The organism is uncultured Mediterranea sp., from assembly GCF_902493215.1.
In the GTDB taxonomy this organism is placed as follows: Bacteria; Bacteroidota; Bacteroidia; order Bacteroidales; family Bacteroidaceae; genus Bacteroides.
In genome coordinates this window covers 115343-173013 of record NZ_CABUOL010000002.1, presented here as the reverse complement: position 1 = coordinate 173013, position 57671 = coordinate 115343, and the positions used below count along the sequence as shown (strand labels likewise).

52 protein-coding genes and 1 tRNA gene (2 of these 53 running past the window's edge) are annotated in these 57671 nt (G+C 53.3%); 22 read left to right on the top strand and 31 right to left on the bottom strand.

Translation table 11 applies throughout. From position 1 onward, the window contains the following. Both pflB and pflA read left to right on the top strand, forming a co-directional pair. Positions 1-611, top strand: partial view of a formate C-acetyltransferase gene (gene pflB, locus RDO88_RS02005; RefSeq protein ID WP_307757763.1) — the final stretch only. Its footprint begins 1618 nt before the window's first position; the window shows 611 of its 2229 coding nt (coding positions 1619-2229); its start codon lies beyond the left edge, outside the window; it ends in the stop codon at positions 609-611. 6 nt (positions 612-617) lie between these two features. Further along, entirely contained in the window at positions 618-1346 is a 729-nt protein-coding gene (gene pflA / locus RDO88_RS02000) for a pyruvate formate-lyase-activating protein (RefSeq protein WP_307757762.1), read from the top strand. A 24-nt stretch (positions 1347-1370) separates the two neighbouring features. On the opposite strand, the gene RDO88_RS01995 is transcribed toward pflA, so the two are convergent. Further along, positions 1371-2645, bottom strand: a complete 1275-nt coding sequence (locus RDO88_RS01995) for an outer membrane beta-barrel protein (RefSeq protein WP_307757761.1) — start codon at positions 2643-2645, stop codon at positions 1371-1373. A gap of 18 nt (positions 2646-2663) precedes the next feature. Beyond that, positions 2664-3215 (bottom strand): sigma-70 family RNA polymerase sigma factor, encoded by a 552-nt coding sequence (locus RDO88_RS01990; RefSeq protein ID WP_307757760.1) that lies wholly within the window; start codon positions 3213-3215, stop codon positions 2664-2666. Positions 3216-3379: 164 nt separating this feature from the next. Here RDO88_RS01990 and RDO88_RS01985 point away from each other — a divergent pair, with 164 nt between their 5' ends. Beyond that, on the top strand, positions 3380-4141 hold the full coding sequence (locus RDO88_RS01985) for a NigD-like C-terminal domain-containing protein (protein WP_307757759.1): 762 nt from the start codon (positions 3380-3382) through the stop codon (positions 4139-4141). 231 nt (positions 4142-4372) lie between these two features. Here the strand turns inward: RDO88_RS01985 and RDO88_RS01980 are convergent, their stop codons facing one another. From RDO88_RS01980 to RDO88_RS01960, 5 genes are all read right to left on the bottom strand, one after another. Continuing rightward, on the bottom strand, positions 4373-6043 hold the full coding sequence (locus RDO88_RS01980; protein ID WP_307757758.1) for a formate--tetrahydrofolate ligase: 1671 nt from the start codon (positions 6041-6043) through the stop codon (positions 4373-4375). A gap of 138 nt (positions 6044-6181) precedes the next feature. Continuing rightward, positions 6182-6565 carry a lipocalin family protein gene (locus RDO88_RS01975; protein ID WP_307757757.1) on the bottom strand — a complete coding sequence of 128 codons (384 nt, stop codon included), beginning with the start codon at positions 6563-6565 and terminating at the stop codon, positions 6182-6184. A gap of 36 nt (positions 6566-6601) precedes the next feature. Next, a complete protein-coding gene (locus RDO88_RS01970) occupies positions 6602-7261 on the bottom strand; it encodes an MliC family protein (RefSeq protein ID WP_307757756.1) in 660 nt (219 codons plus the stop codon). A 188-nt stretch (positions 7262-7449) separates the two neighbouring features. Next, entirely contained in the window at positions 7450-8310 is an 861-nt protein-coding gene (locus tag RDO88_RS01965; RefSeq protein WP_307757755.1) for a phosphodiester glycosidase family protein, read from the bottom strand. Beyond that, a complete protein-coding gene (locus RDO88_RS01960) occupies positions 8307-8675 on the bottom strand; it encodes a LytTR family transcriptional regulator DNA-binding domain-containing protein (RefSeq protein WP_021848147.1) in 369 nt (122 codons plus the stop codon). The genes RDO88_RS01965 and RDO88_RS01960 overlap by 4 nt, the downstream gene beginning before the upstream one ends. An 85-nt stretch (positions 8676-8760) precedes the next feature. On the opposite strand from RDO88_RS01960, the gene RDO88_RS01955 reads away from it, so the two are divergent. From RDO88_RS01955 to RDO88_RS01945, 3 genes are all read left to right on the top strand, one after another. Next, a complete protein-coding gene (locus RDO88_RS01955; protein ID WP_307757754.1) occupies positions 8761-9348 on the top strand; it encodes a maltose acetyltransferase domain-containing protein in 588 nt (195 codons plus the stop codon). 468 nt (positions 9349-9816) lie between these two features. Next, complete coding sequence (locus tag RDO88_RS01950; protein WP_307757845.1) at positions 9817-11178, top strand: MATE family efflux transporter; 1362 nt, start codon at positions 9817-9819, stop codon at positions 11176-11178. Between the two features lie 12 nt (positions 11179-11190). Next, a complete protein-coding gene (locus RDO88_RS01945; protein WP_021848150.1) occupies positions 11191-11793 on the top strand; it encodes a Crp/Fnr family transcriptional regulator in 603 nt (200 codons plus the stop codon). Here the strand turns inward: RDO88_RS01945 and RDO88_RS01940 are convergent. The 4 genes from RDO88_RS01940 to RDO88_RS01925 all read right to left on the bottom strand — a co-directional run bounded on the left by RDO88_RS01940 (position 11774) and on the right by RDO88_RS01925 (position 17192). Beyond that, the gene (locus RDO88_RS01940) at positions 11774-12157 is read right to left on the bottom strand and encodes a hypothetical protein (protein ID WP_307757753.1); all 384 of its coding nucleotides are present in this window, start codon (positions 12155-12157) and stop codon (positions 11774-11776) included. The two genes, RDO88_RS01945 and RDO88_RS01940, sit on opposite strands and share 20 nt — an antisense overlap. 102 nt (positions 12158-12259) lie before the next feature. After that, positions 12260-12946, bottom strand: a complete 687-nt coding sequence (locus RDO88_RS01935; RefSeq protein ID WP_307757752.1) for an ATP-binding cassette domain-containing protein — start codon at positions 12944-12946, stop codon at positions 12260-12262. A 96-nt stretch (positions 12947-13042) separates the two neighbouring features. Then, positions 13043-15439, bottom strand: coding sequence for an ABC transporter permease (locus RDO88_RS01930; RefSeq protein WP_307757751.1), 2397 nt, complete (start codon positions 15437-15439; stop codon positions 13043-13045). 337 nt (positions 15440-15776) lie between these two features. Beyond that, complete coding sequence (locus tag RDO88_RS01925) at positions 15777-17192, bottom strand: DUF4933 domain-containing protein (protein ID WP_307757750.1); 1416 nt, start codon at positions 17190-17192, stop codon at positions 15777-15779. A 269-nt stretch (positions 17193-17461) separates the two neighbouring features. Between RDO88_RS01925 and RDO88_RS01920 the strand changes: the two genes are divergently transcribed. Beyond that, on the top strand, positions 17462-18847 hold the full coding sequence (locus RDO88_RS01920; protein ID WP_307757749.1) for a sigma 54-interacting transcriptional regulator: 1386 nt from the start codon (positions 17462-17464) through the stop codon (positions 18845-18847). Between the two features lie 107 nt (positions 18848-18954). Continuing rightward, the gene (locus RDO88_RS01915) at positions 18955-20325 is read left to right on the top strand and encodes an ATP-binding protein (protein WP_307757748.1); all 1371 of its coding nucleotides are present in this window, start codon (positions 18955-18957) and stop codon (positions 20323-20325) included. 6 nt (positions 20326-20331) lie between these two features. Here the strand turns inward: RDO88_RS01915 and RDO88_RS01910 are convergent, their stop codons facing one another. Next, a complete protein-coding gene (locus tag RDO88_RS01910; RefSeq protein ID WP_307757747.1) occupies positions 20332-21327 on the bottom strand; it encodes a flavin reductase in 996 nt (331 codons plus the stop codon). 170 nt (positions 21328-21497) lie between these two features. Here RDO88_RS01910 and RDO88_RS01905 point away from each other — a divergent pair, with 170 nt between their 5' ends. Both RDO88_RS01905 and RDO88_RS01900 read left to right on the top strand, forming a co-directional pair. After that, a complete protein-coding gene (locus tag RDO88_RS01905) occupies positions 21498-22403 on the top strand; it encodes a helix-turn-helix domain-containing protein (protein ID WP_307757746.1) in 906 nt (301 codons plus the stop codon). 4 nt (positions 22404-22407) lie between these two features. After that, positions 22408-23586, top strand: a complete 1179-nt coding sequence (locus tag RDO88_RS01900) for a serine hydrolase (protein ID WP_307757745.1) — start codon at positions 22408-22410, stop codon at positions 23584-23586. 9 nt (positions 23587-23595) lie between these two features. On the opposite strand, the gene metH is transcribed toward RDO88_RS01900, so the two are convergent. The 6 genes from metH to RDO88_RS01870 all read right to left on the bottom strand — a co-directional run bounded on the left by metH (position 23596) and on the right by RDO88_RS01870 (position 30427). Next, positions 23596-26352 carry a methionine synthase gene (gene metH / locus RDO88_RS01895; protein ID WP_307757744.1) on the bottom strand — a complete coding sequence of 919 codons (2757 nt, stop codon included), beginning with the start codon at positions 26350-26352 and terminating at the stop codon, positions 23596-23598. Positions 26353-26362: 10 nt separating this feature from the next. Then, positions 26363-26815, bottom strand: coding sequence for an SsrA-binding protein (gene smpB, locus RDO88_RS01890; RefSeq protein ID WP_307757743.1), 453 nt, complete (start codon positions 26813-26815; stop codon positions 26363-26365). A 44-nt stretch (positions 26816-26859) separates the two neighbouring features. Continuing rightward, the gene (locus RDO88_RS01885; protein ID WP_307757742.1) at positions 26860-27435 is read right to left on the bottom strand and encodes a YIP1 family protein; all 576 of its coding nucleotides are present in this window, start codon (positions 27433-27435) and stop codon (positions 26860-26862) included. Continuing rightward, positions 27432-28274 (bottom strand): hypothetical protein, encoded by an 843-nt coding sequence (locus RDO88_RS01880; RefSeq protein WP_307757741.1) that lies wholly within the window; start codon positions 28272-28274, stop codon positions 27432-27434. Before RDO88_RS01880 ends, RDO88_RS01885 begins: the two co-directional genes overlap by 4 nt. Before the next feature lie 145 nt (positions 28275-28419). After that, on the bottom strand, positions 28420-29640 hold the full coding sequence (locus tag RDO88_RS01875; protein ID WP_307757740.1) for a hypothetical protein: 1221 nt from the start codon (positions 29638-29640) through the stop codon (positions 28420-28422). 289 nt (positions 29641-29929) lie between these two features. Next, entirely contained in the window at positions 29930-30427 is a 498-nt protein-coding gene (locus tag RDO88_RS01870) for a DUF4375 domain-containing protein (protein ID WP_307757739.1), read from the bottom strand. 477 nt (positions 30428-30904) lie between these two features. Here RDO88_RS01870 and RDO88_RS01865 point away from each other — a divergent pair, with 477 nt between their 5' ends. From RDO88_RS01865 to RDO88_RS01850, 4 genes are all read left to right on the top strand, one after another. Beyond that, entirely contained in the window at positions 30905-31606 is a 702-nt protein-coding gene (locus RDO88_RS01865) for an iron-sulfur cluster assembly scaffold protein (protein ID WP_021846350.1), read from the top strand. 13 nt (positions 31607-31619) lie between these two features. After that, positions 31620-32630 (top strand): GGGtGRT protein, encoded by a 1011-nt coding sequence (locus RDO88_RS01860; protein WP_277121488.1) that lies wholly within the window; start codon positions 31620-31622, stop codon positions 32628-32630. A 66-nt stretch (positions 32631-32696) separates the two neighbouring features. Further along, entirely contained in the window at positions 32697-34100 is a 1404-nt protein-coding gene (locus RDO88_RS01855) for a S41 family peptidase (RefSeq protein WP_307757738.1), read from the top strand. A gap of 122 nt (positions 34101-34222) precedes the next feature. Continuing rightward, complete coding sequence (locus tag RDO88_RS01850; protein WP_307757737.1) at positions 34223-35104, top strand: PfkB family carbohydrate kinase; 882 nt, start codon at positions 34223-34225, stop codon at positions 35102-35104. A gap of 85 nt (positions 35105-35189) precedes the next feature. Here the strand turns inward: RDO88_RS01850 and RDO88_RS01845 are convergent, their stop codons facing one another. From RDO88_RS01845 to RDO88_RS01835, 3 genes are all read right to left on the bottom strand, one after another. Next, entirely contained in the window at positions 35190-36296 is a 1107-nt protein-coding gene (locus RDO88_RS01845; protein WP_307757736.1) for a PepSY domain-containing protein, read from the bottom strand. A 20-nt stretch (positions 36297-36316) separates the two neighbouring features. Beyond that, positions 36317-37729, bottom strand: a complete 1413-nt coding sequence (locus RDO88_RS01840; protein WP_307757735.1) for a DUF4374 domain-containing protein — start codon at positions 37727-37729, stop codon at positions 36317-36319. Between the two features lie 224 nt (positions 37730-37953). Further along, the gene (locus RDO88_RS01835; protein ID WP_307757844.1) at positions 37954-40302 is read right to left on the bottom strand and encodes a TonB-dependent receptor domain-containing protein; all 2349 of its coding nucleotides are present in this window, start codon (positions 40300-40302) and stop codon (positions 37954-37956) included. Between the two features lie 348 nt (positions 40303-40650). On the opposite strand from RDO88_RS01835, the gene eno reads away from it, so the two are divergent. Further along, positions 40651-41931: a phosphopyruvate hydratase gene (eno, locus tag RDO88_RS01830; protein ID WP_307757734.1), complete on the top strand. Its 1281-nt coding sequence runs from the start codon at positions 40651-40653 to the stop codon at positions 41929-41931. A gap of 61 nt (positions 41932-41992) precedes the next feature. On the opposite strand, the gene queF is transcribed toward eno, so the two are convergent. The 4 genes from queF to RDO88_RS01810 all read right to left on the bottom strand — a co-directional run bounded on the left by queF (position 41993) and on the right by RDO88_RS01810 (position 45519). Further along, a complete protein-coding gene (gene queF / locus RDO88_RS01825; RefSeq protein WP_307757733.1) occupies positions 41993-42448 on the bottom strand; it encodes a preQ(1) synthase in 456 nt (151 codons plus the stop codon). 12 nt (positions 42449-42460) lie between these two features. Continuing rightward, positions 42461-43141, bottom strand: coding sequence for a 7-cyano-7-deazaguanine synthase QueC (gene queC / locus RDO88_RS01820; RefSeq protein WP_307757732.1), 681 nt, complete (start codon positions 43139-43141; stop codon positions 42461-42463). A gap of 44 nt (positions 43142-43185) precedes the next feature. Next, positions 43186-43866: a queuosine precursor transporter gene (locus RDO88_RS01815; protein ID WP_307757731.1), complete on the bottom strand. Its 681-nt coding sequence runs from the start codon at positions 43864-43866 to the stop codon at positions 43186-43188. A gap of 180 nt (positions 43867-44046) precedes the next feature. After that, on the bottom strand, positions 44047-45519 hold the full coding sequence (locus RDO88_RS01810; RefSeq protein ID WP_307757730.1) for a hypothetical protein: 1473 nt from the start codon (positions 45517-45519) through the stop codon (positions 44047-44049). Between the two features lie 717 nt (positions 45520-46236). Here RDO88_RS01810 and RDO88_RS01805 point away from each other — a divergent pair. From RDO88_RS01805 to RDO88_RS01780, 6 genes are all read left to right on the top strand, one after another. After that, on the top strand, positions 46237-47238 hold the full coding sequence (locus RDO88_RS01805; protein WP_307757729.1) for an NAD(P)-dependent oxidoreductase: 1002 nt from the start codon (positions 46237-46239) through the stop codon (positions 47236-47238). A gap of 134 nt (positions 47239-47372) precedes the next feature. Then, on the top strand, positions 47373-48095 hold the full coding sequence (locus tag RDO88_RS01800) for an MBL fold metallo-hydrolase (protein WP_307757728.1): 723 nt from the start codon (positions 47373-47375) through the stop codon (positions 48093-48095). A 21-nt stretch (positions 48096-48116) separates the two neighbouring features. Then, entirely contained in the window at positions 48117-49265 is a 1149-nt protein-coding gene (locus RDO88_RS01795) for a DUF4468 domain-containing protein (protein ID WP_307757727.1), read from the top strand. A gap of 139 nt (positions 49266-49404) precedes the next feature. After that, positions 49405-49782, top strand: a complete 378-nt coding sequence (locus tag RDO88_RS01790) for a VOC family protein (protein WP_307757726.1) — start codon at positions 49405-49407, stop codon at positions 49780-49782. Between the two features lie 32 nt (positions 49783-49814). Beyond that, a complete protein-coding gene (locus RDO88_RS01785; RefSeq protein ID WP_021847527.1) occupies positions 49815-50000 on the top strand; it encodes a hypothetical protein in 186 nt (61 codons plus the stop codon). Next, on the top strand, positions 49997-50734 hold the full coding sequence (locus RDO88_RS01780) for a methyltransferase domain-containing protein (RefSeq protein WP_307757725.1): 738 nt from the start codon (positions 49997-49999) through the stop codon (positions 50732-50734). The genes RDO88_RS01785 and RDO88_RS01780 overlap by 4 nt, the downstream gene beginning before the upstream one ends. Position 50735: 1 nt before the next feature. Here the strand turns inward: RDO88_RS01780 and RDO88_RS01775 are convergent, their stop codons facing one another. From RDO88_RS01775 to feoB, 5 genes are all read right to left on the bottom strand, one after another. Next, on the bottom strand, positions 50736-51275 hold the full coding sequence (locus RDO88_RS01775) for a redoxin family protein (RefSeq protein WP_307757724.1): 540 nt from the start codon (positions 51273-51275) through the stop codon (positions 50736-50738). 72 nt (positions 51276-51347) lie between these two features. After that, on the bottom strand, positions 51348-52175 hold the full coding sequence (locus RDO88_RS01770) for an ion transporter (protein WP_307757723.1): 828 nt from the start codon (positions 52173-52175) through the stop codon (positions 51348-51350). Between the two features lie 707 nt (positions 52176-52882). After that, positions 52883-52954: transfer RNA gene (locus RDO88_RS01765), tRNA-Cys, on the bottom strand. A 69-nt stretch (positions 52955-53023) separates the two neighbouring features. Beyond that, on the bottom strand, positions 53024-53218 hold the full coding sequence (locus RDO88_RS01760) for a hypothetical protein (protein ID WP_021847523.1): 195 nt from the start codon (positions 53216-53218) through the stop codon (positions 53024-53026). Further along, positions 53215-55686, bottom strand: a complete 2472-nt coding sequence (feoB, locus tag RDO88_RS01755; protein WP_307757722.1) for a ferrous iron transport protein B — start codon at positions 55684-55686, stop codon at positions 53215-53217. The genes RDO88_RS01760 and feoB overlap by 4 nt, the downstream gene beginning before the upstream one ends. Positions 55687-55998: 312 nt before the next feature. On the opposite strand from feoB, the gene tilS reads away from it, so the two are divergent. Continuing rightward, complete coding sequence (gene tilS / locus RDO88_RS01750; RefSeq protein WP_307757721.1) at positions 55999-57276, top strand: tRNA lysidine(34) synthetase TilS; 1278 nt, start codon at positions 55999-56001, stop codon at positions 57274-57276. Here the strand turns inward: tilS and RDO88_RS01745 are convergent. After that, positions 57266-57671, bottom strand: partial view of a 4Fe-4S binding protein gene (locus RDO88_RS01745; protein ID WP_307757720.1) — the 3' end only. 428 nt of this gene lie beyond the right edge of the window; the window shows 406 of its 834 coding nt (coding positions 429-834); its start codon lies beyond the right edge, outside the window; it ends in the stop codon at positions 57266-57268. The genes tilS and RDO88_RS01745 overlap by 11 nt on opposite strands.

Below are 57671 nucleotides of genomic sequence, written 5' to 3'. Positions count from 1 at the left end.
GGCTGACCGAGGGCTTCGACATCGAAGGCGAATTCCCCTGCTTCGGCAACAACGACGACCGTGTGGACCACCTCGGCGTGGACCTCGTCTACTACTTCAGCGAGGAGCTGAAGAAGCTGCCCGTCTACAAGAACGCCCGCCCCACGCTGTCGCTGCTCACCATCACCTCGAACGTGATGTACGGCAAGAAGACGGGTGCCACCCCCGACGGACGCGCCAAGGGCGTAGCCTTCGCTCCGGGTGCCAACCCCATGCACGGACGCGACAAGAACGGCGCCATCGCCTCGCTCAGTTCGGTAGCCAAGCTGCGTTACCGCGACTCGCAGGACGGCATCAGCAACACGTTCTCCATCGTGCCCAAGTCGCTGGGCCCCACACCCGAAGAGCGCGTGGAGAATCTGGTGACGATGATGGACGGCTACTTCACCAAGGGTGCCCACCACCTGAACGTGAACGTGCTGAACCGCGAGATGCTGGAAGATGCCATGGAGCATCCCGAGAAGTATCCGCAGCTCACCATCCGCGTGTCGGGCTATGCGGTGAACTTCATCAAGCTGAGCCGCGAACACCAGCTGGAGGTTATCAGCCGCTCGTTCCACGAAAGAATGTGATAGCATATGATTAAAGTTCATTCCTACGAAAGTATGGGAACCTTCGACGGGCCGGGACTCCGGCTCGTCGTTTTTCTGCAAGGTTGCCCCTTCCGCTGCCTCTATTGCGCCAACCCCGACACCATCGACCTGAAAGGCGAAAGCAAGGAGACGCGGCCGGAAGAAATATTGGAAATGGCCGTCAGCCAGAAACCCTTCTACGGAAAACGGGGAGGAATCACCTTCAGCGGCGGAGAACCCACCGTGCAGGCCGAAGCCCTGGTACCCCTGTTCGGCGCACTCAAGGCGCAGGGCATCCACATCTGCCTGGACAGCAACGGCGGCATCTGGAACCGCCATGTGGAGGAACTGCTGGGACTGACGGACCTCGTGCTGCTCGACGTCAAGCAGTTCAACCCCGAACGCCACCGCCTGCTCACCGGACGGAGCAACGAACAGACCCTCCGCACCGCCGCCTGGCTGGAGGAACACGGACGGCCCTTCTGGCTGCGCTACGTGCTGGTGCCCGGCTACAGCGACTCTGAAGAAGACATCCGGCACCTGGGCGAGGCGCTCGGAGGCTACGGAAGCATACAACGCGTGGAGATACTGCCCTACCACCGGCTGGGCGTGCACAAGTACGAAGCCATGGGGCTGGACTACCGGCTGAAGGAGGTAAAAGAAAATACTCCCGAACAGCTGGCACGGGCCGAAGCGCTGTTCAAGGAGTATTTCCAGACGGTGGTAGTGAACTGAGCACTACGCTGCCGTTATCTCGCGTCAATAACAGATTCTCAATCCGGCCTGGAGCGTAAAGCTGCAAGGACGCTCCTTGCGGATGGTCTGTACGGGCGAACCGTCGTCAAAGTAGTAGGAGACTCCCGGTTCGACGTACAGTCCCCAGCGGCTGGACAGGTTGTACTGGGCGCCTACATTGCCCAGCACCGACCACTGCACCGGCTTCACTGTCTGCTTCTCGCTGCCCAGCTTGCCGTACACACACTTCTCTGCCGCCCCTCCGGCCGATACATAGAAGGTGAAATGGCGTGTGTCCACAAAGTTCCAGTTGGCCCGCAGCGGGATGCCCAGGTAGTGCAGCTTCTGTGCCGTCTTGCTGCCGCCGCCACTCTGATAAATGTCCGAGTGGAGATAGGTATACATCAATCCCGTTTCCACCGAAAAGCCCTTGCCCAAGTCTTTCCGCACCGAAAAGCCCACACTGACAGGCTGGCGATGGTCGGCCGAGACAGCCGCCTCCTTGCGGTGCTGTACGTAGGGCATTCCGTCCTTGAACATCAGTTCCTGTTCGCTGGGAATCGTTATCACGCCATTGGCCGTCGCGCTGAGGTTGATGTTGCTGCCCTGCACCATGTTTCCCGACGCATCCATCGAGGGCGTAGCGGCGGTTCCGTTTCCGGCTGACGTCCCTCTGTTTCCGACAGACAGGCCGAAAGCCCAGCCTCCGGCCGACTTTTTCTTCCCGGCTGTCACCACAGCGGGTTCGTCGAGGCTCGTCTTCTTCCGGCGGGCAGGCACGGTTGTGCGGGGTTCGGCCTCTTCGCGGGCTTCGGCTTCGCGGACAGCTGCCGTCTCCGGTGTTTCTTTCTGTCCGGCCTCTTCGCGAGGCTCGGCTGCCGGAGCTTCCTGCTCCACGGCGGGGATGCCGGCCGACGCTTCACGGACGGTCACCGCACGAGGGGTGCGGGCACCGCTCTGCGGACGCGCTTCTTCGGCCCGGGCCAGCACATCGCTTTCGGCCGCAGGACGCGGCTCCACATCGGGCCGGTGGACTACAGGCACTTCTGCCTGGCGCATCACTTCGCCCGTAGGACTGTTGAGCAACCAGAAGCTCACGCCGGCCACAGCAACCAGCATTGCCGCCGCAGCGGCCACCGACCATCGGCGGAAGGCTACCAGACGTCTGCGCGGTGCGGGAACTGCCTGCCCGGGCTGTTCCAACTCACGCTGCAGCCGTTCCCACCCTCCCTGGGGAAGCGGTTCCTGGTAATCATCCAGCTGCTCCTTTATCTTCTTCAACCACAAATCGTCGTTCATATCTTCCTATTAATAGAATTATCCATTTGAACTCATCCACTTCTTCACCTTGTCGGCCAGAGCGGCCTTGGCTCTTGCCAGCTGCGAAGCGGACGACTTTTCGTTAATGCCCAGTGCCGCCGCTATTTCCTTATGCGATTTTCCTTCCATCACATACAGGTTGAACACCGTGCGGTAACCGGCAGGCAGTTCGCTGACAAACCGCATCAACACCTGTGCAGGAATGGTTTCACAGTCTTCGGCCGCAGGTTCGTCATAGGCTCCCGGGGCAGAAGTGTCCAGGTCGACGGAGTTGTTCAACACATCGTTGCGCCGCAGATACTCCAGCACCGTGTTCACCATCACTCTCTCCATCCACGCTCGCAGGGAGCCCTCTCCCCTCCATGTAAACTTGTCGAACGAAGAGAACAGCTTCAGGAAGCCGTCGTGAAGCAGGTCTTCCGCCTGTTCACGATTGCCCGTATAGCGCAGGCACAAGGCAAGCAGGCGCCCTGCATAACGCTCATACAATTCCTGCCGGGCGCGGTTGTCGCCCAGCCTGCATTGTTCGGCCAATTGCTGTTCTTCCATTCTTTCCAACACGTGTTTGTCTCTATAAATGCGACGGATGCAAAAATACTGCATCACACAGGAAGAAAAACCCGCTTTTGTCTTTTTAACAAAAAAGGATGCAGTATTTTTACCACCCATACGTTATTATAGGCGTAACAAATAAACATTTAAAGACTTTGCTTATGAAAAAATTCAATGCAACCACACTATGGATGTGGTTCTTTCTTTTGACGCTTGTACCGGCATTCCAGTCTTGCCTGGACGATGACGAAAATACGCCGCTCTTCACGGTAGGTACCATCCAGACCTTGAGCGAGGGTGAAGGCGACTTTTACGTGCTGCTGGACGATGACAGCAAACTGTTCCCCGGCGACATGAGCAGCCTGACCAATTATGAAGTGACGGATGGGCAACGGGCCTTCGTCTTCTTCGACGAACTGCCGGAAGAAATGCCGGGATACGAATACAATGCCAAAATACGCTGGATTCAGGACATCCTGACCAAAGACATCTACTCCATGCCTGCCGAGAAAGAAGACAGCATCGGCGACAACAACATCAACATCACGCAGATGTGGCTCACGCGGAAAGACTACCTGAACATCGAATGCCAGTTCATGAGCAGCGAGAACCCCAACAGGAAGCACATGCTCAGCCTGGTAGTGAACGAGGCTTCGACAGGCGAGGGAGACGAGCCCGGCTATCTGACCCTGGAATTCCGCCACAATGCCAACGGCGACACACCGCTGGTGCCCAAATCGGCCATCGTATCCTATAAGCTGAAGAACATCCTTCCCCTGCTTGAAGGCAAAGAAGGACTGAACATCCGTGTCAAGACCGTCTACGAAGGCGAGAAGTTCTACCAGATAAAGTTCGAGGACAAAGCGGAAGGAAATACAGCTGCCCGCTCAGGCCATACACCGTCATCGGACTTGATCCGATAAAAACAAAGAGGGTGTGTCAAAATAGAGGTATCTGAGACTCTCCTCCTTCTGGAAGGAGGAGTACCCGATAGGGGGAGGTGGTAGGTGAATACATAACGCGTTGATTGATAACCCTTAGCGAAAACCTACCACCCCGCCCTTTGGGCACCCCTCCTTCCAGAAGGAGGGGAGTTAAAATTGCCTCACTTCATTTTGACACGCCCTCTTTTTATATTTAATATTTTATATCTATCAACTCAACCCTTCTATCAGCCCGTCTACAATATCGATGTGCTCAGCCTGCGGAACCTTGGGCAAGCCCGGCATACGAAGAATATCGCCGGCGATGGCTACAATCATCTCGGCTCCGTGATTGATGACGATATCCTTGATATGGAATTCGAAGTGGTCGGCCACTCCATAAGCTTTCGGGTCGGCCGAGAAGGAGTATTGTGTCTTGGCTATGCAGACAGGATAGTGAGTGATGCCCATCTGTTCGATGAGCTTCAGCATCTTGCGCGAGTGCATGCTATAGGTCACCTCACTGGCTCCATAGAGGTTGCAGGCCACTTTCTCGATCTTGCGCTCCACGCTGTCCGTCTCGTCATACGTATACTTCAACGGCTGTGAAGGACGCTGCTCGATGGTGTCTACCACCAGGCGGGCCAGGTCGACTGCTCCTTCGCCTCCTTCCGCAAATGCGTTGTTGATGGCAAAGCCCACGCCCAGCTCTTCCTCGCAATGACGGCGGATGGCTTCCACCTCCTCGTCCGTATCGCTGGCAAAGCGGTTGAAGGCCACCACGACAGTCTGGCCGAAAGAACGCAGGTTGCGCACGTGCTTGTCCAGATTGCCGAACCCTTGCTTCAGGCCTTCCAGGCTCGGTTCCTTGATGCGGTCGAGGCTCACACCGCCGTGCATCTTCAGTCCCTGGGCCGTAGCCACGATGATGGTCAGCTTGGGCTGCAGGCCGCTCTTGCGGCACTTGATGTTATAGAATTTCTCCGCACCCAGGTCGGCGCCGAAGCCGGCTTCCGTCACCACATAGTCGCCGAAGGTCATGGCCATCTTCGTAGCCAGGATGGAGTTGCATCCGTGGGCGATGTTGGCGAAAGGACCGCCGTGCACGAAGGCCGCCGTGCCCTCCGTGGTCTGCACCAGGTTGGGGTTGATGGCATCCTTCAGCAGGACCGTGATGGCACCGGCCACACCCAGATCCTTCACCGTGAAGGGTGTACCGTCGAAACGGAAACCGAGGATGATGTTCTCGATGCGGCGGCGCAGGTCATCCTGGTCCTTGGCCAGGCAGAGGATGGCCATGATTTCCGAAGCGGGCGTGATGTCGAAGCCCGACTCCTGCGTCACACCGTTGGTACTCGGCCCCAGGCCGGTGACGATGCTGCGCAGGGAGCGGTCGTTCACGTCGAGCACACGGCGCCAAAGGATTTCCTTCAGCCCGAAGCCGTCGGCCTGATGCTGGTATAGGTAGTTGTCGAGCAGAGCCGAAATCATGTTGTGGGCCGAGGTGATGGCATGGAAGTCGCCCGTAAAGTGCAGGTTGATTTTCTCCATGGGAAGCACCTGCGCATAGCCGCCGCCGGCCGCTCCGCCCTTCATGCCGAAGCAGGGGCCTAAGGATGGTTCGCGCAAGGCCACGATGGCCTTCTTGCCTATCTTGTTCAGTCCCAGTGCCAGGCCGATGGAGACGGTGGTCTTGCCGATACCGGCCTTGGTGGCCGTGATGGCCGTCACCAGGATCAGGTTGCTTTGCTTTACTTTCTCTTCATCAATGAGATGAATGGGGATTTTGGCGATGTAGCGGCCGTAGTTTTCCACTTCTTCGCGAGGTATGCCGACGCTCTCAGCCACCTGCTTGATTTTCTTGAGCTCGATGCTGCGAGCTATTTCGATATCCGACTTCATAGAGGTATACAATTGATTTAAAAAATGAAAGCACAAAAGTACGAAAAAGCCCGCAGCCTGCCAACGAAAGTCTATTGCAATTGCAGAGTGTAGTTCAAATTCGAGTCATGCTCGGCCGCAAGTCGCGGCCGGGCATGGTCAGTTCTTACTCAAGTCGGGTACTTCCTCCACCCGATAGTAGTCGATGCGGTAGGTACCGTTCTTGCCCAGCTTCAGGGAGTCTGCCGTGACGGAAACCACGTCCAGCGTGTCCGAGAAGTCCAGCGTCTGCCCGTTGCCGATGCTCTTGCCGTTGAGCACCAGCTTGCCATCGGCCAGACTCCACGATTCATACTTCAGTGTAGCCATGCCGATGGAAGCAGCGGTGCCGTCGGCGTTCAGCGTCACTCCCTGCGTGAATTGGGAGTTGACGGGCATCACCTCCAACCAGTTACCAACGAACTCTCTCTCTTCTTTTTGTGTGGCCGTGTGGCACGAGGCCAACAAGCCGGCAGCCACGGCCAGCATCATCGTCTTTTTCATGATTTATATCTTCTTATATAGATTGATTGTTTCGAGTTATTTTTCCTGCTCCACGAAGTTGATGGATGTACCGTCCCCCGTGAGCGTGAGGGTTACCTGCTTTCCTTTTCCCCTGATGTCGGCCAGCGGATTCCGATAGCCGTAGCCCGATGCGGTGACATACTGGCGGAGCAGATAGTCGATGCCGTTGTAGCGGATTTGCGCCATTCCTGCCCGCGTGAAGAAGATGGCGGAAAGTTTTTCCCCTTTCGTTCCCACGAATTCGGCCTTGAGCTGGTTCTCACAGCCGGTCGAAGCATAGAGCACCTTTCCACCCCGGCTCACCAGCCACTCGTCGAAACACTTTTCCAGCATGTAGGTATCGTCGTCCTCCACATTCCATACGGCCGTGCCGTCGGGACGGACGCGCTTGTCCAATACAACGGTTTCCTGCGGCAGAAACACTTCTGCCTTGGACGAGTCGGACGGAAACACAACATAGCCTGCCGTCGTGGCTTGCGGATCGGTGGCCGACAGGATGCGTGCGCCTTCCTCGAAGATGCGGATTTTCTTGTCGAGTACTTTGGAGTAGGTGTAGCCCTGGGCGGCATCGCTCGCTCCAATAGGGGTTTCGGCCTTGTCGGGGCTCTTGGCCTGCTTGCTGCCGCACGACATCAGCAACAACAGAGCGGCCAGACAGATAAAGTTTCTTTTCATTCCAGTATAGTTTAAATAGTTTATAACATTCGGTCCAGTTTCTCCCTTACGCAACAGGCGTCGGACGCTTGCCATCGGCCTGCACGACAAAAGTAGGTAAAAATCACCATGCCTGCAAGCCGAGGGATGCCGCCTGTTATGAAGTATACTTTATAATGTATGAAATGGCGTGTTGGACACACGAAATGTCACCGGCCGAAGACCAGATAGTTCGTGTTGGGGTAGACATGCTCTTCCGACAGCCCCAGGAAAAGAGTGTCGCCGCCCACCTTGCAGAAGGCATAGGCATCGCCGCCGGGCAGGTAGAGGGCGTCGCGCATGCCATAGTCGGCCAGGGCTTCCGAGAAGTCGTAGAGCGACTCGCGCTGGCGGCTCACCACCACGTAGACGCGGGCATCGTCGGCCTTCCGCGCCACCGCCCGCCGCAACGACTTGCCCTTCAGGCGGTTGGGCCATATCTTCCCGTCGGCCACCAGCGCATATTGCCTGAAGAAGGAACCTTGCCGCGAGGCACAATAGTTCATCACCGTGTCCGAAGCCGAAACACCCAGAAAGAGCTTCCCTTCGAGCAGGGCACCATAGCCCTCCTTCCGCTTGCCGTTGCCATAGCGGCGGCCGTCCAAGACGAAGTCGCCCACAATGCCCAGGTTGTCCTTGCGCACATCGGCGGCAGGCAGGGCCATGAGCACCGTCGTGTCCTGCACGGCAGGGCGCCCGATGCACAGGCGCGCTTCGGCTCCCTCGATGACAAACACCTGCATCGGGACGTCGTTCACCGTATCGTCCACGACACTGATGCGCACCTCCTTCGCCACGCCCGCCGCGGGTTGCTGCCCGTCTTCCAGAAGGGCCAGGTCGCTTTCCAGGGGGAAAGCATCGTTTTCCTGTGGAGAAACGGCCGTTTTCCTGAGGAGAAACCAGCCTGTTATCAGAAGGGCTACAGCCAACACGGGCAACAGATACCCAAGGAAGCGCTTGCCGCCTCCCCGCCTTCGTCCGCCGCCAGCCTGACCCAATACCTGTATTTCGTCTTCTTCGTGTCTCTTCATAATCCTGCCTCCTTTTCCAACAATTCCTTCAGCTGCCGCAGGGCCTCGCGCGAAGCCGAGAGCCTGAAAGCCCCGTCCAGCCTGCTGTCCGACAAAACCAGTTCCTGCTTCGCCAGATTGATTTTATAGATGTAGTTGCGATTGATGATCAGGCTCTTCCCGATGCGGATGAAGCAGGCCGCCTCTTCGGCCAGCTGGGTCTCGACCAGCTTCTGCATGCGCAGGAGGTTGAAGGCAAAGACGTGCTCCGTGCGGTCGTGAAGCACCACCGTCACATAGTTGCCGTCCGAGGAGATATAGGCTATCCGCTCCGGCTTCATCCTGACCAGCTCGTTCGAGTTCGATACTACCAAGACCCTTTCCATACGGGTGACTGAAAGATTTATCGCGGGCAAAATTATCGTTTTTCCGCATATATGCGCTAACTTTACCCCAAAAATATTCCTGCCGATGAAAACAGAGAAACAGAAAGCGGCCGAAGGCCTGCTCTACGATGCCAACAACGACCCCGAACTGCAACGGGAAATGCTGCAGACGCGCTGCCTGCTTCATGAGTACAACCTCCTGCCGCCCGACCGCACGGACGAGCGCGACCGCCTGATACGCCGCATCGTGCACATGGGCGAAGGCGGATGCATCATCTCGCCCTTCTATTGCGACTACGGCTACCACATCCGCATCGGCCGCAACTTCTTTGCCAACACCAACCTCGTCATCCTCGACGGAGCCGACGTCACCATCGGCGACAACGTCTTCATCGCCCCCCACGTGGGCATCTATACTGCCGGCCATCCGCTCGACACCGGCCGCCGCAACGCAGGCCTGGAGTATGCCTACCCCGTCCGCATCGGCAACAACGTGTGGATAGGCGGCAACGTGGTCATCCTGCCGGGTGTAACCATCGGCGACGGAGCCGTCATCGGCGCAGGCAGCGTGGTGACGCGCGACATCCCCGCCCATACGCTGGCCGTGGGCAATCCCTGCCGCCCCCTGCGACGGCTGGAAGAGGAAGCGACAGAAGACACGCCCCGGCCGTAGTCCTGAAAATTATTTACGAATAAAATCTCTTTTTGCCTGTTTTCAGATTTCTCCCCATCCCTGCTTCCCTCATCGGCCGGCAGAAGGGCTTCCCCATGCCAACGAATCCGTATTTCACTGATAATCAGTATCGATTTTTTCAGGTGCACCCTTGATTTTACCTGAAAGGTTTTCAGGTTTTGTTCAGGCACGACCTGAATACCTTTCAGGTAGGGACTGAAGGGTCTTCAGGTTTAACCTGAAAGGCTTTCAGGTAGGACCTGAAAAGTATTCAGGTTGCACCTGAAAAAGGGGAGCATAGCAAGGAGGCTCACTTTTGTTTACAAACAAGCCGCTATCCGGAAGGAAATGGGGCAGCGGGGAGGAATTAATTATCATTTGTTAATCTTCCGCGCCAAACTTTGGCTTACCTTTGCACCCGCAAAAACGAAAAGAGCTATGACAACGAAAAACGACAATCACACTCCGCTGAAAGACAGCATCGACTTCGGCAGCATGCACATCCCCACCCTGTTCAGGAAGCTGCTGATACCCACCGTGCTGGGCATGGTGTTTTCGGCCATCTTCATCATTACGGACGGCATCTTTGTGGGCAAGGGCATCGGCAGCGACGCGCTGGCGGCGGTCAACATCACCGCTCCGCTGTTCCTCATCAATACGGGCGTGGCGCTGATGTTCGGCATTGGGGCGTCGGTCGTGGCGTCCATCCACCTGTCGCACGGCAAGCCGAAGGTGGCTCGCATCAACGTGACGCAGGCCGTCATCGTCTCGTCCCTGCTGCTCATTGCCTATGCCGCGGCCATCCTGGGCAACGTGGAGCAGGTGGCCCGCCTGCTGGGCAGCAGCGATCGGCTGCTCCCGCTGGCCGTGGAGTATATGTACTGGTTCGTGCCCTTCCTGGTGTTCAGCGCGCTGCTCAGCTCGGGCATGTTCTTCGTGCGGCTCGACGGCTCGCCCAACTATGCCATGACGTGCAACATCGTGGCCGCGCTCATCAACATCTTCCTCGACTGGCTGTTCATCTACGTCCTCCGGTGGGGCATGTTCGGTGCCGCACTGGCCACCAGCCTGGGCTACATCTTCGGGGCACTGATGATTCTCTTCTACCTCCTGCAACGCCGGCACGTCATCCGCCTGGAGCGCATCAAGCTGAGCCTGAAGAGCCTGCGGCTGACGGTGCGCAACGTGGGCTACATGATGCGCCTGGGCCTCTCCACCTTCCTGTGCGAAGCGGCCATCGCTACCATGATGTTCGTGGGCAATTACGTCTTCATCCGCTACCTGGGCGAGGACGGCGTGGCGGCCTTCAGCATCGCCTGCTACTTCTTCCCCATCATCTTTATGGTATATAATGCCATCGCCCAGTCGGCACAGCCCATCCTGAGCTACAACTACGGAGCCTCGCAACCCGAGCGGGTACGGTCGGCCTTCCGCCTGGCCCTGTGGACGGCGGTGGTGTGCGGCGTGGTGGTGTTCCTCGTCACGGAGTTCTTCACCGAGCAGATTGTAGGCATGTTTGTCGATACCCATTATCCGGCCTACCGCATCGCCGTGGAGGGACTTCCGCTCTTTGCCGCCGGCTTCGTGTGCTTCGGCGTGAACATTGTGTCCATCGGCTACTTTCAGAGTGTGGAGCGCGACCGCCCCGCCATGGCCGTCACCCTGCTGCGCGGCTTCATCCTGGTGCTGCTGTGCTTCTGGCTGATGCCCGCCGTGATGGGTGTACCCGGCATCTGGCTGGCCGTACCTGCCGCCGAGACGCTGACGCTGCTCTTCGTGCTGACCATCTATTGCCGGGGCAGAAAGAGGAAAGAGAAACTCGGAGAATGAAAATAAAGAGATATGGAAAAATTCGTCGATATATTCAGCAAGAAATACAACCTGAACAGCAAGGACGCCGCTTCCCTGCTGGCGCTGATGGAACCCGTGACCTACCGCCGCGGCGAGATGCTGGTGCGCGAAGGCGAACTCAACACCTCGTTCCATCTGATAGGCCAGGGTATCTGGCGCGGTTATTACTTGCGCAATGGGGTGGACGTGAGCATCTGGTTTGCCACCACGGGCGAATCGCTCTTCTCCACCCGCGGCTATATGGGCGGACGGCCGTCGGGTACGTCCATCGAGGCCATGAGCGACAGCCTGCTCTACCGCATCGGCAGGCAGGAGCTGGAAGCCTTCTTCCACTCGTCGGCAGCAGCTGCCAACCTGGGACGGCGGATGTTCGAACGGGAATTTCTGGTATTCGAGGAGCGGCTCATCAACGAAGGGGCCACACAGGCCAAGGAGCGCTATCTGTCACTGCTCGAACGCATGCCCGAGCTGCTGCAACATGTACCGCTGAAGCACATCGCCTCCTATCTCTACATCACCCCCCAGTCGCTGAGCCGCATCCGTGCCGAACTGGCCCGAAAGGCAGGCGGTGAACCTACTCGCCCACGCGAATAATCGCCTGCACCTCTACCACGCCATCATAGTCGGCGGCAAAGCCTTCGGACGAAGGCCCCATCATCTTCACCTTCAATTCGGCGGAAACAGGGGTGTAGGGTTTGGCATCAGCCGGAAGAGCCTCCTCGTAACGTTTCTTCAGCTCGCCCGAACGGTCCACCACCCAATAGGACAGGGTATCGCCGTCGGGAGTGAACGAATAGGCTTCGTGCCCCATCACCAGGCGCCCGCTACATGTAACTACAGAATCGGAAACGGCAGATGTTTCCTGTTGCACACTACCCTCCTGCTTCTGTGCGGCAGGACGGCAGGCGGCCAGCCACAGGCCGGCCGACACGACAAAAAGAACAGTCAGTTTTTTCATGTTTATACAGGTTTACGAATTAAACGACAACGAAGATAATCATTATTCTGCCATAACCACACTCTTATAGACAAATATTTGCAGACAAGAAGTGGCACCCCGTCACCTCGTCGAGCTTTCCGTCAGGATGACGCCGTCCATCATGCGGATGATGCGGCGTGCCTCGCGGGCGTTCTCCTCGGAGTGGGTCACCATGACTACCGTGGCGCCGTCGGCATTGAGTTCCTTCAGCAAGGACATCACTTCGTTGCCGTTGGCCGAGTCAAGGTTACCGGTCGGTTCGTCGGCCAGGATGATTTTGGGATTGGTGACAATGGCACGTGCAATGGCCACACGCTGCTGCTGGCCACCGCTGAGCTGCTGCGGGTAGTGCTCCGAGCGATGGGTAATCTGCATGCGGTCGAGGGCACGGTTCACACGCTCCACCCGTTCGCGGACGGGTACGCCGGCATAGAGCAGGGGCAGTTCGACGTTCTCGAACACCGTCAGTTCGTCTATCAGGTTGAAGCTCTGGAAGACGAAGCCCAGGTTGCCGTTGCGCAGGTCGGTGCGGTCGTTCTCCTTCCACTTGGACACTTCCTGCCCCATGAACCACAATTCGCCCGAGGTAGGATTGTCCAGCAGGCCCATGATGTTGAGCAATGTGGACTTGCCACAGCCCGACGGGCCCATGATGGCTACAAACTCGCCCGGATAGATTTCCAGGTTCACTTCATTCAATGCGGTTGTCTGCACGCTTTCGGTGCGGAATATTTTGGTCAGGCCCACGGCCTTGATTACGTTATTCATTTCCAAGTTTTTTTAGTGGTTAGTGATTAGTGGTTAGTGGTTAGCGGTCATCCGAATGGCATACTAACCGCTCACCCCTCACCGCTAACCGTTATATTACTCGTATCTCAACGACTCTACCGGATTCTGCGACGCCTTGCGCCACGTCTGCCCTACGACCGTCAGCAGCGTAATGGCCGCCGTCAGCAGGCCGGCCAGCAGGAAGAGCCACCAGCTGATGGGCGTCTGATAGGCAAACTCGCTGAGCCAGTTGCTCATCAGCCAGTAACCCACGGGGCAGGCCACCACGAAGGCAATACCCACCCAGACGAGGTACTCGCGGCAGAACATGCGCACGATGCGGTCGGAATGTGCGCCGTTCACCTTGCGGATGCCTATCTCCTTGGTGCGCTGCTCGGTGGAGAGCGCCACGAGGCCGAACACGCCCATCACGGCAATAACGATGGCCAGCACGGTGAAGAACAGCAGCATGCGGCTCTGCTGGTGCTCGCGGGCATAGTTCTGGTTCAGCTTGTCGGAGAAGAACTGGTAGCTGAATTCCTTGATGAAGGCATCGTCGCGCTTGGCGAACTCCTCGAACTTCTCCTTGATAAAGGCCAGTGTCTGCTGCCGCCGTTCGGGAACTATCTTGATGTAGAGGTATTGCACGGCTTCGGGGCTGTACCAGATGTAGGCAGGCTTGATCTGCTCGCGCATGGACTGGAAGTTGAAGTCCTTCACCACCCCCACGATGCGTAATGGTCTGCGTCCCTCAGGACGGATTTCCATCCCAATGGGGTCGGCCACCTTCATGGCACGCCAGGCCGTCTCGTTGATGACAACAGTCTTCGTTTTGCTGAAGTCCCAGTATTGGCTGAAGTCGGAGTCCATCAGCTTGCCCTTCACCAGCTCCATGCCGAAGGTCTTCACAAAATCGCCGTCGGCCCACAGCTGTACCATGCGCAGGGAGTCGGTGCGGCCGTCCACATCGGTCCACTCCACCTTGCTTCCGTCCTTGAAACTGGTGCCTTCGCCGAAATTCCCGAGATCGGTTGTCATGGAGACACCTTTGATGTCGGGATTGCGCAGCAGCTCCTGCTTGAACTCGCCCACGTTGTACCACAGGCTGGTGTAGATAGTCACAATGTTCTCCTTGTCCAACCCCATGTCCTTGTTCTGCATGTAGTGCAGCTGCTTGAAGACGATACCCGTGAGCAGCATCAGCACCAGGGCGATGACAAACTGCACGCACACCAGCCCGCGTATCAGCCCGCCTTTGCGCCCCGTCTTGCGACCGCCCTTGAAGGCCAGCAGCGGGTTGACGGACGACAGGTAGAAGGCCGGATAGCTGCCCGCCAGGCAACCTACGCCCACGATGCCGAAGAGCATGTAGAACACCACGCTCCAACTGGCCTCCAGCCGCAGGTCGGTCTCCATCACCCGGTTGAACAGGGGCAGCGTCAGCTCCGTCAGCGCCAAAGCCAGCAGCAGGGCGATGCACGCCTGTACCATCCCCTCGGACAAGAATTGCCCGATGAGCACCCGTCGCTTGGCTCCCGTCACCTTACGCACGCCCACTTCCTTGTAGCGCAGCGAGGCACGGGCGGTGGACAGGGTGGTGAAGTTGAACGCTCCCATGAAGATGATGAGCACCGCCAGGGCGATGAACAGATAGACGGTAGCCAGGTTGCCGTGCTGCTTCACATTGGAGTCGGCAAAGCGGGTATGCAGGTAGATGTCGTGCAGGGGCTGGAAATTGAGGCGCACATTCTTCTCGCCACGGTCGGCCATCAGACGGCTCATGGCCTGTGCCTCGCTGCGGAACATGGCAGAGCCTTCCTTCATCTTGACATAAACGTGCAGAGATTCCGTAAAGGTATTCCAGTTGCCCCAGGTGAACGCATCCATCGACTTGGCCAAATCGAAGCGGATGTGGCTCTTGCGGGGAATGTCAACCACGGCCACCACCGTATAGACATCGTTGATGATGTCGCCGAACGAATAGGTCAGCTTCTGCCCGACAGCCGGGGCCGAACCGAAGAACTTGCGGGCCAGTTCGGCAGAGAGGACCACATTCTTCGAATCGTCGTTGATGCGTTGGGGGACGCCTTCCACCACGGGGAAAGAGAAGAAACGGAAGAACGTACTGTCCACATAGACATCTTCCGCCGTTATCATTTTTCCTTCCCCCGCCCCATACGAGTGCCGGTCGCCGTACTTGATGGACGTGGCGTCCTCCACCTGCGGGAATTTCTGCCGGAAGTCCATGGCGAGTACACGCGGCAGGTAGGGTGACTCCTTAATCTCCCCACCCGCTTCGCGGTGAAGCTCCGTCACACGAAAAATACGGTTGCCGTCGCGGAAGCAGTCGTCGTGCGTCAGTTCGTCCACCACCCACAGGTAGATGAGGAAGGCCGCCGTCAGGCCCAGCACAAACCCCATCAGGTTGATGGAGGAGAACAGCAGGCTCCGGCGGATGAGCCGAAGCGCCACTTTGATGTAATGTCTTAGCATAAGGTTCATTAAGTTTATAAGTTATGTGAATTAGGATGGCATGCCAGTCCTGTATAAATTTAAATTACCATCGTTCCTCCCTCTTTGTCCAACTCCGCTTTTCAGGTCTCCAAACCGTTCCTTAGGGAATGTTTGAAACATAGAGGGGGAATGTTTCAAACATAGGGGCCGAATGTTTCAAACATAAGCCCCCCAGGGTTGAAACCCATCTTTCGGGAAGAATAGAGCCAAGAGGTACAGGATGTTTTCTCTTGTAAGAATAATTCATTGCATTCTCTTACAACTTATACATCCTCATGCGTTATTCTATCCTTCGTTTATATCCGGCACCGCTTCCTCAGCGGGAAGGAGGCGGTAGCGGCGGAGGAGGCGTACCTGTGGTCTTTCGGGATATGGACGTATCGGACAAGAAGCAAATCACAACCTCCTTCTCTGTCACACCTTTCGGAGCGACACGCTCTCCGTCGGCGCGCTTCCCGTTGTCCACCAGGTACAACTTCCCGTCTGCCTCGCCGGCGGGATAGCCGGAAAAGGTGCGGCCTTCGCATGCAAAGGAAAACTCCGGATAGGCCACGAGTCCCTGCTTGTTGTGCGCAGGCGGCAGGGAATAAGAATGACCTGTCTGCTTGTCATGGACCAGCGTATAGAGTTTCACCGTGCCCGCCTTGCGGGAGTTGGGGCAATCGTGTCCCTCGGCCAGGCGTAGGAAGAGATAACGGCTGGTCTCCACCCACCCGTCTACGAACCAGTACCCCTCCAGCGGATTGGAGAGTTTCTCCGTGACATACCGTCCCGTGGGACGCTTCAGCGGACCAAAGTCCAACTGCCAGACAGCTTTCAACGTGGAAACATCTGTCAGTTCGTAGACGGTGTTGTCGTAAGCCATGCGCAGGCGGGGCTTGCCCTGATACAGATAGATGTGATTTCCCTCTGCCGCCCGATAGGTAGACGTAGGCGTATAGTCGCCGCCGTCGTTCACGGTGAAACGGCACAGCGTGTCGCCCTTCAGCCCGAAGGTGTAGAGGGTGGAAGTGAAGGAAAGCAGGCAGAAGTAACCTCCCTCGATGGCACAAGGACTGGAACCTTGTCCCTTGGCAGGAAGGCGGGCAGTCAGACAGTCACCTGTCCAGGGTTCGGAAACGTCAGACAAGACGTCCCATGGCAGGTTGACGATATACGTGCCGCGCTTTTCGCCGGTGAAGTCACGGTAAGTGCCACGCAACATGCGGGCCGAAGCATCGTAATCCATAACCCCCAACACCTGTTTCGGGGATGCAAACGACACACTGCCTTCGTGCTTCACATCCACCTTGCCGCGGAAAAGCGTTTTCTTCAGCCGGAAATCATTCCCAAGCAGGTACAACCCCTGGACACCTTGCAACAACCACCGGCCTTCCACCTGCAACAACGGGGCGGGATACAACATATCTTCCACCCCCGTAGGCCGGAAGTCCGGATAACCCAGTTCGTTGGGTTTCGGTTGATACACGTTCTTCAAGGCTGCGACCACGTCGATGACCTTCACCCCGGCGCGGATGATGTTCGGTGTATACTTGATGCCCGCAGGTGGTCGATAATCGGCGGCAAAGGTGTCTTTCCCGGCCAACTGCCGTTTCAGGGAGTCAGTGCGGGCGGCCTGCATCTCCAGTTCGGCCGCCGCTTCTTCCCGACTCATGCCCGGACGACGTTGCTTGCACGAGGTTCCTGTGGCCAGCAGAAGCAAGACCAGTAAAGGTAAAGAAAGTCTGTTCATCACGATATACATTCGATTTACAAAGAAAACAGGGCAATATCTGTGCCAAACCATCAAGTTGCTATCCATCAACTGCTTATTATCAGAAGGAAAGAGAAAAAACGTCCGATTCCGTACACCAATCGCACGTTTTCGTACAGGGATTATCAGAAAAGAATCACTATCTTTGTAGGCACCACAGATTACACAGATGAACACAGATTTTATGATTATCGCGAGAAAATAATCTGTGCCAATCCGTGTAATCTGTGGTGCAAAACAAAGCCTCCATGAAAAAAGGAAAGATACTCATCGTAGACGACAACGAAGACATCCTCTTTACCCTGAAGATGTTGCTGCGCCCGCTGGCCGAACAGGTGACTACCCTCGACGACCCGCGCGAGATGCTGCCCCTGTTATCGCGCGTCAGGCACAACGTCATCCTGCTGGACATGAACTTCCGCCGTGACGCCGTCAGCGGGCGCGAAGGCTTCGCCTGGCTGGAAGAGATATTGAAACTCGACCCGCAGGCGGTAGTCATCTTCATCACCGCCTACAGCGACACGGAGAAGGCGGTGCAGGCCATCAAGCAGGGAGCCACGGACTTCATCCCCAAGCCCTGGCAGAACGACAAACTGCTGGCCACCGTGTCCGCCGCCCTGCAACTCAGCTTCAGCCGGCACGAGGTAAAGGTGCTCAAGGAACAGAAGAAGACCCTCGAACAACAGGCCGAAGCACTGGCCACACCTGCCGAACCGACGCACATCATCGGCGAGTCGGCCGCCATGCAGGCCCTGCTACAAACCGTGCGCAAGTGCTCGGACACCGATGCCAACCTCCTGCTGCTGGGCGAGAACGGTACGGGCAAGGACCTGCTGGCCCGCTACATTTATGAGCAGTCGCCCCGCCGCACGAAACCCTACGTAGCCATCGACCTGGGCAGCATTCCCGAACCGCTGTTCGAGAGCGAGCTGTTCGGTTACGAGAAAGGTGCCTTCACCGATGCCCGCCGCTCCAAACCGGGACGCATGGAGGCAGCCGCGGGCGGCACACTCTTCCTGAACGAGATAGGCAACCTCAGCCTGCCCATGCAGGCCAAGCTGCTCTCCGTCATCGAACAGCGGCGTGCCTCGCGCCTGGGCTCCACTGCCGCCTATCCCGTGGACGTGCGGCTGATCTGTGCCACCAACACCGACCTCTATGCCGCCATCGACCGCCGCGAGTTCCGCCAGGACCTGCTCTACCGCATCAACACCATCGAACTCCGCCTGCCTCCCCTGCGCGAGCGGGGCGACGACCTCTTCCTACTGGCCGACTTCTTCGTGCAACGCTATGCCCGCAAATATCACAAGGAGATAAAAGGTATCGGTCATGAGGCACGCCGCCAACTGCAGCAGTACCGCTGGCCGGGCAATGTGCGCGAGCTGGAACATGCCGTGGAGCGGGCAGTTATCCTCTCCTCCGGCCCGATGCTTGCCGCCCGCGACTTCCACCTGCAAAGCCGCCTGACGCACGAACCGCTGGACGAGAAGGAACGTTACAACCTGGAGCGCATCGAGCGCGAAAGCATCGACGAAGTGCTCCGCCTGTGTAACGGTAACATCACCCTGGCCGCCGAGATGCTGGGCATCACGCGGACGTCGCTGTACCGAAGAATTGAGAAGTATAAATTGTAATGGTCACCACAGAGGACACAGAGTTACACGGAGTTCTTTATTGGTAATTCCTTTTAAAACTCTGTGCTACTCTGTGTCCTCTGTGGTGAACAAAAAATTTCTGTCAGATGAAAACGACCTCTACCCACTGGACCCATACCCCCCTGCTGCTTACCGCCGCCCTGCCGGCCTCGTGCCTCCTCACGGCCTGGATGGCAGTACACGGTTTCTATATCAACACGTGCCTGGCCGCCCTGCTGACGCTGGGCATTGCCTGGGCCGTCTGCCGGTATATGAAGCGCACATCGCGCCTCATGGAGCAGTTTGTGCAATCGGTGCGCTATTCCGAGTTTCCCGAAGCCTTCGGCAGCAATCATACAGGTGGCCATCGCGGCCTGCCGCCCGAATTGCTGGACAGCATGCAGGAGGCGCTGGAACACTACCGCACCAACCTGCAACGCAAGGAAGGCCGCCTGCTCTACTTCCAGGCCCTGGCCAACCACATCGACACCGCCGTACTGGTCTATACGCCACAAGGCAACATCGAATGGAAAAACGAGGCCGCTACCCGCCTGCTGGCTTCCGCCGTGGACGAACAGCAGAAAGACACCTGGGTACTGAAGGCTCCGAAGACCGTAGAAGACCTCCGCCTCTTCCATCCCGACCTACCACAGCTACTACGTGATCTGCATCCTGGCTCACTCCACGTAATTCAGGTACACAGGCAGGAAGAAGGTACGCAACTGGCCTTGTCGGGCCTGGAATTCATCCTGCAAGGACGGAAACTGATCATTGCCAGCCTGAAGAACATCCATTCGGCACTCGACACCCAGGAGACACTGGCCTGGCAGAAACTGATACGGGTACTGACCCACGAAATCATGAACTCCGTCACCCCCATCGTCTCCCTGGCCGAACTGCTGGGCAAGCAGGTAGAAGGACTGGAAGGGAATGAACAAGAAAAGGAAGACATGCAGCAGATGCTTGCCACCATTGCCCGACGGGGAAACGCACTGACCCGCTTCGTAGGCAGCTATCGGGAAGTATCGCACCTACCCCCACCCCTGCTGCAACCTCTCGACACTACTGCCCTGCTGGAAGATGTCGTCCGCTTCATGCAAACCGAAGACAACGACCTGCATCTCACACCGCCCCCCGCCCCGCTCCGCCTCCTGGCCGACAAAGGGCAGGTGGAGCAGGTGCTCATCAACCTGATCAAGAACGCCCGCGAGAACGAAGCCCGTAGTATCACCCTCTCGGCAGGTGTCACCACCTCCACGGGCCGCCTCTTCCTGCGCGTGACAGATGACGGAACCGGCATCGAGCCCGAGGTTCAGGAACGCATCTTCGTCCCCTTCTTCACCACCAAACCCGGCGGTTCGGGCATCGGCCTCACACTGGCCCGCCAGATTATGCACCAGCACGGCGGCACCATCGACGTGCGTTCCTGTCCCGGCGAAGGGAGTGTATTTACACTGCTGTTTCCGTACAATTATTAGTTATTTCTACTGAATGAAGTTGTTGATCCGATTAGCCGGATTGAGCGGGGTCTGGTCAGACAGAACCAGTGACTTGACCATGTGCAATGTTCCCTGCTTGTATCGTTGAAAATGCTCGGATGCGATATGCTTTTCATAAGCCTCTCTGCTCGCATAAGTTTCGAGAATCGTCACCCTACAGGGATTCTCCTTCTCGCTGACCGCATACATTGTCAATACTCCGGGTTCGGTACGCAGAGAGACTTCGCCGACTTCCACCGCATACCTGAGATACGCATCGAGATACTGCGGATAGATTTCAATCTTCGACAACCGTACTATACCGTCGGCAGCCATCGGTTCTTTAGCACACATGGCAGGTGCATTGTCCAACTGGAGGCATTTGCCTATCACTTCTCCGGTAGCCAGATAGGAATAGGTCGGGAAATCAAACAATACGGGTTTCAGCCGGGTATAGTCGGGCTTTCCGTTATCACCAAGGACATCGGGCGAGACATACGTATTGACAACTGAACAGATAAAATTGTCGAATCCGTCTGTTTCGTAAATGTCTACTACATTACACTCCATTGTCAGCGGTGAGATATCGATGACAGGTGTGCCGTTTTCGCCTATATGATATTCGAAGACCTCTGATTTATCAACGGATGCTCCACTTACACTCCCCACATAATCGGCCTTCGGAAGCATTTCGCGGCTTACGAGACTGACGGAGAGTTTTTTGGATTTTCTGATTCCCTGATTGGTATAATGGCTTTTGCTCATACTCAATAGGATTCTGTCATGACCGATGATACCTGTATGCCCTACTACAAGCCAGTTCACTTTGCCTTCTACTTCTGCCCCAACAACTGTCATCGGCTTCGGATAGAGTGCCAACAAGTTTCCAATGTTCTGTTTCTCTGTTTCCATAATGTTTGAATGATTCGTTTCTCTTTTCTCTGTCGTGTTGCATGACAGCAACCCACAAAGAAGCATGGTACATAATATAAATCTTATCATATTCTCTGGTAGTTTATCTTAGATGATACAAAATTAGAAAGCTCCTATAAGACAGAAATGACAATAAGTGGAATGTTTGTATCCTTTTTACTGATATAAACTGGTTCTTACTCCTCTTCTAACTGGAAATTCTTATCTTTGTAGTTGGACACCCAATTTATATAAGCTTCATGAGCAAGATATTGAAAGTAAAAAATGTGAGTGATTACAGTCACTATGTCGGTGCTGCAGACTTTCATCCATGGGTCAACGTCATCGACTTTGCGGAAGTATCGCCTGTGCGCCATTGCCTGAACAACTATGGAGTATATGGTATATTCTTACACGACGAATCAGAAATAGACTTGGCATACGGTCGCGGAAAATACGATTATCATAAAGGAACACTCATTTGTGTAGCTCCCGGCCAAATAGGAGGTAAGGAAGACAACGGCGAAGAGGTTTATCTGACAGGATGGGCGTTGCTATTTCATCCTGACCTATTGCAGGGAACGTACTTGGAAAAGAAAATCAAAGATTATTCTTTTTTCGACTATCGCGTCAACGAGGCTCTGCACATGACCGACGAGGAACGTGATTTATTCATTTCGCTGATGAGACAAACCCGTCAGGAAATCGAGCATAAACATGATGCTGTTCAAAATGCGATTATCATAGACTACATCGGACTGATGTTGAATTTCTGCCAAAGGTTCTATAACCGACAATTTACGACCCGTGAACCGGAAAACTCAGATGTACTCATGAAGTTTAATAACTTATTGCGGAATTATTTCGATGATAACCAACAGCTATCGCTCGGTTTGCCCACTGTCCAGTATTTTGCAGACAAGCTTTGTATGTCACCCAACTATTTCGGTGATCTCATAAAAAAGACAACCGGAGACACAGCAAGCAATTATATCCGCCAATACATCGTTCAAGAAGCCAAGAACCAACTCGCCAGTGGAACAGGTGTTGCCCAAGTAGCATACAGCTTGGGGTTTGAATATTCCCAGCACTTGAGCCGCATGTTCAAGAAACAAACAGGAATGACACCGTCGGAATATTGCCTGAGTATCCAGAATAAAAAGTAAACTTATGAAAACAAAGAAGAGAACCATCCTCCGCCTGCTCATCGCTTTGGTAGCAGTGCTTGCCATTGTCTTTGCCTCCCTTCCCTACTACGCCCGTCAGGCACTCATCCACTGGATGCCTGTCATCGACGACCTCGAAACTTTCCACCGACACACGGTACACCACAACCCTGATGACGTGTGGCGTTGGCCTCTCTCTGCCAACTATAACCGTTACCAACTAGAGAAGAATGATGCCCATTATCTGGACAGCCTGCACACCGTATCGTTCCTCGTCATCCGTCGTGACAGCATCGTCTTCGAAAGCTACCGCGACGGATGGAATGACACGCTGACCTCGAACATCTATTCTGCCACGAAGACCATCGTGGGACTGCTGGCAGGCATCGCACTCAACGAAGGGAAAATACACAGCCTGGACGACCCTGTGTCGCGCTATATACCTATATATAACAAAGGCAGGCAAGCCGATGTCACCCTGCGCCATCTGCTCACCATGAGCGGCGGCATGGCGTGGGACGAGGCGTATGCTTCGCTCTTCTCCGTCACGACACACGGTTATTATGGCAACGACCTTTACGATCTGGTAACCGGCTTGGATGTAGTTGACCAGCCCGGAGTACAATATTCCTATCGCAGTGGCGAAACGCAACTGCTGGCCTTCGTCATCGAGGCCGCCACAGGCCAGACCCTGAGCGAATATGCCGAAGAGAAACTATGGAAACCCATGCAGGCCGAACGGGATGCCTACTGGCTGCTGGACAAGAAAGACGGTGACGAGAAGGCTTTCTGCTGCTTCCACACCACGGCGCGCGACGTGGCCCGTTTTGCCCGCCTGCTGCTGCATCGCGGCAACTGGCACGGCCGGCAACTGGTATCCGAAGCCTACATGGACGAACTGATGCGCCCCGCCTCGTACCTGAAAGACCAATGGGGCAAGGACACACTCAGCTACTACGGTTTCCAGACATGGATTATGGACTATCACGGCATGCGCTGCCCCTACCTGCGCGGTATGCTGGGACAATACATCATCGCCATCCCCGACCTGGATGCCATTGTCGTGCGTCTGGGCCGCAAGCGTTGCGACGTATACAACCGCGAGATAACGACCGACATCACACGGTATATGGACATCGCAATGAAGATACTGGGGACGGCAAACAAGAATGTTCTGCAATAAAAAGCCCCGCTATTTACCGCCAAACAAATCGAGACGATTCTCGCGGGCCTGCTCTATCGATATTGGGTCTGCCTGCTTTGCCCCGCTTCCTGCCAACAAAGAGGCTTGTTCACGGTTGAGTTCCTGAACGAATTCTTCCTTCAGACGGGGATTCATCAGCCGGGCTGCCACCGTGGCATTCTGGGAAGCATCTTTCAGATGAACGACCGGTGCATGGTAAACAGGAACAATCTTCAAGGCTGTATGCAAAGCCGAAGTCGTAGCTCCACCAATCAGCAAGGGAATATCCAACCCTGCTTTTTCCAGCTCCGAAGCCACATGCACCATTTCGTCCAACGAAGGAGTAATCAGACCACTCAGCCCGATCATGTCTACCTTCTCGGCCTTGGCACGCTGAACAATGACTTCGGCTGGCACCATCACGCCCAAATCGATGACCTCATAACCGTTACAAGCCATGACAACGCTGACAATATTCTTGCCGATGTCGTGCACATCGCCTTTGACCGTGGCCAGCAACACGCGGCCGGCCGAAGCCATGCCTTCGGGCTTCTCGGCCTCAATGGCCGGTTGCAGGATGGCGACAGCCTTCTTCATGGTGCGGGCCGTCTTCACCACCTGAGGCAGAAACATCTTGCCTGCACCAAAAAGATCGCCCACATGGTTCATGCCTGCCATCAGCGGACCTTCGATGATGTCTACTGCCTTGGGGTAGTTATTCAGGGCCTCTGCCAAGTCTTCTTCCAGATAGTCGGCAATGCCTTTGGTCAATGCATAGGTCAGACGTTCCTCCAGCGTGCCGCTGCGCCATGCCTGCTGGGCGGAAGAGGAAGCAGAAGCGCCGCTGGCCTTCTCCGCCTCCTTTTCGGCTTTCAAACGTTCGGCGGTCTCAATGAGCCGTTCGGCAGCATCGGGACGACGATTCAGCACCACGTCTTCAATGCGCTCCAACACATCGGCAGGAATATCGGTATAAAGGACGGACGAAGCGGGGTTGACGATGCCCATATCCATACCCTCGCGGATGGCGTGATAAAGGAATACAGCGTGCATGGCCTCGCGGATATAGTTGTTGCCACGGAAAGAGAACGACAGGTTGCTGACACCTCCACTGACATGAGAGCCGGGCAGGTTACGGCGAATCCACCCCGTAGCACGGATGAAGTCGACCGCATAGTTGTCATGCTCCTCCATGCCGGTAGCCACGGCCAACACATTGGGGTCGAAGATGATGTCCGAAGGACGGAAACCCACTTCATCGACCAGCAGACGGTAGGCACGCTGACAGACGGCGATACGGCGTTCGTAGGTATCGGCCTGCCCCTGCTCGTCGAAAGCCATCACTACCACGGCTGCACCCAGACGACGAATCAGACGGGCATGCTCCAGGAATTTGGTTTCTCCTTCTTTCAACGAAATGGAGTTGACTATAGCCTTGCCCTGCACACACTTCAATCCGGCCACGATGACATCCCACTTCGAGGAGTCGATCATCACCGGCACACGGGCAATATCGGGTTCGGAAGCTATCAGGTTCAGGAAGGTCGTCATCTCCTGACGGGCATCGAGCAGGCCGTCGTCCATGTTGATATCGATGACCTGTGCCCCGTCTTCCACCTGACGGCGGGCAATGCCGAGGGCTTCCTCGTAGTTCTTTTCATTGATGAGCCGCAGGAACTTGCGCGAACCGGCCACATTGCACCGCTCGCCCACGTTGACGAAATTGTTCTCGGGCTTCACTTCCAGCAGTTCAAGGCCGGAAAGCCACAGGTGTTCTGACGGGGTGGCAGGTGTATGAGGAGCCGCACCTTCCACCAGAGCAGGAAAGCGGGCAATGTATTCTTCGGTCGTACCACAACAGCCGCCGATGATGTTCACCAACCCTTCGCGTACGTATTCGCCTACTTCGAGAGCCATCTCGTCGGGCGTCTGGTCGTACTGCCCCAGGCTGTTGGGCAGGCCGGCATTGGGATAGGCACTGATATAATAGGGGGCGCGGGCAGCCAACAGCTCCAGGAAAGGCTTCAGCTGACGGGCACCGAACGAGCAATTCAGACCCACGGAAAAGATATCGGCATGTTGTACGGAGGCCAGAAAGGCATCCAGCGTCTGGCCCGACAAGGTACGACCGCCCGTATCGGACACGGTGACGGACAACATCAGCGGCACACGTCGGCCTACCTTCTCCATCGCCTGCTCTGCCGCATAGAGGGCAGCCTTGGCATTGAGGGTATCGAAGATGGTTTCTATCAGCAAGGCATCGACTCCGCCCTCCAGCAGGGCAGTCATCTGCTCGCGATAGGCATCGGCCAAGTCGTCGAAGGTAAGGGCACGATGGGCAGGATTGTTCACGTCGGGGCTCATGGAGCAGGTCTTGTTCGTAGGACCTACGGAACCGGCCACGAAGCGCGGCTTCTCTGCCGTCGAACAGGCGTCGGCCGCCTGACGGGCCAGCCGGGCAGCAGCCAGATTGATGTCGCGCACGCAATGCTCCACATGATAGTCGGCCTGGCTGATGCGCGTGGCGTTGAACGAATTGGTTTCGATGATGTCGGCACCGGCAGCCAGGTATTTGTGATGGATGTCCGACACAATGTCGGGTCGGGTAAGGCAGAGCAAGTCGTTGTTGCCCTTCAGCAATCCGGGTATTTCTTTGAAACGTTCGCCACGAAAATCGGCCTCTGTCAAGTTGTATCGTTGTATCATGGTGCCCATCGCACCATCCAGAATAAGGATGCGTCGGCGCACCAGGTCTTCCAGTTTCATAAAATCGGTTTTATCGTTTGAACATGCGGTCCATGTCGCGCTTGTCGGCCTTTTCCTTCAGCGCTTCGCGTTTGTCGTATTGTTTCTTGCCTTTTGCCAGAGCCACCACCAGTTTGGCCAGTCCCTTTTCGTTGATGAAGAGACGGACGGGCACAATGGTAAAGCCCGGGTCCTTGGACGTACGCTCCAGCTTCTCCAACTCCTTGCGGGTGAGAAGCAGCTTACGCTCTCGGCGGGCGTTGTGGTTGTTGTACGAGCCGTAGAAATACTCGGCCACGTGCATATTCTTCACCCAAAGTTCGCCTCCCGCAAAGTAGCAGAAAGTATCGACCAGGCTGGCCTTGCCCTGACGGATGGACTTGATTTCCGTTCCCGTCAGTACGATGCCGGCCGTATAGGTGTCAATCAGTTCGTAATCGAACGTCGCACGCTTGTTCTTTATGTTTACAGGGGCTTGTTTCATTGAAGTTGATGAGTTTTTAAGTTTTTGAGTTTGGATGCCTGCCGTCAGTTCAGCACAACCGTCAGCTTGTTGAATACCCACTCAATCAGTGACGGACAGACAATGAGCAGCACGGAAGCCATCAGAGTGAAACGCAGGCGGTGGACGTCGGACACACTGAGCAGGCGGGCACAACCTTCCCACACGATGTAGACGGTATAGAATTGCAGAAGCATCGCAATGACCTGAAAATCGGGCAGAATGCCCAAGATAATCCGCAACAGGAAGACTACCACCAGCGAATAGCCGGCAAACTGCTGTACCAGCGGCAGACGGCCGGGCATCGACATCCAGCGGATGCTGATTTCGTTGATGAGATAAGCGGCCAGAAAATAACCGCCGAACAGGGCTACCGCACAGGCACAGCAACGCGTCATGGCGTACTGAAAACTTTGCGGACCGCCCCACCCCATCGTGAGCAACGCACCGATGAAGACGGACAACCCGCATAAACCAATCATAGGATAGACAAAAGCCGTAAAGACTTTCCGCCTATCCTCTTCCAAACGAATTTCCTCCCAGGCTTGCGCCGGGGAGGAAATCAGTCGCAGGGTTATATTTAAAAGTTCCTTATAATTCAATTCAAATCATCATAAGTGTTAGTATAATCTGTACGTTTTGTAGGCATCGTTGCCCCTCCAGTCAAATCGGCATCTTCATACATAGATAACGTGATGCTTGTAGGCAGATGTCCCGTCGTCTGTTCAAAATCATACAATGCATTATCTATACGGAAACCATACCAGTTTTGATATAATGCACTAGCACCATCATCATCTCCCTCATCATGACAAAGATAAAGTTTCAAATCTGTCGCATCAGCTGACAATTCATCATGTACATATACCAAACGAATATTATGTTTTTCAAATTCTTCCTGACCATTAGTCAAAAACCAACAAGCATACATATATAACATACGACTATTTCCATAAAAATCAAATTTTACAGAATTCCCATTGTTACCGGTCATATTCATCAAAGTAATAGGAGCTGTTTCATATTTGTAACTCTCCAAATCTTCCATCGTATTCACGTTCTCCACATCAGCTGTATTCGCCTTGGCAATATTTACTAACTCTATTTCATATTCTTGTGGCGTATCCGTATTGGCAACAGGAGGAGTTATCGGGTTACCGTTTTCATCTATACTCCATTTGAAATAAATAAATGCCATTTCTACACCATCAAAATCAAAACCTGCCTGTTCCATCTTTCGCACGGATTCCTCACTTGCATTATAAGTATTACCAGCAGCATCACTGAAGATAGCTTCTCCCCACAGTCCTCCAGCATACTCAACCTTGGCCAAAAAACCACCGTCATACAAAGATTCACTTTCCGAATTCAAACATGAAGTCATAAATAATCCTGCAAAAATAAGCAGAATAATGTTCATAGCAAACAAATATCCTTTCATTATTGTTTCATTTTATAATTAGCACTAAATTCTATTGCATTAATTTTCATAGCAAATTTACACAATCATATTAACTCCTTTATGATTGATATTGATGTACAATCTCAAATTATATTCCATAGATGAACTAAATCAATAATAACTATCATCTATTTCCAAATGCGTTTTCAGGAATAATAATATGGTCAACATCTGACGGAATAACACTTGTATGTAATAATGAATCATTATCCATATCATAAACTTCATAATATAAATCAGAGCAAACAATCCCCCCCCATTTTCCTTTTACTCTAAATTGTTTGCCACGTTCTTCTCCACTAACCTTCTCAACTGTTAAAACATATGTCAAACTTGCACTATACATCATTTCAAATATACTTATACGACATGGAGAATGAGGAGGAACAGTTACCTTAAATGAATGTTTTATTGAAACCAACTTATTAATTGTTTCCCCAAAAGAAGCAGAACTACTAGATGTCACAGTACTACTTACATCACCTCCAAATGAAATGTAAGCTAATGGCACTTCAAATCCCCATTTATAATTTTGCTGATTTTGGACAGTAAGACCTTCAGTTTCAGAAAAGGTACTAGAAATCGAAAAAGACTGCGAAACTTCCAAATTATGTTCAATACTATGATTCTCATCTTTAATCAGTACACTAGTACAATAACGAGGAATTTCCATCACATAATCACCTAAATCAACAGCCTTTTCGTATTGTATACCCACCAGCCTATATTCGCCCACAGGTATTATCTGCCATTGTGAATAATCTCCAAACAAATTCTCTTTATATGTCAAATCAGCACTATTCTCCGATGATGGTTGTAAATGCAAAGGAATACGTCCTGCTCCTATACGCAAAGCCTTCCAGTCCATTTGGTAATTATCATCAGCAGAAACAAATCGAACTCCATAAGAATCAAATCGATTATCACATTGAAGCACGGGAAATGTGGGATTATCAAACTCATAAACGCCTTTATCGCCCGATAATATAACTGGGTAAGAAGAACTTCCACACATATTGTTTCCTTTTTTTAATTCAACTTCCCCATTACTATTTAAATACCATCTCTGTCTTCCAGATCCATCATCATCACTGACTAATTTAACCGTAGCACCATTTGTTTCAGCAGACAAATATTTCAAAGTTGAATTCCCTACATTAACTATATTTATAGGAACGCCTTTTATTTCCTCCAATGGGTCAAAATCCGCAATAGAACTTGTTGCTTTTGTTAGTACTTGATTATTAGAATTTACCACTAATTCATCAATAACTCCCTCCTGCCGTTCACAAGAATACATAAACGACATAAAAAAAACAAAAAAAACTTTTACTACAACTTTCATATACTTAATTTTAAAATTGATATTTTCTACCAAGATTTATATTAGTGCAAATATAAACAAATTAATATACCACATTTATTTTAAAAACTCTTTTTACACACAAATACTGCATCAAAAAAATCCAAATTAGCATTTATTTGAACTTCAACCACCCCAATTCAACATCCTTAACTTTTTTCAAGAGACATCAATCTTGCGAAAAGCACCGCTTTGCCGACGGAAAAACAATGCTTTGCCGAGGAGAAAGCAATGTTTTGTCCACCACAAACGAAAGTCGCTGAAAGCCGACCTATACCACTTCGGCAAAGAGTTCCATATGGTCATCTACATAAGAAGCGACCATCGCCGTAAACTGCTCCTCCTTTTCCAGAAACTCATCCTCCAGATCGTCGAAGGCTTCGTACTGCTCATACATGGCCATAAACTCCTCGTCCGTACGCTCGCGCTCCAAGTCCGCCCGATGGGCATCGTAGATTTTCCTGGCTTCATAAACGAGCTTGGACAAGTCGGACAGCCCCCACAGACGCATCACACGGGCAAAGGGATTGTCGAAGATGTAGCCTCCGTAACCGTTCTGGATGAGCTGGCAGAAGCCGCCCTCCATCACTTCGTCGCGAAACAGCTGATAGGCCAGCAGGCTGTGCTGCTCGCCCGTGAGCAACGACATGCCCTGCGGCGTGAACTGCCCGCCCATCGCCTCCATATAGGCATCGGCAAAAACTTTGATGAACGCGTCCATTCCTTCGCTTGCCGCCCGACGCAAGGCGGCGTCACTGATTGCTACCATACAAGAAAGTTTAATAGGAAATCGGTTGCAAAACTATAAATAAACAGGGAAAGGAAAAAACAATTGCGGGCAAAAATGCCGGCGGCAAGCCTCCCACGTCGCCGCACCTATAATATCACGTCGTCTTCCCTTGCAAGACAGCATGCACAAGATGGCATCTCATGCTGCACAAGATGGCATCTTGTGCAACGCAAGATAGCATCTTATACCTGTTACCCTCCTTACATAGGCCCCGATGCAAAGCCACAAGCCTGCCGAAGGCGGGATTGCAAGACAAAAGAACGACGCTACGCATGTACGCCCCCATATTGCAAAGCCCACCTGCCAATCTGCCCGCCTTTGTTTTTCATTACTTATTTTTTGCAAAAAACTCAAATCAAAACATTGGTAGGATGGAAGAAAACGGTTAACTTTGCAAACGGTTTTACGAAGTGGAACTGCGTTTTTTAAATTATAACTAACTAAAAAGAGCTAATTATGACTTATTCACACGAAGTGGAACACATGTGTGTTGTAAAGAAAGGTCCCAACCACGGACCGGCTCCTATTCCCGAAGAAGGTAAATGGGTAAAAGCTAAAGAAATCGTTGACATCTCTGGTCTGACACACGGTATCGGATGGTGTGCCCCCCAGCAAGGTGCTTGTAAATTAACCCTCAACGTGAAGGAAGGCGTTATCCAGGAGGCTCTGGTAGAGACTATCGGTTGCTCCGGTATGACTCACTCCGCCGCCATGGCTTCTGAAATCCTTCCGGGCAAGACTATCCTCGAAGCCCTGAACACGGACCTCGTTTGCGACGCCATCAATACGGCCATGCGTGAACTCTTCCTGCAGATCGTTTACGGACGTACTCAGTCAGCTTTCTCAGAAGGCGGTCTGATGATCGGTGCCGGCTTGGAAGACCTCGGCAAGGGTCTGCGCAGCCAGGTAGGTACGTTGTATGGCACTTTGGCCAAGGGTACCCGCTACCTCGAAATGGCTGAAGGCTATATCAAGACCATCGCTCTGGACAAGGACGATCAGGTTTGCGGCTATGAATTCGTTCACCTGGGCAAGTTCATGGACGAGATCAAGAAAGGCACAGACGCCAACGAAGCTCTGAAGAAGGTAACCGGTACTTACGGACGCTTCAGCAAAGAGGCCGGTGCAGTTAAATACATTGACCCACGTAAAGAATAAGGAGGAAGGAAATATGATTAGAGAAGTGAAATTTGAAAGCCAAGACCGTCGTATCAAGCAAATTCTTGCTGCTCTGAACGAAAACGGTATCAAGGACATCGAAGAAGCTAACCAAATCTGTGAATCATACGGTCTCGATCCTTACAAGACTTGCGAAGAAACTCAGCCCATCTGCTTCGAAAATGCAAAGTGGGCTTACGTAGTAGGTTGCGCCATCGCCCTGAAGAAAGGCGTGAAGACAGCTGCCGAAGCTGCCGAAGCTATCGGTATCGGTCTGCAGGCATTCTGCATCCCCGGTTCTGTAGCCGACGACCGTAAGGTAGGTCTGGGTCACGGTAACCTGGCAGCCCGTCTGCTGAGCGAAGAGACCAAGTGCTTCGCCTTCCTGGCCGGCCACGAATCATTCGCCGCTGCCGAAGGTGCCATCAAGATTGCCGCCAAGGCCGACAAGGTTCGTAAAGAGCCTCTGCGCTGCATCCTGAACGGTCTGGGTAAAGACGCTGCCATGATCATCTCCCGTATCAACGGCTTTACTTACGTTCAGACTCAGTTCGACTACTACACTGGCGAGCTGAAAGTTGTGAAGGAAATCGCATACAGCGACGGTCCTCGTGCCAAAGTGAAATGCTACGGTGCCGACGACGTTCGCGAAGGTGTAGCCATCATGTGGAAAGAAGGCGTAGACGTATCCATCACAGGTAACTCTACCAACCCGACCCGCTTCCAGCACCCCGTTGCAGGTACGTACAAGAAAGAACGCGTACTGGCAGGCAAGCCCTACTTCTCAGTAGCCAGCGGTGGTGGTACAGGCCGTACCCTGCATCCTGACAACATGGCTGCCGGTCCTGCTTCTTATGGTATGACCGATACTATGGGCCGTATGCACTCTGATGCTCAGTTTGCCGGTTCTTCATCCGTTCCTGCTCACGTAGAAATGATGGGATTCCTGGGTATCGGTAACAACCCGATGGTAGGTTGTACAGTAGCTTGCGCCGTAGACGTAGCTCAGGCTTTGAACAAGTAATCCTATTTACTTTATGATAGACAAACTCCTGCAATCGGAATGGTTGCAGGAGTTTTTTTCCCATTTATGAAACGACTCCTCTTTCACCTGACCGTTGCATGCCTCGCCATACTGGCATCTTTTACATCGTGCGGAGAAGACCGCACAGGCGAATACTATGCCCTCATCCGTACCAAAACCTGGATGTATCAGACCATGCAGAACTACTATCTGTTCTATGAAGACCTGCCCGCCGAATCGGAACTGGATTTTTTCATGACACCCCAGGAATTTCTGAATGCGGCTGCTTCGGAGAAAGACAAGAAAAACGGAGTTGTTTACTCGCATGTCGACTCGGTAAAGACGACTGCCTCTACCCGCTCTCTAAGCGAAAACCCCACCTACGGCTATGAAGCCGTCATGTTGAAAGCTCCCAATGGCGACTATGCCTTACAAGTGCTCTACACCCAGCCCAACTCGCCCGCCGAAGAAGCCGGATTGAAACGTGGAGACATCATCATTGGAGCCGACAGTATAAAGATTGGTTCGAGCGACTACGGCAAATATGTCAGCCATCCCACAACCGCCCATACCTTCACGCTGGGCACCTACAACGCCGAACTGGCCAAAATGGATACGACCGGTACCCTGCAAATGCCCGCCCCCCGTATCATCGAAATACAGAACCTGCTGAAGACAAGCCTCATCCGGTCGGGTAACCGCAGGGCAGCCTACATCCTTTACAACGAATTCGGCCAGAATGATATCACCCAATGGCAATCGCTCTACAGCCAACTGGCCTCTACACAACCCGATGACATCATCCTCGACCTCCGCTACAACCCGGGCGGATACGTATCTACCGCACAAACGTTGTGTACCCTGCTCGCTCCTTCCAGTGCAATGGGACAACCCATGCTATACATGACCCCCAATGACAAAATAGGCACGGTAGAAAGTTACAACTTCGACGCAACTCTTCTTCCCGGCGGAAGCAGTCTTTCTTATCAGAACCTGTACATCCTCACGTCGGGCAATACAGCATCGGCTTCGGAAATCATCATCAACTGTCTGCGCCCCTATCGGACAGGAAATTTGTATCAGGTAGGCAGCGCCACATTCGGAAAGAATGTAGCCCAAGCTCTCTATACGGACGAACAGGAACCTTTGCTCGAGCTATGGCTGACCACCTACTATCTGAGCAATGCCGACGGTTACAAAGATTACGATGCAGAAGGACTTCAACCCGACTTCAATCTGTCTGAAATCTATGGTTCTGCTTTGGGCGAACTGGGTTCGGAAGATGACCTGCTGATGCAACCAGTATTGATACACATGGCTACAGGAGCTTTCCCCAGCAACCCGGAAACACCCGCCACACGAGCAGGTCTGCACGCTACAGATATGAAAGTTGTACGCAGTTCTATAGACGAAAAGCCTCACAATACACGTACCGACCGTCAGCCTTATTGCATATCGGACCAGAATTGAATCCTTTAAACGGTCAATTTTTCCTTTTTCTTCATGAAAACTGAAACAAAGTCTTTCAGTTTTCAAAACGAAAAGCAAATATTGTGTACCTTTGCAGTCCGAATACAAGAGAAAAGAAGAGAATGAACCATAAATTATGCTGCATCGGGTATATCACCCGCGACAAAATTGTAACACCTGACAATACCGTCAACATGCCGGGAGGCACCGCTTACTATTTTGCAAAGGCTGTCAGCCGCCTGCGAGCCGAGAACTTTTTGCTGGTCACTGCATTGGCTGAAGAAGACAAGGCTGCAGCAGAAGAAATAGCCAGCGAAGGCATCGAAGTGAAACTGGTACCCACCGTCCACTCGCATAGTTTTGAAAACATTTATGGTAGCAATCCCAATGAACGCCGCCAACGGGTCACTGCACAGGCCGATCCGTTCTGCATAGCTGACCTCAAGGACGTAGAAGCCAACATCATTCACCTGGGTACCCTGCTGGCTGATGACTTCTCACTGGAAGTCATCAAGTACCTGGCCAGTCGAAGTACACTGGCCGCCGATGTGCAAGGATTCCTCCGTAAAGTAGAAAATGAAAAGGTATATCCTGTAGATTGGATTGAAAAGAAGGAAGCCTTGAAGTACATACACACGCTGAAAGCCAACGAAAGCGAAATGGAAGTTCTGACAGGATGTAACGAACCGCACGAAGCGGCCCTGCTTATTGCCGACTGGGGTGTAAAAACAGTTTTGCTGACGTTGGGCGACAAAGGTTCACTCATTTACAGTGGAGGCCAGTTCTACGACATCCCAGCCTACCCCACACTGAAAGTTGTAGACGCCACCGGATGTGGAGATACCTACATGGCCGGCTATCTGTACAAGCGCAGCCTGGGTGCTTCTTACCAGGAAGCAGGATGCTTCGCAGCAGCCATGTGTACCATCAAGCTCCAATCGCACGGCCCATTCTGCGGAACAGAAGAGTCTGTCAATGCAATTATCTCAAGCATTCGATATTAAAACTGATATAAAGAAATGCGGGTAACCATGAACAAAATATTCTCCGGTTACCCGCATTTTTTATAGTAAGAGATGCCAACACCTATTATTTCCTGCGGCAAATACGCCTAATCCACAAATAATAACCTGTCAACGGAAGTGTGGCACCCAGCATGGCAGCCAAAAACCAGAGAATCCGTGTCGTCACTCCTCCCCAGCTACCTGTATGTACCGCATAAATCCAGCCTCGTATCTTACCTGAGTTGTCTTGCTTACAATAAAGCGTACAGCCCGTCAACTCGCCGGTACGGGAATCGAAAGTATAACGGTCCGTAGCGCGAGTATTACCATAAGAACAAGCCGGGATGCTGGCCGAACCGTCGGCAATGGTAATCTGTGAGGCATCGGGGTTCTCCTGACGCAAACGGTCATACACACCTTGCCAATGAGCCGTTCGGTTACCTTCTTTTTTATTACGTGAGTGTTTCTGCCCGGCAGCTGCATTTCCATGGCCCATACCCGATTTTGCCTCCACTCCGAAAAGAGAGTAAAAACCAGTACGGTACCAGCCAAAGGACCACGTAAGTCCCGTCAGTGCCATGACAAGCAACAGAAGCAGGGCATACATGCCACCAGCCACATGCAGACCATACCAGAAGCTACGCCAGCCTTTACGGACCCGTATTTTCAGGCTGTTTTGCAAAGCCTTCCGTGTACGCGGCCACCAAATGACGACACCCGACACGAGCACGAAAACAAACAGAAGGGTACTGACGCCCACCACCATTTTGCCCCAAAAGACCCCGTCGCCCAAGGGTCGGCTGTCCAGCAGCCAGCGATGCAGACGGAACATTGTGGCAAAGAAAGGCAGACGTTCCGAACGGCCTGTCACTTCACCGGTAAAAGGATTGGCATAAACCGATGCCCGTGACGGTTTGGACAATGACAACTGCCAAGCCTTCTCCGGATCAGAAAAAACAGTAACCCCCGTCACACGGACATCATCGGGCAAAGTAGCCGATACCCGCCGCACGACCTCTTCTATTGGCAGTGGCTGACACCCCTGCGAATCCACATCAAACACTTCGGGATGTGCCCATTGTGTCACTTCCCGCTCAAACACCAACATAGCGCCCGAGAAACAGACAAGCGTAATAATCAGTCCGAAAGGTACGGACAACCACAAATGGATGTTACGAAACAACTTTCTCATCGTTCATTCTTTATCAATAATCATTCACTCTCCAATCGTCCCACACCATTGAGCGAAGTGGCTTTCACAACCAGACCTGCAGTAGCTGTAGCCGACGAAGGCTCCACTCGATAAATCGTAGGATAACCCGACTCGGTAGTCACAGCGACATAGGCCGCACCATCTTCCATATAGGGGGTATTGCCGAAACCGCTTACATCCGAAGGCAAGCCGCTGACAAAGGAAAGATTGCCATTAGTAACGTTGAACACGGCCAAACGGTTCGCTACTTTGTCCGAAGCAGTGATTTCTTTGTCATACATCAGCAACAGGAAATAGTTGCCTCCTATATACCAGCTGCGCAAGAAAGAAGCCCCATCGGCTTTCTCCTCCAAGTTGTAATAGTAAGCATCGTCGAAAGTCTCGGTCGTTGTATTGATGCGCACCACGCCGGCGGGCAGAGTGGTCTGCTGACGAACATCACTCATCGTCTTGGCATATGAGGGCGAGAATACGTACATGTAACCGTCGTCGGCCAGCCAGTTCATCTGGTAGTACTGCGAGCGGTTGCGCCCACAGGCATAACTGATTTTGTCGGTCTTGATGAGTTTGTAATCAGTCAAGGTCTGATCGTTGAAGATAGCCATCCAACATTCGTCGGGATATTGGGTCCATTGCAATTCGTCCTTGTCGTAAGCACCGCTACCGCTTCCGCCGGATTCTGTCTTGATAAGGTCTTCGTAACCGGGACGAACCCATTTATAGCTTCCGTCGGCATTCCGCTGCATGCAACCGTACTGACTGAGCCCCATAGGCACGGCAGCGGCATAGAGCTTGCTGCCCACTTGCGTCAGTCCGGCCAGAGTGACGTACTCGCCATTACCCAAAAAGTTTTCAGAAAGGAAAGGAGTCGAGACATTCACCGTATTGCTGGTATAGGTCTGACTTTCTACGTCAAGATAGGAGGCCAGAAACGATTGTGGTACATAACCGTTTTCATCCTTCAGCTCCGAAGGACCGTCGCCAGTAGAGGTAGTCATGATATACTTATCATAAAAACCATAAGTAGTAAAGCGGTTGACGTAGTATTCTTGCGAACGTTTCTCCAGTGCACCCTCTGTGTTCATCACAAACGATTGTGTAGTACCCGCCTCGCCCTGATTATAGTTCAAGGCATAAAGGTAACGGTTGGCATAGAACACCCAGTAGGTGGCACCTTCGTTTACCAAACCGTTCCCTTGCGTCGTAATCTCGCCCTCGTCAAGCGAGGGGGCAGTCAGCAACACATAGGTGTCGGTACTGCTGCTGGTCACGGTGGCAGCTATCACATAATTTCCTTTGGAGGCATTGTTAGCATTGTTTCCTCCGTTCTGTTCGTCTTCCGAGCAGGAAGCGAGGGCCATGCCGCCCAGTGCGACGGCAAAGAGGCCTGTCAGTAATTGATTTGTTTTCATGTTCTTCTCTTTTTTATGTAATTGTTTCTGTTTGTTCCGATGGCAGTCGTGGGACAGGTTTCCGGCACACTTCCCCTACGCCTCAGCATGGCCGAAGCATGGGGAATGCATACAATCATCCGGGATGATTATAGGAATCATCCGCATTGATAGCCGGAATCATCCGGGATGATTGTACCCTCATGTCTGTAAGCAGACGGGCAGAGGTGCTGAGGGTGGCAGGCTCAGTTGCCGAAGCAGACGCGCACCTTACCGTAGAAGGCGCGCCCGGCCTTCTGGAGACTGAAGTTATCGTAGAGATCTTCATCCGTAAAATTGCGGCACTCCACAGAGAAGTTGTAACGACCGTTCTTCAGGCTGTAGCTCAGCGAAAGATTGTGGGCAAACTGGTCGGGCACAATGTAGTCGCTGCTGCTGCCGATCACTTCGGAATAGTAGGAAAACGCATGTGTCCACTGGTTGTCGTAGGTCAATGTCAACACATTCCCCTGTCCACCCAAGTTGTGCCAATAGAGGTTAGCGTCAAAGTCGGCAAAGCGGTAGGGCACATTGGGCATGCGTGAGCGGTAACCTAAATTTTCCACTTCATTACCCGAACTGCCTATCTGATAGCGTTCATTGTCGCGTACGTCCATTTGGGTGAAGTTACCACCCAGGCTGAGCCAGCGTCCCAGGCTATAGCGGGCAGATAGATTGTACCCCTTGGTCAGCACGTTGCCGTAGTTGATGTAAGTGGCATTCTCTTTACCGCCACTCAAATCCTGTACGTTGCGCTGGATGTAGTCGTGCGTATCGCGATAGACCAGCCCGCCCTCCACGTAGACAGAGTGACGCCCCCAAGTCTTGCTGTAACTGAGGCTTAAGTTCATGTTGTGACTACTCTCAGGACGAAGGCTGATTTGCCCGCTCTCCAGATCCTCGTCACCGAACATTTCTTCGATGGTGGGCAGACGGTAGGCACGCTCATAAGACAACTTGGCCTGCATCCCTTCTACAAAGAAGTAAGTACCTGCCGCGCCGTATCCCCAGGAACTGACTGTGCGGCTGGTACGCACATAGTTACTGCCCGTGTCATCTTCGGCCATAGGTCCTGCCACATATTGCCGGTAGTGTTTGCCGAAGACGGAAAGGTTCCATCGCTCTGACGGCATCAGGCGGTAAGAAAGGCCTGTGATGCTCTTGCGCGTCTGTTTGGCAATGGGGTCGGTCTGTGCCTCGGCAGCCAGCAGCGAAGTGTTATCTCGACTGAAGGTGCTGAGTACATGGTTCAATGTAAACTGATGGATACGGTTCAGACGGTAGTTCAGCGTGGCCGTAGCATTCCAGTTGTTGTTGTCGGCCCGGCTGTACTGGCGCGACTGTTCGCCGGGCGTATTCAGTGGATAACGTTCGCCCAGCCAGTTGTATTTGTAGTGTGCAGTGTCCACATTGGTGGTGGCATTACGGTTGTAGTTGGCAGAGAGCATCAAGTCAAGTCCCTTCAACAGAAGGTCCCGCTTACTATACTCCACCGAGGGGATGAGCGAGTGACCGAAGCGGTGCTTCTCACCGAAGACTGTCTTCTGGCGGACACCCGTCTGGATGTCTTGATACATATGCGACCAAATGAACCCCAGCATCAGACGGTCGGCCCACGACTTGTCCACGAAGCCAGCCTTGGCAACAACGGCTTCGTTGTGATAGGTGTCATTGAAGCGCTTTACACGCACCAACTCCTTGTCGCTGAAGCTGCCCGTCTCGAAGTTCAGCACAGGGGCATCGACATAATAATTGTTGTCCGAATAGTTCTGGAAGGCATTCACCTCATAAGTAAAGCCGTTCTTGAAAGTCTGTCCAAAGCGAACATTAGACTTGTGCGTATTGAACGAACCATAGGAATAAGACGCATCCACAAACCAGCGGCGACGCTGTTTGCCTGTCACGATGTTGATGACACCACCAATGGCATCTGTACCGAAGCCTACGGGCACCACACCTTTATATATTTCTATGCGCTCGGCAAAACCTACAGGAATGTTATTCAAGCCGAACGAACTGCCCGTTCCTTCCTGGGGTATACCGTCAATGAATACCTTGACATGCTTGCCGCTGAAACCGTCCATCATCACCTGCATGTCCGACCCCACGCCACCCGATTCACGCAACTTCATGCCCGGCGCCTTAGCCAACGCTTCACTCAGGTTCTTGGTGGTGTTCTGCAATTCCTTGGTATCGACAGCCACGGCGTTGAAGGCCGAACGCTTGACACGGTTCACTCCGGTCGAAACGATGGTTACCTCGTCCAGCATCTGTATATCAGGAGTGATGGTAATGTTCACTTCCCGTTTCTCTCCACGCCGCAAGTCAAATGGTTGTTCTACCGTCTTGTAGCCTACGGCCGAAACGACCAACGTATAGCGACCCGCCGGAGCCTGAATATGGAAACGCCCTTCACCGTTGGTGGTACCTCCGTAAGAAGTACCCTTCAGATAAACAGTGGCAAAATCAACCGTTTCTTCCTCGGTCGAGACTACTTTTCCCGATATAAAACAATGCTTTCCTTCACGATGAGCTTCCTGTGCACGGAGCGTCATGATTCCCAGCAGGCACAACAGGCCTGCTATTCCCAATGTAAGTGTAGTTGTTTTCAATCTCTTTCTGCTCTTTGTTTCCGACTGCAAAGTTCCACAGAAATCATTTTTCCCACAATCGCCTGTTGTCGGTATTTCATCTGCCTCTCCAGCCTGTCTTCCCCCAGAAACATCCCTATCAATAGCCATATTTAGGTAAAACACTTCGCACATACCTACTTCCGTGTATCTGTTCTCCCACCTTTCCCTACATCTGGGTATTGGATAAAACAAAGCTTTCCACGAACTTTGCACAACAGAAAAGTGTTATATGAATACCAACGATTATAAACCCTTTAAAACAAGAAACGTATGAAGATAGAAAAAATCATCGCCCGCGAGATACTCGATTCACGCGGCAATCCCACCGTAGAAGTAGACGTAACACTGGAATGCGGCGCCATAGGCCGTGCTGCCGTACCCTCGGGTGCATCGACAGGCGAACATGAGGCCCTGGAACTGCGCGACGGCGACAAGCAACGCTACAGCGGCAAGGGCACGCTAAAGGCTGTAGAAAACGTGAATAAGGTAATAGCTCCCGCGCTCATCGGCCTGTCTGCCCTGAACCAACGCGCCATCGACCACCGCATGCTGGAACTGGACGGAACACCCACCAAGTCGAGACTGGGTGCCAATGCCATCCTCGGCGTGTCGCTCGCCGTGGCCAAGGCTGCAGCCTGCGCGCTCGACATTCCTTTATATCGGTATATCGGCGGCGTGAATACCTATGTGTTGCCCGTACCCATGATGAACATCATCAACGGCGGCTCGCACAGCGATGCCCCCATCGCCTTCCAGGAATTCATGATACGTCCCGTCGGGGCTCCGTCGTTCCGCGAAGGGCTTCGCATGGGTGCCGAGGTATTCCACGCCCTGAAGAAGGTGCTCCACGACCGCGGGCTCAGTACAGCCGTGGGCGATGAAGGAGGTTTCGCTCCTGCCCTGAATGGAACGGAAGATGCACTGGACAGCATCATGTCTGCCATCCGCGCTGCCGGATACGAACCGGGACGTGATGTAAAGATTGGTATGGATTGTGCCTCCAGCGAATTCTATAAAGACGGCGTGTACGACTACACCCTCTTCGAAGGCGCGAAAGGCAAGAAGCGCACCACCGACGAACAGATTGCCTACCTGGAGGAACTTATCAACAAGTATCCCATCGACTCCATTGAGGACGGTATGAGCGAGAACGACTGGGAAGGCTGGAAACAGCTGACAGAACGCATCGGACACCGCTGCCAACTGGTGGGCGACGACCTCTTTGTTACCAACGTGGAATTCTTGCGCAAAGGTATTGAAATGGGTTGTGCCAACTCCATCCTCATCAAGGTGAACCAGATAGGTACTTTGAGCGAAACGCTCGATGCCATCGAGATGGCCCACCGCCACGGCTACACCACCGTCACCTCCCACCGCTCGGGCGAGACGGAGGATGCTACCATCGCCGACATTGCCGTGGCCACAAACAGCGGGCAGATAAAGACCGGCTCCCTGAGCCGATCGGACCGCATGGCCAAGTACAACCAACTGCTCCGCATCGAGGAGGAGCTCGGTGACCTGGCCGTATATGGCTACCGACGCATCAGGTAACCTGCAACGACCATAGATTTTACTTGGGAATGCCCTCCGCCGGCGGAGGGCATTTTTCGTATTATTCCCGGTTCATCAGCCGCTGCTCGGCCATGCGCTCGTATTTGGTACCGGGACGGCCGTAATTGGCATACGGATAAATGGAGATACCGCCACGAGGAGTGAACAGGCCTGTCACTTCGATGTACTTGGGATTCATCAGGCGGATGAGATCCTTCATGATGATATTCACGCAGTCTTCGTGGAAAGCGCCGTGGTTACGGAAGCTGAAGAGATAAAGCTTGAGACTCTTACTCTCTACCATCTTCACGTCAGGGATGTAGGAGATACGTATCTCGGCAAAGTCGGGCTGCCCGGTGATGGGGCACAGACTGGTGAATTCGGGGCAGTTGAAACGCACCCAGTAATCGTCCTCGGGATGTTTGTTGTCGAAAGCTTCAAGTACTTCGGGAGCATAGTCCTGCTTATACTCGGTCTTGCGGCCCAACAGGGTCAGTTGGTCTTTCAGTTCTGTCATTGTTCAGATGATTTAAAGAGGTTTCTTTTTGAGGTACATGTTTTTGTTCGCCAGGTATTTCTCCAGCCCTTCACGGCGGAGCTTGCAGGCAGGACAATGTCCGCATCCGTCGCCGGGAATGCCGTTGTAGCACGTCAGCGTGTCGTGGTGCACCAGGTCGAGCACACCCAGTTCGTCGGCCAGCGCCCAAGTCTCGGCCTTGTCAATCCACATCAGCGGAGTGTGGATGACGAACTGCTCGTCCATAGCCAGATTGAGCGTCACGTTGAGCGACTTGATAAAAGCGTCACGGCAGTCGGGATAACCACTGAAGTCGGTCTGCGATACCCCCGTCACCAGGTGGTTGATGCCCCGCTCGCGTGCATAGACGGCGGCAATACTCAGGAAGAACAGGTTACGGCCCGGCACAAAGGTGTTGGGTACACCGTCCTCGGGCTTTTCCTGATCCATCACCATCGAGGTATCGGTCAGCGAATTGTGGCCCAGCCTACCAATGAACGACACGTCCATAACATCAAAATCGACACCGGCCTTTGCGGCAATCTGCCGTGCCAGTTCCACTTCTTTCTGATGTTTCTGCCCGTAGAGGAAGCTCAGGGCAACTACTTTCTTGAATTCACGTTTGGCCCAGAACAGGCACGTGGTCGAGTCCTGCCCACCGCTGAACACGACCAAAGCTGTATCACGATTCATACACACAATTCATTATTCATTGTACATTGTTCATTATACATTGCTCAGATTTCCTTCACCTTCCACACCTTGTAGGAGATGCCTTCGTCGTAGACATCGCTGCCGTCGATGCGCTTCACGGCCTTCACCACGCGGATCGTGACGGGCAGGATAACGACCTCATAGGCCGACTTCAGCAGAATCTGCAAACCCATCATCACCGCCAGTTCGCGCCAGGCGATGACCCCGCCGAAGGCTACAGGGAAGAAGATGAGCGAATCGGCCGTCTCGCCCACCACGGTGGACCAGATGGCACGCGCCGAGAAGTTGCGTCCGCGGCTGGCTATCTTCATGCGGCTCATGACGTAGGCATTGAGAAAAGAGCCTACCAGAAAGGCCATCAGACTGGCTGCCACAATGCGTGGCGCCATACCGAAGACAAAGTTAAAGTGTTCCTCGCCCTCCCAAAACGGAGCGGCAGGCAGCGATACGGCTATCAGCCCCAGCGTGACGACGAAGAAGTTCATCACAAAGCCGCTCCAGATGATGAGACGAGCCTTGCGGAAGCCCCAGACTTCGGCAATACAGTCGTTGATGATGTAGGAAATGGGGAAAACCAGCAATCCGGCGGTAACGGTGAGGCTGCCCAGCTGGATGACCTTGGTCTCGAGAAGATTGGCTGCGATGAGGCAAACGTTGAACACAATGCCCATCAGCATAAAAGATACAGATACTTTTTGCTTCATACTCCTGTTTTTTACGTGGTTGTCCTAGAATACACGGCCGCTATTCACGGCATCTCATTTCAAAATCGGCCGCAAAGATAAGCTTTTCTGCGCAAACGGCCAACAGGAAAAATAAAAAGAGGCTGCCGGCAATGCCGCCGACAACCTCCCAAGTAAATATTTCAAAGGGAAAAACGAGTGTCAGAACTTATAGTCGATACCTACGCCGAACACCTTGTTCGTGCGGGTGAACACATCGGTACCCGGCAATTTGGGCAACTGGGAAGCCACGGACTCGGGCAGGCCGATGTTCTGAAGCTTCTGCGCCATGTTGTTGTAGTCGCTGCTTTCGCGGGTATAGTCCTCGTAGTTGGTCCAGAAGTAGGCAATGTTTAGGTTGAGATTCTTTGCCAGCTTGATGCCCGCACCGAAACCGAACGACCAGGAACTGGTAACAAAACTGATGTCTTCCATGTAGTCGTCCGTCAGGCCGTACTTCGTGCGCTGCATACCACCGCTGATCTGTATGCGCTTGTGCACATCCCATTCGATACCGGCCAGGTATTCGTTCGTACCGGCCGAAAGCAACTTCTGCTTGTCGTTGGCCATATCGGCCTGCTTGTCGAAGAAGTGGTGGTAGCCCACAGAAGCACGGAGCGTAGGCAACAGGTCGTAGGACACACCGACGGTGAGCAGGCCGGGGATGTCGCTGGGTGTATTGATGCCGTGGTCGTAGGCAGGGAAGCCGGTCGTATTGACACGCGTGTCGTTCTCCACATTCAGGTTGGTATTGAATTCATACTTCACGCCGACGTTCAGCTTCTTCCAGTTGAAGTCGAGGCCGATGATGGGCGTCAGTCCCCAGCCTTTCTGGTCGCAATCCAACTCCTTGTCGGTGGTTGCTTCGGCCAGCTTGGTCAGCAACGCCTTCTTCTGGAGCAGTTCGGCCGGAGCATTGTCGGGTATTTGCGAAGCCAGTCCCTTGAAGGCATCCGAAGCCGGCACCATATTTTCCGTACCCGGCATATTGATCTGGATGTCGCGCAGGTAGCCCGAGTAGTTGTTGCTCACGTAGTTCATGCGACCGCCCACGAAGGCCGAGAAGTGTTCGTTTATCTTATAGGTGACGCCCAGCTGAACGCCATAGAAGAACTGGCTGCCCTCCATATAGCTGTCCACGTTGTAGCGGTTGATGCCCATGCTCTGTCCGAAGACGGGCAGCATGGAGATGATGGACTCGAACGAGGCCAAGCCCTGGTTGAACGTAGCCTTACCGCCACCGCCCGTCACGGCAAAACTGCCCGAAAATACCCAGTCGCCGTTCTTATAGGCCGCCTGGAAGCTGGGAATGACGGGAGCCGAAGCCTCGCCCTTGAAGAGCTTGGTGGCATTGCCCCCGTTCTGCACGCCATAGGCAAAGGGAGCGAAGGTGGAAGTTATCTGACGCGTCTGATAGGCGCTCTGGATGTTCAGCGACAGATGCAGGCCGTCGCCACCCTCGATGAAGGCCAAGCCGGCCGGATTGGAGTAGACGGCATCGATACGGGTCGAAGCGTCGCGCGCCAACATGCGCAAAAACAAGATATTCTGATTGGTGTTTGCAAGGAATCCTCCCGCAAAAGTTGGAATTGAAACCATCAGCAGCGCTGTGCCGATTAACAAGTTTTTTCTCATTCGTTCTTTTTTTTATTGATTTGCGGGCGCAAAGGTACAACAAAATTGCACACCGGCAATAGCTTTGTGCAAATAATCGGTTCAAAAGGGCACTGATAATTGAAAAACAAAACAGTTTCCAATGAAACGACCCACGGAGTCATTCCTTCTGTTTCCCTGCCGGCCCTCACATTTCCCATCGGTTGACATTCTGTCAGAAAGTGACACTTTGATTTTTAAACCGCCTGAGAATCGCTTCTTTCGGAGCGAAGGACGAGCCGGTCGGAAAGGACGAAGCAAGAAACACCTTACCAGCTATAAGACAGACGGATAGCGAAATATTTACATTTCAACCAGCAGAAAAAAGTCTGGAAAAACGACGTTTTGGAACGGCAAATACAACTTTCCCAGCCCAAACCTACCGTCTTCCCACACGAAACATACAATCTAACGAGAGAAAACAATGCTTTTCCCCACAGAAAACATACGATTTGACGAGGGAAAAGCGACGGTTTTCCCTGCTTAAAGGTGCTTTCCGACGACTTTTGGGCGACCTTTTCCCTCATTTTCCGCGCTATTTGCGCGTTTCTGACAAAAGCTGTTGTCAGCAAAAAGAACCGAATACTATCTTTTTGTCAGCCCAAAACCCCACTTTCCTAACCAACAAACTTTTTCGGCACAACGTTTGTTATAGATAAAAAACGAACATAAATCGATTCTAATAAAGATCCGTAAATCATGGCAACAACAATCGCATTCTTCGGCTCGAAGCCCTATGACGAGGCTTCGTTCAACGAAAAGAACAAGGACTTCGGCTTCGAACTCCGCTTCTATAAGGGACACTTGAACAAGAACAACGTCATCCTGACGCAGGGTGTGGACGTGGTATGCATCTTCGTAAACGATACGGCCAACGCCGAAGTCATCCGCCTGATGGCCGCGAACGGCGTCAAGCTGCTGGCCCTGCGCTGTGCGGGATACAACAATGTGGACCTGAAAGCCGCCGCCGAGTGTGGCATCGCCGTGGTGCGCGTGCCCGCCTACTCGCCCTATGCCGTGGCCGAATATACCGTGGCCCTGATGCTCTCGCTCAACCGCAAGATACATCGTGCCGCATGGCGTACGCGCGAGGGCAACTTCTCCCTGCACGGCCTGCTGGGCTTCGACATGCACGGCAAGACGGCCGGCATCATCGGCACGGGCAAGATTGCCAAGAAGCTCATCAGCATCCTCCGCGGATTCGGCATGAACATCCTGGCCTACGACCTCTATCCCGACTACAACTTTGCCCGCGAGAACCAGGTGGTCTACACCACGCTCGACGAACTTTATCACAGCTCGGACATCATCTCCCTGCACTGCCCCCTGACGGAGCAGACAAAGTACCTCATCAACGACTACTCCATCAGCAAAATGAAGGACGGCGTGATGATCATCAACACCGGCCGCGGACAGCTCATCCACACCAACGCCCTCATCGAAGGGTTGAAGAACAAGAAGATAGGTTCGGCCGGCCTGGACGTCTACGAGGAGGAGAGCCAGTACTTCTACGAAGACCGCTCAGACAAGATCATCGACGATGACACGCTGGCCCGCCTGCTGTCGTTCAACAACGTCATCGTCACTTCCCACCAGGCTTACTTCACACAGGAGGCCCTGAGCAACATCGCCACCACCACCCTGCAGAATGTCAAGGACTTCACGCTGGGCAAGGCATTGGAGACCGAAGTGAAGCTCTGACAGGTACGGCAGCACACGGACACGGCATCCGTGCGCTGCTTCCTGCGCTTTCAAAAAAATCAATAAAATAGTTGCTCCAGAGCGGAGTTTCAGCCATTTTTTCGTAATATTGCAGGGTGTACGAAGAATAAAGCATGAAACTGGACTATATATACCACAGTGGTTTTGCCATCGAGGCGGACGAAGTGACCGTTCTTATCGACTATTGGAAAGATTCACCCGATGAATCGGGACGGGACCTGGTACACGACCGCCTGCTACGGCGGCCGGGTGCCTTTTACGTTCTCGCCACCCATTTCCATCCCGACCACTTCAACCCCGAGGTGCTCCGCTGGCGTGAAGTCCGTCCCGACATCCGTTACATTTTCTCGAAAGACATTCTGAAACACCGGCGTGCCTCGGCCGACGACGCCCTCTATATAAATAAAGGTGGGGTCTACGAGGACGACCATCTGCGCATCCAGGCCTTCGGTTCAACCGATGTAGGCGTTTCCTTCCTCCTCGACCTCCAAGGTCTCCGCCTCTTCCATGCCGGCGACCTGAACAACTGGCACTGGAGCGAGGAATCCACTCCGCAGGAAATCCGCAAGGCCGAAGGCGACTACCTGGCCGAAATCCGCAACCTGCAGCAGGAATCGCCTGCCGTCGACGTAGCCCTCTTCCCCGTTGACCGTCGGATGGGCCGTGACTACACGCGCGGCGCCCTCCAGTTCGTAGAACGGATAAAAACCCGTATCTTTGTACCCATGCACTTCGGCGACGACTACGAAGGCGGAAACGCCTTCCGTCCGCAAGCCGAAGCCCACGGCTGCCGTTTCCTTACCATCGGCCGCCGGGGCGAAAGTTTCGACATCTAACAACAAAAAAAATAGAACGCAATGAAAAAATTGACTCAACTCCTATTCGTAGTCTTCTGCCTCTGTCTGCCTACCGTACTCCAGGCCCAGAAGCGTGATGACAGCAAGTACCTGGCCGGAGCCGTTCCCGAAGAAGACGGCAAAGTAGTTTTCAGCAAGGAATTCAGCATTCCCGGCATGTCGCAGGACGAAATCTATGCACGCATGAAGAAGTGGATGGAACTCCGCCTGAAGAAAAACCAGAACGAAGACAGCCGCGTGGTCTATACCAACCAGGAAAAAGGCCAGGTGATAGGCATGGGCGAAGAATGGATGGTATTTGCTTCCACCGCCCTGTCGCTGGACCGTACCCGTATCAGCTACCAGCTCAGTGCCTTCTGCCAGCCCGAAAAATGCGAATTCCGCATCGAAAAGATACGCTACACCTATCGCGAAGGCCGCGACCAGGAAAAATATGTGGCCGAAGAATGGATTACCGACGAATACGCGCTCAACAAGAAAAAGACCAAACTGGTGATGGGCCTTGCCAAATGGCGAAGAAAGACGGTAGACTTTGCCGACAACCTTTGTGTAGAAGTAGCCGAGGCTCTGAGTGCTGCAAGCATCGACCAGATTGTTGTACAAGGTGGTGAAGAAGAAGAACCTGACGCTCTGTTCGGAGGAAAGAAACGCAACAAAAAAGATGAAAAGGAACCTGAAGGAGTAAAGAAAAGCCTCGTCAACTCCGGCACGACAGTCATCGCTACCAAGAAACAGATTGCAACAGTACCTGAAGCAGCACAAGCGCAACAAAGTGCAACAGCAACTTCACAATCCGGACAGCTCAAGGAAGTGGCTCCTGACCAACTGCCAGCCGAAGCCATCCAGATTGGTACCGGAAAGCTGGTTATCGTCATCGGCAACGATGCCTTCAACATGACCATGATGACAGCCAACGCCGGAGGTTCGCTGGGCAAGATGTCCGGCAAGCCGGTAGTCTATACTTTCCTCTCGCCCGACCAGCCGCACGAACAACTCGACAAGGCCGAAACCTACACCGTCCGTTTCTACCCCAACGGCCAGCAGGAACCCAGCGTCGTACTGGAATGCAAGAAGCTGCCCTCGCAGGAACCTCTCGAAGGCCAGCCGCGCATGTACATCGGTGAAATTGTGAAGGCACAGATGAAATAAAATCAAGAGTATATTACAAAGCACCACGGATTACTCAGATTATCACAGATTGTTTCAATCATCCATTAATCATTATCTGTGATAATCTGAGTAATCTGTGGTGATCCATACCCCAACAAATCATTATTCAAAACCAATTATGGAAATCAAAAGCAAATTCGACCACTTTAATATCAACGTAACCAACCTCGAACGCAGCATCGCGTTCTACGAGAAAGCCTTAGGACTGAAGGAGGATCATCGCAAGGAAGCAGCCGACGGCTCGTTCACCCTGGTCTATCTGACTGACGAATGCAGCCCCTTCCTGCTGGAGCTCACCTGCCTGAAAGACCATACCCAGCCCTACGAACTGGGTGAAAACGAAAGCCACCTGTGCTTCCGCATCAGCGGTGACTACGATGCCGTCCGCCAGTATCACAAAGAGAATGGCTGGGTATGCTTCGAGAACGAAGCCATGGGGCTGTACTTCATCAACGACCCCGATGACTACTGGATTGAAATTCTGCCTGCCCGATAATCCGCATTCCTCACCTGTAAACTGTAAAACCTATGAGTATAGAAGAAGCCATGATGGGCGGCATCGTCTTCAAAGGGAAAAAGGAAAAGCCCAAAGGCGAAGCCAAAGTGAAAACCAAAGCCAAAAAGAAAACCTATATTACCGGCCTCCACAATTCGGGAGCCGCCAAAATGAAAGCCGAAATCCGCCGCAAGCGCGCCAACAGACATAAGAAATGATATACACCGACCTGCTGACAACCGACAAAGACCCGATGGGAACAGCCATCCTTGACTACTTGGAACATGGACGAGCCGACAAGCTGCGCGTATTCTCTTCCCAGTTCGACGAAGACGAGATACCGGTCCGCACCCTGTTCCGCACCGAAAAGCTGATGGCCCCGCTGGAGCGGACAGCCCTGCAACTCGCTGCCGGCCACATCCTCGATGTAGGTGCCGGAAGCGGTTGCCACAGCCTGGCCCTGCAAGCGGCCGGCAAGGAAGTGGAAGCCATCGACATCTCCCCGCTATCGGTAGAAGCCATGCGCAGACGCGGTGTAAAGCAAGCCACACAGGCCAATCTCTTCAACGAAAGTTTTTGCGGTTCCTACGACACCCTCCTTATGCTGATGAACGGCTCCGGCATCATCGGGCGACTGGAGAACCTGCCCGCCTTCTTCCGGAAAGCCAAGCAACTGTTGCGCCCCGGAGGCAGCATCCTGATGGATTCCAGCGACCTGCGATACCTGTATGAAGACGAAGACGGAAGTTTCGTCATCGACATTGCAGGCGACTACTACGGCGAAGTGGATTTCAGGATGCAGTACAAGGATATCATAGGCAATCCGTTCGACTGGCTCTACATCGACTTCCAGACCCTTTCCCTCTACGCCGCACAAAACGGCTTCGAAGCCGAACTGGTAAAGGAAGGAAAACATTACGACTACCTGGCCCGGCTTCGCCCGAAAGCTTGAATCACTCTTCGGCCAGCATCGCGTCTATCTTTTCGACCAGCCGCTGGAATTCTTCCGGATTGTACAGACGGGTCAGCATAACGATTTTCCCGTCGCGGTCTATCAGCACATTGCGGGTAATGCCTGCCTGTCGTTGCGCATAGAGGGCAAAGACATCGGCCCCCGGATCCAGAGCCAGCGGATAGGTCACTTTGGTAGCCTTGCCGAAAGCAATGACTTTCTCCAAAGGCTCGTCGCGGTCGATGCCCATCAGATAAAAGTACTTGTTGTCCTTGTGCTTCTGCCAGATATCCTTCTCGATAAACGGCATCTCCTTGCGGCATACGCCACACCAGCTGGCCGTGAACTGGAGCATCACCACCTTGCCACGCAGGCTGGACAGTTTCACGCTCTGCCCGTCCGTGAGCTTTACTGTAAAGTCGGGAGCCTGTTCACCCACCTTGACAATATAACCATTGGCGTCAGCCTGTTTTTCCTGAGCATTGCCTGCCAGAGCAATCATTGCCAGCAGACAGAAAAAGAATAGATTCAGTCGTTTCATGTTGTTTCGAGTTTATAAAATTGTCACATTCGCAAAGATACACTTTAATCTGATTCGGGCAAAAAAGGACCGTCATTCTGACTCCGACGAAGATTTCTTCTCTTCCTTTTTCTTCTTATCCAAAAGCATGCTCATGAAAGCCGAGCTGATAATACCCGTAGGAATGGCAATCATCGCTATGCCTATCAAGCTGATAATGCTGCTCAGAAGCCTGCCCAATGCCGTGATGGGATAGATATCTCCATAGCCCACCGTCGTAAAAGCCACGATGGCCCACCAGAATCCATCACCTATATTGGCAAAGGCTTCCGGCTGTGCTCCCCGTTCAATGTAATACATCAATATCCCCGAAAAGCCCAACATAATGCCGCAGGCCGTATAGGCAGTGATCAGTTCCTCCTTTACCGTCTTGAGCACCGTACCTATCAACTGGAAAGAACGTGAATAACGGATCAGTTTGAATATAATCAGGATATAGGCCAGCACCACCAGATGTACGTGCGGACTCTCCTGATAGAGATAAATGACCACAAACGGAAAGACCGCCACAAAGTCGATGATGCCATAGAAGGAGAACAGATAACGCAGACGGGCTTTCCAGGCATGCTTGCAATCGACATACTGGACAGGAGCCGCTATAATCCTCAAGATATATTCGATCGTAAAGACAAACGAAGCCAGGTAATTGAACGAATACAGCCAGCTACGGTAGGGCGCCGACTCTGCAAACGAACCATATACGATGGAAATGATTGAACCGATAATAAAGAACAGCACAAAGTACTGAAACCATTTCTTCATCAACTGACGATGAATGGTCCTATAAACTTTTTCATGACGAATCAGTTGAGGAATCCTCCCATGCAAAGGGTTCAGGTCCAAGTGTGGCCGGGTATTCATATTCATTTCGGTTTATAACATTGAGAATTACAAAAATAGGGAATAAAACAGGAACAAACAAATCCCGTTCCCGGTTTCTTGTTTCGGTTTCTTGCTTCTACCCAAAAAGTTCCCCGCCCACCATTGCAGAAGAAGCGTTATTCAGCCGGCGCAATTTTTCCAACGTCGCTCCGTTGCGTTCCAAAGAGTAGAACAAAGACGATTTTCCGATATAAAAGAAATAATCATCCGCCCACCCCAAATATTTTGCATTCTCTCCTTCCCTGTCCACGGCGTCCGCTCCACTGTAAAGTCATAATATTCAACAAAACATTCATTACTTTCTTCATTTACACAGACAGTCTCTTATTCCTGGTTTGAACCCCAAGGCCCTTATGTTTCAAACATAAGGGGGGAATGTTTCAAACATAAGGCCTCTATGTTTCAAACCTTCCCAAAACAACCACCAAACAGACGATTGGAGGTATCCCTCATGCCTAAATCAAAAGAATTTACATTTTACATGAAATATTACCGAGATAAACAGATTCTATCAGGAGGGCTACAATTGGGAGATTTATGAGTTACCGATCTACAAACGGTCTACATTTACACAAAAACATCAGATAGGCGAAAGAACATCAGAAAAGGTAAGAAGGCTAACTATCAGACAGTCAACAAACAAAAAAGCCCCGCCTTTTTAAAGGCAGGGCTTCTATTGGATTTCGAGGTACCTGGCGGATTCGAACCGCCGTACACGGTTTTGCAGACCGCTGACTAAGCCACTCATCCAAGGTACCAAGATCGATTTGCAAGGGGTTACTTCCCGATTGCGGATGCAAAGGTAGTACAATTTTTCTAATTACCAACTATCCGCAGCATTTTTTCTTCATTTCTTTTTTCACGGCCGCCGAAGGACAACCGCCCGAACACCCGCAAGAACATCCGCTACAAGGATTTTCCCCTTTCCGCGAACGGCGGAAAAAGGAACGGATGCTCTTTACGATGCTCCACAGGCACAGCAGTACGATCAGGGCTACCGCCCAATGTTGCCAGTCGGTCATACAAACAATCCTCCTATCTGATAAACGGCAAAGGACATGATCCATGCCAATATAGTGGTATAGGCAGCCGCAAATGCCGCCCACTTCCAGCCGCCCGCCTCCTGCCTGATGGCGGCCAGCGTAGCCACACACGGGAAATAAAGCAGGATGAAAACCATATAGCCATAAGCTACCAGCGGCGTGATGGGCAACCGTTGGGCCAGGGTCGTCTCATCGGCTTCGGCATCATCGGCATAGAGTACACCCAGCGAACTGACCACCAGTTCCTTAGCTCCCACTCCCGACAGGATGCCGATACCCAGCTTCCAGTCGAAGCCCAATGGTTCGATAGCCGGCTCGATGGCCTTGCCAATGCGGCCGATATAGGAATTCTCCTGTTGCTGCGCCAGGTCCATCGACTCGGAAGGACGTGGATAATAACCCAGCACCCAAATGATGATGGAGGCTACCATGATGACACCACCCATCTTGCGCAGGTATTGTGCACCCTTCTCCCACGTGTGGCGGAAGATAGCTTTCGAAGTAGGCATGCGGTAGGGGGGCAGCTCCATGACGAACGGCGTGTCGTCGCCCTTCACAAGGAAGCGGCTGAAGAGACGCGCCATGACCACGGCCAGGATGATGCCCAAGCTATAAATGCTCAGCAACACCAGGCTGGCATGATGGGGGAAGAAGACGCCTACCAGCAACAGATAGATGGGCAGGCGCGCACTGCACGACATCAAGGGATTGATGAGGATGGTCACCAGCCGGCTCTTGCGGTTCTCGATGGTGCGCGAAGCCAATACGGCAGGCACATTGCATCCGAAGCCCATAATCAGGGGAATGAACGACTTGCCGTGCAAGCCCATCTTGTGCATTATTTTGTCCATGATGAAGGCTGCACGGGCCATGTACCCCGAATCCTCCATCAGCGAAATGAACAGATAGAGTATCAGGATGTTGGGCAGGAAAACAATGACGCCTCCCACGCCGCCGATGATACCGTCGATGAGCAAATCCTTCAACGGCCCTTCGGCCATGTTGTTGCTGATGAAGGTTCCGATGACGTTCACCAGGCTCTCAATCCAGTCCTGCGGGTAGGCTCCCAGCACGAAAGTCACTTCGAACATCAGGAACATGAAGAGGAAAAAGATGGGAAATCCCCAGACGCGGTGGGTCACGATGGCGTCTATCACGCGTGTCATGCGCTCCTTGTCCTGATGGTTGTCCACGAACGTCTCGCGAAGGGCACCCGAGATGAAGCCATACTTGGCGTCGGTGATGGCCTGCTCGCTGTCCTCGTTCATCACCTCGCGGATGCGCTGCTTCTCGCGGTCGCGCACCTCCAATATCTTGTCGCCGTTGGGCAGGGTCTTCACCATGCCCTCCAGGTCCTTGTCGTTCTCCAGCAACTTGATGGAAAGAAAACGGGTGGAGTATTTGTGACGGATGTTTTCGTTTTCGCTGATGACCAGCTTCACCGCATCAATGCTGCGCTCCAGTTCGGGGCCGTGGTTGATGTGGATGTGGCGGAAGAAGCCGCGCGGATGCTCCTCCTCTTCCTGATGGGTGCCGAAAGCGTGGTCGGGCACATATTCCTTGTGCCACTGGCGGAAGTCTTCGAGGATTTCGGCGCGCACCTTTCCCTTCTTGTCGAGGAAGTCGCCTCCCTCGTAAAGGGTGATGATGACGTGGAAAAGGTTTTCCACGCCGCGGCCCGTACGGCTCACGGTGGGCAGCATCGGCACGCCGAAGAGTTCGCCCAGCTTCACGTAATCCAGCGTATTGCCGCTGGCCTCCAGCTCGTCGTACATGTTCAGAGCCACCACCATGCGGACGTTCATGTCTATCAGCTGGGTGGTCAGGTAGAGGTTGCGCTCCAGGTTGGAGGCATCGACCACGTTGATGATGATGTCCGGCGTCTGGTCGATGATGTGGCGGCGGACGTAGATTTCCTCGGGCGAATAGGCCGAAAGCGAATACGTGCCCGGCAGGTCGACAATGCGGAAGCGGTAGCCCTGGAAGTCGAAGAAGCCTTCCTTGGCATCGACCGTCACGCCGCTGTAGTTACCCACATGCTCGTGTGCCCCCGAAGCGATGTTGAAGAGCGATGTCTTGCCACAATTCGGATTGCCCACCAGCGCCACGTTGATGGTGCGGCGCTTGTCGCGCGCCAGCGTTCTCATTTCGTCCTCGGTCAGGCGGATGTCTTCCTCCAGTCCTTTGTGATAGCCGGGCTGCACGTTGTGTTCCCTCGCCTCCTGTTCGCTGATGACCTCAATCATGTCGGCCTCCTGGCGGCGCAGGGAGATTTCGTAACCCATCACTTTGTATTTCACAGGGTCGCGCAAAGGCGCGTTGAGCAGCACCTCCACCGTCTTGCCCTTGATGAAGCCCATCTCCACAATGCGCTTGCGGAAACCTCCGTGGCCCATCACCTTGACAATCACGCCTTTCTCGCCGGTATTCAATTCGGATAAACGCATAGTATTTGCCTTTCTCTATGATTTTTCGGATGCAAAGATACGAGATATGCCGACAACCCGCAAGCAATTTAGAATGTTTTTAAATAACAAGGCGTAAGAAACTGATAGCAACCCCCGTCCGCATCGCACTACGTGCCATTTCGGAAAGCAATGTTTTCAAAGGGAGAAAGCAATGCTTTAAAGGTTGCAAAGCAGTGCTTTCCGAAGGAATACTGACCTGCTAATAAAACAACGGCACCTCGGAAATAAAAAAGCCCGAAAACGTTGTTTTCGTCTTTTGTATTTCTCTTGGTTTATACTACCTTTGCAGGTATGGAAAAGAAGAAAGTTGCCCAATACATTGCCCAAGAACGTCTGCTGGAAGCAGGCGGCAAAGTCATCGTGGCCCTGAGCGGCGGTGCCGACTCCGTGGCCCTCCTGTTCCTGCTGACGGAGCTGGGTTATGCATGCGAGGCGGCGCATTGCAACTTCCACCTGCGCGGCGAGGAATCCGACCGCGACGAGCAATTCGTCCGCCGCCTGTGCGAGGAGCGGCACGTCGCCCTGCACGTTGTCCACTTCGACACCACCCAACACGCCGCCAACCGGCACATCTCCATCGAAATGGCCGCGCGCGAGCTGCGCTACCAGTGGTTCGAGACCCTCCGTCAGGAGCTGGGAGCCGACGCTGTAGCCGTGGCCCATCATGCCGACGACAGCGTGGAGACCTTCCTGCTCAACCTGATGCGGGGCACGGGCATCAACGGTTTGCGGGGCATCCGCCCACGCAACGGCCGCATCGTCCGCCCCCTGCTTTGCCTGACGCGCGATGACATCCTGCACTACCTCGACCGCCAAGGCCAGTCGTACGTCACCGACAGTACCAACCTGCAGGACGAATACACGCGCAACAAGATACGCCTGAACCTCCTGCCCCTGATGCAGGAAATCAACCCGTCCGTCCGACGGAGCATTCTCCGTACGGCCGCCCACTTGGACGAAGCCGCCACCTTATATAATATAAGTATAGCCGAAGCCAGGGAAAGGGTGCTCTGCCCCGAAGGCATCCGCATAACCGCCCTGCTGAAAGAAGCAGAGCCACAGGCGCTGCTCCATGAAATCCTCCACCCGCTGGGCTTCAACGAAGCGCAGACGGACGACATCTTCCGCTCGCTCGAAAGGCAGGCAGGCAAAGCCTTCGAATCGGAAGGCTGGTTGGTGGTGAAGGACCGCGACCTGCTGCTGATGCAAGACAAGCAAACCATGAACCGCCCGCCCCGACTGGAAATGACGGAAGTGGAGCTGACGTCTGACTTCGTCATCCCCCGCGACCGGCTGACCGCCTGTTTCGACACCGCCAAGCTGCACCACGCACTGACCCTGCGTCTGTGGCAGACGGGCGACACGTTCGTGCCCTTCGGCATGAAAGGACGCAAAAAAGTAAGCGATTATCTGACCGACCGCAAATTCTCCCTCCTGCAAAAACAACGCCAATGGGTGTTGTGTTGCGGCGAAGACATCGCCTGGCTGGTGGGCGAACGGACAGACAACCGCTTTCGGGTGGACGAACACACACGCAAAGTGACGCTCGTCCGTATGGTCAAAGAATGATACGATTTTCCTTCGGACGCTGGAAGCAGTCGTGCAACAAAGCAGCGAAGGGTGTATCGAACGTGCGTGCCTTCTGGGGGCACCCCTTCACGCAGGCACAACAACGGATGCATTTCTCGGCATTCGTCACGCACTCCTCCCCTTTCACAATGGCGCCTGCAGGACAACGCTTCACGCACAAGCCGCAATGTGTACAGAGTTTCTCGTCCACCTGAGGCGTGCGAGGCATGGGCACACCGCTCTTGCGCAATTTTATCACCCGACGCAGGAAACGGAACAAAGGTAAGAAGGGCTGCTTCGGCCGCTGAATCTTCTGCACGTCCACGCCATACAGATGCTCTGCATCGGCGGCATTCGACAGCTTAATACGCACCTTGGCACCAAACTCTTCGGCA

Excerpts from the sequence above, each read along its gene's own strand:
- pflA (WP_307757762.1), top strand. The coding sequence starts at position 618 with ATGATTAAAGTTCATTCCTACGAAAGTATGGGAACCTTCGACGGGCCG.
- RDO88_RS01995 (WP_307757761.1), bottom strand. The coding sequence starts at position 2,645 with ATGAACGACGATTTGTGGTTGAAGAAGATAAAGGAGCAGCTGGATGAT.
- RDO88_RS01990 (WP_307757760.1), bottom strand. The coding sequence starts at position 3,215 with ATGGAAGAACAGCAATTGGCCGAACAATGCAGGCTGGGCGACAACCGC.
- RDO88_RS01985 (WP_307757759.1), top strand. The coding sequence starts at position 3,380 with ATGAAAAAATTCAATGCAACCACACTATGGATGTGGTTCTTTCTTTTG.
- RDO88_RS01980 (WP_307757758.1), bottom strand. The coding sequence starts at position 6,043 with ATGAAGTCGGATATCGAAATAGCTCGCAGCATCGAGCTCAAGAAAATC.
- RDO88_RS01975 (WP_307757757.1), bottom strand. The coding sequence starts at position 6,565 with ATGAAAAAGACGATGATGCTGGCCGTGGCTGCCGGCTTGTTGGCCTCG.
- RDO88_RS01970 (WP_307757756.1), bottom strand. The coding sequence starts at position 7,261 with ATGAAAAGAAACTTTATCTGTCTGGCCGCTCTGTTGTTGCTGATGTCG.
- RDO88_RS01965 (WP_307757755.1), bottom strand. The coding sequence starts at position 8,310 with ATGAAGAGACACGAAGAAGACGAAATACAGGTATTGGGTCAGGCTGGC.
- RDO88_RS01960 (WP_021848147.1), bottom strand. The coding sequence starts at position 8,675 with ATGGAAAGGGTCTTGGTAGTATCGAACTCGAACGAGCTGGTCAGGATG.
- RDO88_RS01955 (WP_307757754.1), top strand. The coding sequence starts at position 8,761 with ATGAAAACAGAGAAACAGAAAGCGGCCGAAGGCCTGCTCTACGATGCC.
- RDO88_RS01945 (WP_021848150.1), top strand. The coding sequence starts at position 11,191 with ATGGAAAAATTCGTCGATATATTCAGCAAGAAATACAACCTGAACAGC.
- RDO88_RS01940 (WP_307757753.1), bottom strand. The coding sequence starts at position 12,157 with ATGAAAAAACTGACTGTTCTTTTTGTCGTGTCGGCCGGCCTGTGGCTG.
- RDO88_RS01935 (WP_307757752.1), bottom strand. The coding sequence starts at position 12,946 with ATGAATAACGTAATCAAGGCCGTGGGCCTGACCAAAATATTCCGCACC.
- RDO88_RS01930 (WP_307757751.1), bottom strand. The coding sequence starts at position 15,439 with ATGCTAAGACATTACATCAAAGTGGCGCTTCGGCTCATCCGCCGGAGC.
- RDO88_RS01925 (WP_307757750.1), bottom strand. The coding sequence starts at position 17,192 with ATGAACAGACTTTCTTTACCTTTACTGGTCTTGCTTCTGCTGGCCACA.
- RDO88_RS01920 (WP_307757749.1), top strand. The coding sequence starts at position 17,462 with ATGAAAAAAGGAAAGATACTCATCGTAGACGACAACGAAGACATCCTC.
- RDO88_RS01915 (WP_307757748.1), top strand. The coding sequence starts at position 18,955 with ATGAAAACGACCTCTACCCACTGGACCCATACCCCCCTGCTGCTTACC.
- RDO88_RS01910 (WP_307757747.1), bottom strand. The coding sequence starts at position 21,327 with ATGATAAGATTTATATTATGTACCATGCTTCTTTGTGGGTTGCTGTCA.
- RDO88_RS01905 (WP_307757746.1), top strand. The coding sequence starts at position 21,498 with ATGAGCAAGATATTGAAAGTAAAAAATGTGAGTGATTACAGTCACTAT.
- RDO88_RS01900 (WP_307757745.1), top strand. The coding sequence starts at position 22,408 with ATGAAAACAAAGAAGAGAACCATCCTCCGCCTGCTCATCGCTTTGGTA.
- metH (WP_307757744.1), bottom strand. The coding sequence starts at position 26,352 with ATGAAACTGGAAGACCTGGTGCGCCGACGCATCCTTATTCTGGATGGT.
- smpB (WP_307757743.1), bottom strand. The coding sequence starts at position 26,815 with ATGAAACAAGCCCCTGTAAACATAAAGAACAAGCGTGCGACGTTCGAT.
- RDO88_RS01880 (WP_307757741.1), bottom strand. The coding sequence starts at position 28,274 with ATGAAAGGATATTTGTTTGCTATGAACATTATTCTGCTTATTTTTGCA.
- RDO88_RS01875 (WP_307757740.1), bottom strand. The coding sequence starts at position 29,640 with ATGAAAGTTGTAGTAAAAGTTTTTTTTGTTTTTTTTATGTCGTTTATG.
- RDO88_RS01870 (WP_307757739.1), bottom strand. The coding sequence starts at position 30,427 with ATGGTAGCAATCAGTGACGCCGCCTTGCGTCGGGCGGCAAGCGAAGGA.
- RDO88_RS01865 (WP_021846350.1), top strand. The coding sequence starts at position 30,905 with ATGACTTATTCACACGAAGTGGAACACATGTGTGTTGTAAAGAAAGGT.
- RDO88_RS01860 (WP_277121488.1), top strand. The coding sequence starts at position 31,620 with ATGATTAGAGAAGTGAAATTTGAAAGCCAAGACCGTCGTATCAAGCAA.
- RDO88_RS01855 (WP_307757738.1), top strand. The coding sequence starts at position 32,697 with ATGAAACGACTCCTCTTTCACCTGACCGTTGCATGCCTCGCCATACTG.
- RDO88_RS01850 (WP_307757737.1), top strand. The coding sequence starts at position 34,223 with ATGAACCATAAATTATGCTGCATCGGGTATATCACCCGCGACAAAATT.
- RDO88_RS01845 (WP_307757736.1), bottom strand. The coding sequence starts at position 36,296 with ATGAGAAAGTTGTTTCGTAACATCCATTTGTGGTTGTCCGTACCTTTC.
- RDO88_RS01840 (WP_307757735.1), bottom strand. The coding sequence starts at position 37,729 with ATGAAAACAAATCAATTACTGACAGGCCTCTTTGCCGTCGCACTGGGC.
- RDO88_RS01835 (WP_307757844.1), bottom strand. The coding sequence starts at position 40,302 with ATGACGCTCCGTGCACAGGAAGCTCATCGTGAAGGAAAGCATTGTTTT.
- eno (WP_307757734.1), top strand. The coding sequence starts at position 40,651 with ATGAAGATAGAAAAAATCATCGCCCGCGAGATACTCGATTCACGCGGC.
- queF (WP_307757733.1), bottom strand. The coding sequence starts at position 42,448 with ATGACAGAACTGAAAGACCAACTGACCCTGTTGGGCCGCAAGACCGAG.
- queC (WP_307757732.1), bottom strand. The coding sequence starts at position 43,141 with ATGAATCGTGATACAGCTTTGGTCGTGTTCAGCGGTGGGCAGGACTCG.
- RDO88_RS01815 (WP_307757731.1), bottom strand. The coding sequence starts at position 43,866 with ATGAAGCAAAAAGTATCTGTATCTTTTATGCTGATGGGCATTGTGTTC.
- RDO88_RS01810 (WP_307757730.1), bottom strand. The coding sequence starts at position 45,519 with ATGAGAAAAAACTTGTTAATCGGCACAGCGCTGCTGATGGTTTCAATT.
- RDO88_RS01805 (WP_307757729.1), top strand. The coding sequence starts at position 46,237 with ATGGCAACAACAATCGCATTCTTCGGCTCGAAGCCCTATGACGAGGCT.
- RDO88_RS01800 (WP_307757728.1), top strand. The coding sequence starts at position 47,373 with ATGAAACTGGACTATATATACCACAGTGGTTTTGCCATCGAGGCGGAC.
- RDO88_RS01795 (WP_307757727.1), top strand. The coding sequence starts at position 48,117 with ATGAAAAAATTGACTCAACTCCTATTCGTAGTCTTCTGCCTCTGTCTG.
- RDO88_RS01790 (WP_307757726.1), top strand. The coding sequence starts at position 49,405 with ATGGAAATCAAAAGCAAATTCGACCACTTTAATATCAACGTAACCAAC.
- RDO88_RS01785 (WP_021847527.1), top strand. The coding sequence starts at position 49,815 with ATGAGTATAGAAGAAGCCATGATGGGCGGCATCGTCTTCAAAGGGAAA.
- RDO88_RS01780 (WP_307757725.1), top strand. The coding sequence starts at position 49,997 with ATGATATACACCGACCTGCTGACAACCGACAAAGACCCGATGGGAACA.
- RDO88_RS01775 (WP_307757724.1), bottom strand. The coding sequence starts at position 51,275 with ATGAAACGACTGAATCTATTCTTTTTCTGTCTGCTGGCAATGATTGCT.
- RDO88_RS01770 (WP_307757723.1), bottom strand. The coding sequence starts at position 52,175 with ATGAATACCCGGCCACACTTGGACCTGAACCCTTTGCATGGGAGGATT.
- RDO88_RS01760 (WP_021847523.1), bottom strand. The coding sequence starts at position 53,218 with ATGACCGACTGGCAACATTGGGCGGTAGCCCTGATCGTACTGCTGTGC.
- feoB (WP_307757722.1), bottom strand. The coding sequence starts at position 55,686 with ATGCGTTTATCCGAATTGAATACCGGCGAGAAAGGCGTGATTGTCAAG.
- tilS (WP_307757721.1), top strand. The coding sequence starts at position 55,999 with ATGGAAAAGAAGAAAGTTGCCCAATACATTGCCCAAGAACGTCTGCTG.